A 56,617-nucleotide genomic window follows, 5' to 3' on the forward strand; every position below is an offset into this window, starting at 1 on the left:
GGTGTTTCAGAGGTGCTCCGGCGCGCCCGAATCGCACCGGAGGGCTGTCCTGAGGTGAGCCTGTTGGTACGTTAGCGGGGTGAGTTTCGAGCGTGTGCATCAGGACGACGCCGAGCCCGTCGAGGACACGGGCGTCGCCGTGGAGCACACGGGCACTGCGGGGGATACGGGGGAGACCATGACGGAGAGCACGAGCGAGGGGGCGCAGGCCAAGCCGCGCCCGGCTCCGCGGCGCACGCCGGCGAAGACCGCGCCGGCCGCCACCGGCACCAGCACGCGGGCGCCGCGCAAGCGCAGCACGTCCGCGAAGGCCCGCACGGCATCGCCCGCGACCGTCGCCGCAGAGGAGGCGGCGACGGAACAGACCCCGGCTCCCGCCCCGGATCCGCGCCCGACCGTGCTCGCCGTCCGCGACATCCACAAGCGCTTCGGCGACACGGTGGCGGTCGACCACGTGAGCCTCGACGTGCGCGAGGGTTCCTTCTACGGCATCGTCGGTCCGAACGGCGCGGGCAAGACCACGACGCTCTCGATGGTCACCGGCCTCCTTCGCCCGGACGCCGGGTCGGTGATCGTGCACGGCGTGGACGCGTGGGCCGACCCGATCCGAGCCAAGCGCGTCATCGGCGTGCTCCCCGATCGTCTCCGGCTGTTCGATCGCCTCACGGGCGCGCAGTTCCTGCAGTATGCAGGCACGCTCCGCGGGCTCAGCGCCAAGACGGTGCGAGCCCGCTCGGCCGACCTCGCGACGGCCTTCGGCATCGACGACGCTCTCGACCGCCTCGTAGCCGACTACTCGGCCGGGATGACGAAGAAGATCGCTCTGGCCGCCGCGATGATCCACTCGCCGCGCCTCCTGGTGCTCGACGAGCCCTTCGAGTCGGTCGACCCGGTCTCCGCGGCGAACGTCGTCGACATCCTGCAGCGCTACACCGCTGCCGGCGGCACGGTCGTGCTGTCGAGTCACGGCATGGACATGATCCAGCGCGTGTGCGACAGCGTCGCCATCATCGTGCGCGGCAAGGTCCTCGCGGCCGGCACCATCGACGAGGTGCGCGGCGAGCAGACGCTCGAGGAGCGGTTCGTCGACCTCGCGGGCGGACGCAAGGCAGCGGAGGGCATGGAGTGGTTGCACAGTTTCTCGGACTGAAGCTCCGGCTGATGGGCAACGCCTTCCGGCGCAGCCCGTGGCAGGTTTTCGGGCTGGTCCTGGGGGTCGTCTACGGCGGCGTCATCACCGTGCTGGCCGTCTCGGCGCTGGTCGCGGCGCGCCTGGTGACCGATGTCGACGCCGTGCACGATGTGCTCGTCGTGCTCGGCTCGATCGTCGTGGCCGGTTTCCTCCTGCTGCCGCTGCTGTTCGGCGTCGACGATACGCTCGACCCCCGAAAGTTCGCCCTGTTCGGCCTCCCGAACCGGGTCCTGTCGACCGGGCTGCTGCTGGCGGGCCTGGTCGGCATCCCGTCGTTCGTGCTCATCGTGTGCAGCGCCGCGACGGTCGTCACCTGGTCGCGGGATCCGATGACCACGATCGTCGCCCTCGTCTCGGCCGTGCTGGTGGTCGCCACCTGCGTGCTGGCCTCGCGCGTCTCGACCGCGCTCGCGTCGTTCCTGCTGGCGACCAGGCGGTCGCGGGAGGCGGGCGGCGTCGTCGCCACGCTGCTGCTCGTCCTCCTGGCGCCGGCCGTGCTGCTGCTGGTGACCGTCGACTGGGGCCGCGACGGGCTCGGGGCGCTCTCGGGGGCGGCGTCCTGGATGTCGTGGACGCCGTTGGGTGCGGCCTGGAGCGCTCCCGGGGCAGCCGCCTCGGGCGACCTCGGTCGCGCGCTCCTGCAGCTGCTCGTTGCCGTGGCGACCGTCGGGCTCCTCTGGCTCGTCTGGGACGTCCTGGTGAGCACCGTCCTCGTCACGTCCCCGCGCCGTGCGCGCACCAAGGCCTACCACGGCACGGGCTGGTTCGGCCGGCTCCACGGCGGACCGACCGCGGCGATCGCGGCGCGTTCGATGACGTACTGGGGTCGCGATCCGCGTTACTGGGTCTCGATCGTCATGATCCCGGTGATCCCGGTCTTCGTCATCGTCGCGCTCCTGCTCGCAGGGCTGCCGTCGCACTACGTCTCGCTGGTCCCGCTGCCGTTGGTGTGCCTGTTCCTCGGCTGGAGCGTCCACAACGACGTGGCGTTCGACGGCACGGCCGTGTGGCTGCACATCGTCTCCGGAACCCGCGGCATCGCCGACCGCGTCGGGCGTCTCTTCCCCCCGATCGTGATCGGCATCCCGGTGATCGCGATCGGCTCGATCGCGACCACGATCGCCTACGGCGACTGGGCGATCCTGCCGACCGTCGCCGCGCTGAGCGGGGCGATCCTGGTGATCGGGCTGGGCCTCTCGTCGATCTCCTCGGTGCTGTTCCCGTATCCCGCCACGAAACCGGGTGACAGCGCCTTCACCCAGCCGCAGACGTCCGGCGCTTCGGCGGCGTTGGTGCAGTCGCTCAGCTTCTTCGCCATCCTCCTCCTGGCCTCTCCGGTGGTCGTGTTCCTCGTGCTGGGCCTGGTGGTGAACCCGTTCTGGCTCGGGGTCGCCCCCGTCGTCGCGGTGATCATCGGCTTCGCCTGCCTGTTCGGCGGCCTCTGGGCCGGTGCCCGCCTGTTCGACCGGCGCGGGACCGACGTCATGGCGTTCGCCACGCGCAACGGCTGAGCGACGCGTCTACACTGGAGGGATGAACGAGGCGAGCATCTCCGAACCAGGCGGTCTGCCCTCGGGCGGCGGTGCGGCGACGCTGGACCGCGAGCTCGAGGAGCTCCTCCAGAACGTCGAGCCGGGCGATCACGAGCGCTTCTCGCACTACGTGAAGAAGGAGCAGATCCTCGAGTCCGCGATCACCGGCAAGCCCGTCAAGGCGCTGTGCGGCAAGAAGTGGACCCCCGGGCGTGACCCGGAGAAGTTCCCCGTCTGCCCGTCGTGCAAAGAGATCTACGAGAAGCTCAAGGACGAGTAGAGCCACCTAGGGCGTGTCTCCTAACCGTTGTTGTGGTCGTGGTGCAGGCTGGGCGTTGTGTCGCGGTCTCGGGTGTTGTCGGATTCTCAGTGGGAGCGGATCGCGTCGTTGATGCCGGCCCCGTCGCCGAAGGGCGGTCGCCCGTTCGGTGATCATCGTTTGGTGGTCGAGGCCATCATTTGGCGGTATCGGACCGGGATTCCGTGGCGGGATCTGCCGGCGGAGTTCGGTCCCTGGCAGACGGTCTGGAAGCGTCACAACCGATTCAGTCACGACGGCACCTGGGACCGGGTGCATGCTGCGCTGTTGACTGAGGCCGACGCGGCCGGGGTGCTGGATTGGACGGTGAGCGTGGATTCCACGATCAACCGAGCCCACCAGCATGCGACCACCTTCGCCCGTGTCGAGGAGCCCGCGGGCCGCCGCCCCACCAACACCCCAGGGGGCACGATCGAATCACAAGAATCTTCGTCAGGAACCCGCTGACCACGCGATCGGCCGCTCGCGTGGCGGCCTGTCGACGAAGATCCACCAACTCGTCGATGGCAACGGACTCCCGCTTGTCGTGCTCCTCACGCCGGGCCAGTCCGGTGATTCGCCGATGTTTGACGCCTTGATGGGACAGCTCCGAGTAGATCGAATGGGTCGAGCTCGCACCCGGCCCGACGCCGTCCGCGGCGACAAAGCGTATTCATCACGCGCAATCCGCTCCCACCTCCGCCGACGCGGTATCGCGGCAGTCATCCCCGAACCCGACGATCAGAAGCGACACCGCCTCAACCGCGGCAGCGCGGGCGGCAGACCACCCCGATTCGACGCGATCAACTACCGAGGACGGAACGTCATCGAACGCGGCTTCTGCGACACCAAGCAATGGCGAGGCCTCGCCACCCGCTACGACAACCTCGCCGTCACCTACCGGGGAGCAGTCGTCCTCCGCGCAATCACACTCTGGCTCAAACGGTTAGAAGACACGCCCTAGGCGAAGATCGTCGGCAGCACCGGGTCGCCGCGTCCGACGCGGAACGCCTGCTCCGGGAGCTCCCGCATCGCGCGTTCACGGTGCTCCCTCGCCCGGCGGGTACCGTCCGCGCCGAGGTGCTCGGGGTGGATCTCACCATCGGTGACGAGCGGGACGAGCAGGTCTCGCCCGGTGTCATCGGGAACATCGCCCTCGTCGACGATGTGGACGACCTCCGCCACCGCCAGACCGCGCTCGTCGAGCCGACGCACGGGGTGCTTGCGCCCGCCGACGCTCGCCTTGCCGTCCGACTTCTTGGCGACGGGAACCCACTCGCCGGTGCCGTCGACCGTGCGGTGAGCCACGAGCTTGTAGACCATGCCGGAGGCGGGGGACCCGGAGCCGGTGACGACCGAGGTCCCGACGCCGTACGAGTCGACCGGGGACGCGGCGAGGGCGGCGATGGTGAACTCGTCGAGGTCGTTCGTGACGGTGATCTTCGTCTCCGTCGCGCCGAGACCGTCGAGCTTCTCGCGCACCCGTCTCACCAGCTTCGGGAGGTCACCAGAGTCGAGGCGCACCGCGCCCAGCCCGGGCCCCGCGACCTTCACGGCGGTCTCGATCGCCCGCTCGACGTCGTAGGTGTCGACGAGCAGGGTGGTGCCGGGCCCGAGGGCGTCGACCTGGGCGCGGAAGGCGTCCTCCTCCGAGTCGTGCAGCAGGGTGAAGGCGTGCGCCGCCGTCCCCATGGTCGGGACGCCCCAGGTGCGGCCGGCTTCGAGGTTCGACGTCGCACCGAAACCGGCGATGTACGCGGCGCGGGCGGCGGCGACGGCGCTGCGCTCGTTGGCGCGGCGCGAGCCCATCTCTGCGAGGGGGCGGCCGGCGGCGGCGGAGACCATGCGCGCGGCGGCGGAGGCCACCGCGGAGTCGTAGTTGAAGACGCTCAGGATGAGGGTCTCGAGCACCACGCCCTCGGCGAACGGCGCGTCCACGATCAGGAAGGGCGATCCGGGGAAGAACACCTCGCCCTCGCGATAGCCGCGGATGGTGCCGGAGAACCGGTACCCGGCGAGCCAGTCCAGCGTCTCCGACCGGACGACGGCGTTCTCGCGCAGGTAGTCGAGCTCCTCATCGCGGAACCGGAACTCCCGGAGCAGCTCGAGCAGCCTCCCGGTGCCGGCGAGGACCCCGTAGCGTCGCCCCTCCGGCAGCCTGCGGGTGAACGCCTCGAAGACGCAGCCGCGGTCATGCGTGCCCTTCAGAAGGGCGGCGTCGATCATGGTGAGCTCGTAGCGGTCGGTCAGGAGCGCGGATGACTCGGTCACCCGTTCAGCCTAGCGGCGTGCCGCACCGGACGGCGGGGTAGGCTGGATCGCTGTGACGGATGCGCCGATTGGGATCTTCGACTCGGGAGTCGGCGGGCTCACGGTCGCGCGTGCGATCCGCGACCAGCTCCCGAACGAGTCGATCCTCTACGTGGGCGACACCGCGCATTCGCCGTACGGGCCGAAGCCGATCGCCGACGTGCGGCGGTACTCGCTCGAGGTGCTGGACTTCCTGGTCGAACAGGGCGTGAAGCTGCTGGTGATCGCGTGCAACACCGCGTCGTCGGCGATGCTGCGCGACGCCCGCGAGCGCTACTCCGTCCCGGTGATCGAGGTCATCCAGCCGGCCGTCCGGCGCGCTGTGCGCGCAACGCGCACCGGTCGGGTCGGAGTGATCGGCACGGTCGGCACCATCGCCTCCCGCGCCTACGAGGACGCCTTCGCCGCCGCGCCGACGCTCGAGCTCTTCACGCAGGCGTGCCCGCGGTTCGTCGAGTTCGTCGAAGCGGGCATCACCAGCGGCGACGAGGTGCTGCAGGTGACCGCCGACTACCTGGAGCCGCTGCGCGACGCCGATGTCGACACACTCGTGCTCGGCTGCACGCACTATCCCTTCCTCAAAGGCGCGATCTCCTACGTGATGGGCGAGGGCGTCTCCCTGGTCTCCAGCGACACGGAGACCGCGAAGGACGTCTACCGGACGCTCGTGGGCGGAGGCCTGGAGCGCCAGTCCGCCGAAGCGCCGACGATCCACTACGAGGCGACCGGCCTCGACGCCGACAACTTCCTGCGCCTCGCGCACCGCTTCATCGGCCCGGAGGTCTCCCGTGTCGACCTGGTGCAGACCGGCGTCATCGACCTTCCGTTCTGACCACCCCATCCACACGAGGAGAGCCACGTGACCGATATGATCCGCGCCGACGGGCGCACCGCCGACCAGCTCCGCCCGGTCACCATCGAGCGCGGCTGGAGCAAGCAGGCGGAGGGATCGGCGCTCATCTCGTTCGGCGACACCCGCGTGCTGTGCACGGCGTCGTTCACGAACGGCGTGCCCCGATGGATGGCGGGCAAAGGCCGTGGCTGGGTGACCGCGGAGTACGCCATGCTGCCCCGCTCGACCAACGACCGGATGGACCGGGAGGCGGTCAAGGGGAAGATCGGCGGCCGCACCCACGAGATCAGCCGGCTGATCGGCCGCAGCCTGCGCGCCGTCGTCGATATGAAGGCGCTCGGCGAGAACACGATCGTGATCGACTGCGACGTGCTGCAGGCAGACGGAGGGACCCGCACCGCCGCCATCACCGGCGCCTATGTCGCCCTCTCGGACGCACTCGAGTGGGGTCGTGAGCACCGCTTCATCGCACAGCGGGCGACGCCGCTGATCGACTCCGTCTCGGCCGTCTCGGTCGGCATCATCGACGGCACGCCGATGCTCGACCTCGCCTACGTGGAGGACGTGCGTGCCGAGACGGACATGAACGTCGTCGTCACCGGCCGCGGTCTGTTCGTGGAGGTGCAGGGCACCGCCGAGGGCGCCCCGTTCGACCGCTCCGAGCTCAATTCGCTGCTCGACCTCGCGCTGCTCGGCACGACCGAGCTGTCGAACGTGCAGAAGGCCGCCATCGGCGCGGGGGCTTGAGCCGTGGTGCGCGTCGTCCTCGCCACTCACAACGTGCACAAGGCGGTGGAGTTCCAGCAGATCCTGGGCGATGCCGTCCCCGGGATCGAGATCGTGCGGTATGACGGACCCGAGCCTGTCGAGGACGGGTCGACGTTCGCGGAGAACGCCCTCATCAAGGCGCGCGCGGCCTCCGAGCACACGGGCCTCCCGGCACTCGCGGACGATTCCGGCATCTGCGTCGACGTCATGGGCGGCTCGCCCGGCATCTTCTCGGCCCGCTGGGCGGGAGGTCACGGCGACGCGCAGGCCAACCTCCAGTTGCTGCTCGACCAGCTCTCGGACATGCCGGACGCGTCCCGTGCCGCGCACTTCACGGCCACTCTGGCACTCGTCGTGCCGGGGGAGGAACCGACGGTGGTCGACGGAATCTGGCCCGGCAGGATCTCCCGGCAGGCCAGGGGAGCGCACGGCCACGGCTACGATCCGATCTTCGTGCCGGAGGGGTACGACGAGACGGCCGCGGAGCTCGGCCCCGACACGAAGAACCGCGAGAGCCACCGCGCCCGGGCGTTCGCCGCGATCGTGCCCGCGTTGCGCGACCTCGCCGGCCGCTGACCCCAGCTGAGAACGGCACTCATTCCTATCTAGCGGGATCGCTGGCGGCGGGCCCGGGCTTCTGTCTACCGTAGAAGGGATGAGTCACGACCACGGTCATTCCGCCAACCGCAACCGCCTCCTGATCGCGATCGGCATCGTGTCGACGGTGCTGGTCGTGGAGGTCGTCGGCGCCTGGCTGAGCGGCTCGCTCGCCCTCCTCGCCGATGCCGGTCACATGCTGAGCGACCTGACCGGCCTGATCGTCGCGCTCGTCGCCACCATCATCGCCGCGCGGCCGGCGACGGACCGGCAGACGTTCGGCTTCCGCCGCGCCGAGGTCTTCGGCGCGCTCATCAACGGGCTGATCCTGGTCGTCGTCGCCGTGGGGGTCGCGATCGGCGCGATCGGCCGGCTCGTGGCGGGTGTGTCGGAGGTGCAGAGCGGGCCGATGCTCATCGTGGCCGTCATCGGTCTCGTGGCGAACTTCGTGGCTCTCATGCTCCTGCGGCCCGCGGCCGGGCACTCGATCAACATGCGCGGCGCCTACCTGGAGGTGTTCGGCGACCTCGTCGGGTCGGTCACGGTCATCGTCGCGGCCGTCGTGATCATGGCCACCGGCTGGGGGCCCGCCGACGCGATCGCGTCCCTCCTGATCGCCGCGTTCATCGTGCCGCGCGCCTATCTGCTGCTGCGCGACGTCGTCCACGTGCTGAGCGAGGCGGCGCCCGCCGACACCGACGTGGCGCAGATCCGCGACCACATCCTCCGGGCGAGGGGCGTCGTGGCGGTGCACGACGTGCACGTGTGGGCGATCACCTCGGGCGCGCCGGTGTTCACCGCTCACGTCGTGGTCGAGCAGGAGGTGTTCCGGTCGGGGTCGACGGGAGCGCTGCTGGACGAGCTGTCCGGTTGCCTCGCCGAGCACTTCGACGTGGAGCACTCGACTTTTCAGCTCGAGCCGGCGGAGCACGCCGAGCACGAGGACGAGTTCCACCGCTAGGCGGGACCGCCGCGGTCAGGCCTCCGGTGTGGGAGCGGGGTGCGCCGCTGCGGCGTCCGCGTCGGCGGCCGCGTCCGCGAGGCGCTTCTTCTTCGACTTGCGCACCGACTGGAAGTAGTGGAACAGCGTCGGGATGAGCGTGATGACGACGGCGCCGATGAGGATGACGTCGATGTAGCTCGACACGAAATGCGCGACCGGCGGGATATAGCCGATGAGGAAGCCGAACAGTGTCAGCCCGGCACCCCAGATCAGTGCGCCGATCGCGTTGTAGAGCGAGTACTTCTTGTAGTTCATGTGGCCGACGCCGGCGGCGACGGGCGCGAACGTGCGGACGATCGGAACGAAGCGGGCGAGGATGATCGCCAGGGCACCGAAACGGTCGAAGAACGCGTTGGTCCGGCGCACGTTCTCCATGCTGAAGAGCCCGCTCTCCTTGCGTTCGAAGATCCGTGGTCCGGCCTTGTGGCCGATCAGGTAGCCGACCTCGCCGCCGAGGAAGGCGGCGAACGCGATCGCGAGGCACACCCACCAGATGTCGACCCCGAACACGAGCGAGGTGTGGGTCAGCAGCCCCGAGATGACCAGGAGCGTGTCGCCCGGCAGGAGGAACCCGACGAGGAGCCCTGTCTCGGCGAACACGATGCCGCACACGACGACGAGCGCCCACGGCCCGGCGGCCGTGATGATGGTGTTCGGGTCGAGCCAAGGGATGAGGCCGGCGTGATGGATCAAGACGCTCCAGACGGGTTCGAGGTACGGGGCCGAGTTTAGTGGCCGGAACCTGCACGAACCGTGCGAATTGTCGCGATGCGGACGAAGATCATCCTGTGGTCCTACTGTGCGGCGTCTTTGTCGTGCAGAGGGCCTCCGGTGCGGGAGAAGGGACTCGAACCCTCACGCCGTGAAGCACAGGAACCTAAATCCTGCGTGTCTGCCAGTTTCACCACTCCCGCGGCGCGCGCTGGGCGCGGCTACGACAATAGCTCATGCACGCGCGGGGCGACCTCGGTGCCGTACAGCTCGATGGCGCGCATGAGGTGGTCGTGCCCGAGCGTGCCGTTGCTGATCTTGAGGTCGAAGCGCTCGATGCCGAGGCCGCGGGCGGTGTACGCGATCTTCTTCGCGACCGTCTCCGGCGAGCCGACGACCAGGGCGCCGTCCTCTCCCGCCTCGTGCTCGAAGCGGGCGCGCGAGGCCGGGGGCCAGCCGCGCTCGCGTCCGATCCGGTTGGTCATGGCCTCGTAATGCGGCCACAGGATCTCCTTGGCCTCCTCGTCGGTGGCGGCGACGAACCCGGGGGAGTGCACGCCGATCGGCAGTTCGGCGTCCTGCCCGAACTGGTCGAGGGCCTTGCGGTAGAGCTCGGCGAGCGGCTGGAAGCGCATCGGGCCGCCGCCGATGATGGCGAGCATCAGGGGAAGCCCGTAGTGCGCGGCCCGGATGACGGACTCCGGGCTCCCGCCCACGCCGATCCAGGTCTTCAGCGGGCCGTGCTCGAGGTGCGGGTAGACCGACTGCCCGGTGAGCGGGGCTCGGAGGCTGCCTTCCCACGTCACCGGCTCCTGCGTGCGCAGCGCGGCGAACAGTTCGAGCTTCTCCTCGAAGAGCTCCTCGTACTGGCCGAGGTCGAGCCCGAAGAGGGGGAACGACTCGATGAACGAGCCGCGCCCGAGGATGACCTCGGCGCGACCGCCCGAGACGCCGTCCAGGGTTGCGAAACGCTGGAACACCCGCACGGGGTCGTCCGAGCTGAGCACGGTCACCGCGGAGCCGAGGTGGATGCGTTCGGTGCGGCCTGCGACGGCGGCGAGCACGACCTCCGGGGCCGAGACGGCGAAGTCCGCGCGGTGGTGCTCGCCGATGCCGATGAAGTCGAGGCCGACCTGATCGGCCAGGACGCCCTCTTCCACGACGTTGCGCAGCACCTGCGCGTGGGGCAGGGGCGCGCCGTCGGCGTCGCGGGTGACGTCTCCGAAGGTGTCGATCCCGAGTTCGAGCCTGGTCGCCATGTCAGTCCTCACATTCATGCGTTTGCATGAAGCCGAACGGCCTCGACGCCGAGCCTATTCCCCGGCCCCGCCCGTCTGTCAGGCGGGCCGCGCCGTGCGGGGAACGTACCGGGGGATGTAGCGCCCGAGCATCATCGCCCCCAGCAGTCCCAGCACGCCCATCACTCCGCCGGCGAACGAAATCGAGACGACCGCCGTCAACAGGGAGACGACGAGCGGGGCGACGGCCTGACCGGCGTCGCTCGAGAAGCGCCAGGCTCCGAGGAACGGCGCGGGCGCCTCCCGCGGCGCGAGGTCGGCGCCGAGCGTCATCACGATGCCCGATCCGATGCCGTTGGCGACGGAGAGGAAGAGCGAGACGCCGATGTACCAGGCGACGCGCGCATCCAGGTCGTGCGTGAAGGACAGGGCCAAGAAGCCGGCACCGAGCCCGATCATCGACGGGATGGCGCTCCACATCCGGCCGAACCGGTCCATGATCTGCCCGCTCGCGTAGAACAGGGCGAAGTCGACGGCACCGGCGATGCCGATGATGAGCGCCGTGTTCGCCTCACTCAGGCCGATGGAGACGGCCCACAGGGGCATGAGCACGGTGCGCGCCGAGCGCACGGCGCTCACGAGCGCGACGCCCGAGCCCATCCGGATCAGCACGGCGCGGAACAGCCAGATCGTGCGGAACAGGCCGTGAGTGCGCTCCTCCGCCTCCTCCTCGCCCGCGGTGACCGGCTCGCCCTTCGGATCCGCGGCGCGCGGAGCCGGCCCGAACATCTTCTCCGGGTCCGGCAGTGCGATCAGCACCACGACGGCGCCGACGCAGCCGACCACGAAGATCCAGAACACCGACTGCGTCGAGCCGGTCAGAGCGATGACGGCGGAGGCGATGAGCGGGCCGACGAACCACCCGCCGCGGAAGATCCCGCCGAGCGTCGAGAGTGCGCGCGCACGGTACTGCTGCGGAACGTAGGTCGTCATGAAGGCGTGCCGGGCGAGTGCGAACACCGCCGTCGCCAGGCCGACCACGAAGATGCCGACCATGAGCACCCAGTAGTTCGGCGCGAGGAGGCAGACCGCGATTCCGATGATCGCCACCAGGGCGGCGGCGATCATCGATCGGCGCTCGCCGAAGCGCGACACGATCCAGCCGCTCGGGATGTCGCCGGTCAGCTCGCCGAGCATCACCATCGAGGCGATGAAACCGGCCATCGCGAGCGACGCGCCGAGGTTGCCGGCGGCGATCGGGATGATCGGGATGATCGCGCCCTCGCCGATCGAGAAGAGCAGCGTCGGCAGGAAGGCGGCGAGGGCGACGGAGCGGAAGCGGAAGGGGCGCTCGTCGATAGTCATCTCCTTAATACCGTACAACTTTCCGCGGCCGTCCCCGGTCGCACGCCCGGCCGGTAGGCTGGACGCCGACATGATTGAACTGGACCTCTCCCCGCAGATCGCCGAGCTGCGCTCGACCCTGGCCGACATCACCGCCGTCGTCGACCCCGACAAGCTCCGCGCCGAGATCGCCGAGCTGAGCGAGCAGGCGGGTGCCCCCGACCTCTGGGACGACACCGCCAACGCGCAGAAGGTCACCAGCGCGCTGAGCCACCGCCAGGCCGAGCTCGGCCGCATCACCACCATCGAGCGGCGCCTCGACGATCTCGAGGTGCTCGTCGAGCTCGCCAACGAGGGCGACGACGAGGAGTCCGCCGCCGAGGCGCGCACCGAGCTCGAGTCCCTGCAGAAGGCGCTCGGCGACCTGGAGGTGCAGACCCTGCTGAGCGGCGAGTACGACGAGCGCGCGGCCATCGTCACCATCCGCTCCGGCGCGGGCGGCGACGACGCCACCGACTTCGCCGAGATGCTCATGCGCATGTACCTGCGCTGGGCGGAGCAGCACAAGTACCCGGTCAAGGTGATGGACACCTCCTACGCCGAGGGCGCCGGCATCAAGTCGGCGACCTTCGAGGTCGATGTCCCGTACGCGTTCGGCACGCTCTCGGTCGAGGCCGGCACGCACCGATTGGCCCGCATCAGCCCGTTCGGGTCCGCCGACAAGCGCCAGACGTCGTTCGCCGCGGTCGAGGTCATCCCGCTCATGGAGGAGGCCACGCAGGTCGACATCCCGGAGGGCGACATCCGCGTCGACGTGTTCCGCTCCTCCGGCCCGGGTGGCCAGTCGGTCAACACGACCGACTCCGCCGTGCGCATCACCCACCTCCCCACGGGCATCGTCGTCTCCATGCAGAACGAGAAGTCGCAGATCCAGAACCGCGCCGCCGCCATGCGCGTGCTGCAGACGCGCCTGCTCCTGCTCCAGAAGGAGGAGGAGGCGGCCAAGAAGAAGGAGCTCGCCGGCACCATCACGGCCAGCTGGGGCGATCAGATGCGCTCGTACTTCCTCTACGGCCAGCAGCTCGTCAAGGATCTGCGTACGGGGTACGAGTCGGGGAACCCCGCCACCGTCTTCGACGGCGACCTCGACGGGTTCATCGCGGCGGGCATCCGCTGGCGTGCGGGGAACAAAGCCGAGTCCCAGGACTAGTCGATCCGGGACGCACCGCGCACCGACCGCACGCACGGCGCGCTGTCAGGCTCGCGCCACGCCCGCGTCACTACGGCGGATGCGACCGAAGATGCATAGTCTCTAGAGGTCATGATCCGGTTCGAACACGTATCCAAGCAGTACTCGGGCACGACCCGCCCGGCGCTGAACGGCATCAACCTCGAGGTGCTGCGCGGTGAGTTCGTCTTCCTGGTCGGCGCGTCCGGCTCGGGCAAGTCGAGTTGCCTGCGCCTCATCCTGAAAGAGGAGAAGCCCACCAAGGGCAGCATCCACGTGCTGGGGCAGGACCTCGGCTCGATCTCCTCGCGCAAGGTGCCGTACTTCCGCCGCAACCTCGGAGTCGTCTTCCAGGACTTCCGCCTGCTCCCCAACAAGAACGTCTTCCAGAACGTCGCCTTCACGCTGCAGGTCATCGGGAAGTCCCGTGGCTTCATCCAGGAAGCGGTTCCGGACGTGCTGAAGATGGTCGGGCTCGACGGCAAGGCCCAGCGGTTGCCGCACGAGCTCTCCGGTGGCGAGCAGCAGCGCGTGGCGATCGCGAGAGCCGTCGTCAACAAGCCCCAGATCCTCCTCGCGGACGAGCCGACGGGAAACCTGGACCCTGCGACCAGTGCCGGCATCATGGCCGTGCTCGAGCGGATCAACGCCGGCGGCACCACGGTGCTGATGGCGACGCACGAGGCCGCGATCGTCGACCAGATGAAGCGACGCGTGATCGAGCTCGTCGGCGGCCAGATCGTGCGCGACGAGCGCCACGGCGGTTACGGCGTGACGGCTGCCGTCCCGGTCCAGCGGGACCAGGTCACCGTTGCCGCGCCGGCCCCGGTCGGCGTTCCCGTCGGCGCTGCGGCGCCGGCGCCGTACGTCGCGCCCGCGAGCGAGCCGATGACGCGCCCGCACACCCCCGTGAGCAACCCCACCGGACCGGTCGCGGTGCCGCAGCAGACCGGGCCGCAGCCGTCCGCTCCGCAGCCGGTCGCGTACCCGCCGGCGGCGCAGCAGCCCGTCGCACCGCCACCGGCCGCTCCGCAGCCGGTGCAGCAGCCCGCCGCCGCCCCGGTGGCGCCGGGGGAGTCGCTGCCCGACCACCTCAACTTCACCGCGAACCTCGACCTCCGGGGCCTGCGCGAGAACTCCGACCGTGACGGCGAGCAGAATGTGGGGCCGACCAAATGAGATTCGGACTGATCTGGTCCGAGGTCGGCAACGGCCTGCGCCGCAACCTCTCGATGGTGATCTCCGTCATCCTGGTCACGTTCATCTCGCTGACCTTCGTCGGCACGGCAGCCCTGCTGCAGATGCAGATCGGCCAGATGAAGACCTACTGGTACGACCGCGCCCAGGTGGCGGTCTACATGTGCACGGAGGCCGACAACTGCCAAGCGGGCCCGGCGACCGAGCAGTCCGTCGAGGCCGTCAAGAAGCAGCTGGAGTCTCCCGAGCTCTCGCCGTACATCCAGAAGTTCTACTTCCAGAACCAGCAGCAGGCGTACGACGAGTTCAAGCAGCAGTTCAAGGGCAACCAGATCGCGGACTTCGTCACGCCGGACATGATCCCGCAGACCTTCTGGATCAACCTCAAGGATCCGAACCAGTCCGCGGTGCTCACGGAGACACTCGCCGGCACGGCCGGCGTGCAGAGCGTCGTGGATCAGCGCAGCTACCTGGACCAGATCTTCAACATCCTCGGCGCGGCCAGCGCCACCGCGCTCGTGGTGGCGGTGGTGATGCTCGTCGCCGCGGTCCTGCTGATCGCTACGACGATCCGCCTGTCGGCGTTCTCGCGACGGCGGGAGATCGGGATCATGCGCCTGGTCGGCGCCTCGAACAGGTTCATCCAGACGCCGTTCATCATCGAGGGCGTGCTGGCGGCGCTGATCGGCGCATTGCTGGCGGCCGGTGTCCTCGTCGTCATCGTGCAGCTGTTCGTGCGCGGCCCGCTGCAGAACAGCATCCAGTCGATCAACTTCGTGTCGATGGCGCAGGCCTGGCCGGTCATCCCGCTGATCGTGCTGGTGGGCGTGCTCCTGGCGGCGGCCTCCGCGAACTTCGCGATCAAGCGCTACCTGAAGGTCTGACGCACGATAGACTGGTCTGCTGCCCGGCGATGCGCCGGGCAGCACCACCATCGAACGTCAGGAGTCAGCCGTGCCCAGGGAACAGGGACAGAAGGTCGTCGCGACCAACCGTCGCGCCCGCCACGACTACATCCTCGAGGACACCTTCGAGGCCGGCCTCGTCCTGACCGGCACCGAAGTCAAATCGCTGCGGATGGGGCGCGCCTCGCTGGTCGACGGCTACGCCTTCGTCGACGGCGGCGAGGCGTGGCTCGATGCCGTGCACATCCCGGAGTACGCGGACGGCACGTGGAACAATCACGCGCCGCGCCGCAAGCGCAAGCTCCTGCTGCACAAGGCTCAGATCCTGAAGATCGAGAACAAGGTGAAGCAGGGCGGGTACACGATCGTGCCGCTCCAGATCTATTTCAACGACGGCCGCGCCAAGGTCGAGATCGCCGTGGCCAAGGGCAAGAAAGACTACGACAAGCGGCAGGCGCTGCGTGAGCGGCAGGACAACCGCGAGGCGCAGCGGGCGATGTCGAGCCGCCGCCACCTCGGCGAGTAGCCGCGCCTGCACAGGCTGTTCGCGGCGCGGTCGGTCGCACCTGGCAGACTGAGGCCATGACCAGCACCGCGCAGCGCATCCCCGTCCCCGGCACGTACAACTTCCGCGATGTGGGCGGGTACGCGGTCGACGGCGGGACCACTCGCAGCGGCAAGCTGTTCCGAGCCGATGCGCTCGGCCGCCTCGGCGACCCCGGCAAGCAGAGCCTCCGGGACCTCGGCGTGCGGGTCGTCATCGACCTGCGGGACCAGTTCGAGGTGGATGTGCTCCCCGACGACCTCGACGGCCTCGACGTCGACGTGCTGCGGCTCCCGGTGTTCGAGGGGTCCGGCGCTTCGCAGGCCACCATCGGGGCGACGCTCGTCGACCTCTACGAGAAGATCCTGCTCCAGCACCGGGACGTCGTCGTGCGCGCTCTGCGCGAGATCGCGGACACGGCCGATGCGCCGGTCGTCGTGCACTGCACCGCAGGCAAGGATCGCACGGGCATCGTCGTGGCCCTCGCCCTGCTGGCCGTCGGCGTCGATCGCGAGACCGTGCTCGACGACTACGCGGCGACGCAGGCGAACCTGGCGGGTGAGTGGCTCGACGGCATGCTGGAGCTGGTGCGCCGCCATGGAGTGGAGGTGACGCCCGACCTCCGCGTCATCATGGGAGGCAGCCCGCCGGAGGCGATGGCGGCGGCGCTCGACCTGCTCGACCGCGACTTCGGGGGCGCACGCGCCTACCTGCTGGACGCGGGCCTCGACGAGGTGGAGCTGGTGAAACTCCGCTCGGTGCTCGTGCGGCCGGCCTGATCGCTGCCGCTCTCAGACAGGGCGTCGATTCACAGGGGAGTCATCAGTCGTTCGCAGGTCGGTCGCGGGCAGCGCGTGCTTTCCTGGGAGCATGGACGAGAATCAGCCGACGGAGCCGCTTCCGCCACAGCATCCGGAGCCTCCGCGCCCGCAGGCGGAGGCTCCTGCCGTTGTGCCCGCTGAGCCGTTCTACAAGCGCCACGGCCTCGCGTTCGCCATCTCCACGCTTGTCCTCGGCGTCGTCGTCCTGCTCGGTGTCGTCGGTGCGGGCACCGTCGTCGCCGTCACGGTGGTGTCCCACTCGGTCTCGGCCCGTGACCACTCCTCGCAGGAGGGGCCGCGCGGGCCGGGTGACGGGCGTCAGGACGGGGGACCTGGACGGGAAGGCCCCGGCCAGGGCGGCCAGGGCGGCCAGGGCGCCGGCGGCACGCAGCGCGAGCTCGTCCGCGGCACGCTGGAGTCCGCCTCCGGATCGGAGTGGAGCGTCACGACGGCCGCGGGCACGACGATCACGGTGAAGATCACGTCGTCGACGGCTTACGGCCTGCCGAAGCAGTCGATGTCGGCCTCGGACTTCGCCTCGGGCGACGAGGTCATCGTGGTCGGCACCGACCGCAGCGGCGACACGGTCACAGCTGCTCGCATCCTCAAGCTCGCCGACATCCCGCGCCCGGGATCGACTCCGGGGCCGACTCCCGGTTCCGGCGGACTCTGACGCGCGTCAGCGTGTCCCAGGCCGCTCAGGAAGCCGCGAACCGAGCGTGCACCTGCACCGCGACGCGGATGTCCTCCGGCGCCAGTGCGAGTGCCCCGCCCGCCATGTCGGCGGACATCGTGCGCGCCCCCAGCGGGGTAGGCGACCCGGGCGGAGCGCCCGCGTCGCCGAGCAGTCCGGGGTCGCTGAGCGCGACGGGCCGCAGCTCGGTGAGACCGAGCGCCGACGCATACCGCCGGGCCGTCGCGACGGCGTCCTCGACAGCGAGGCGGGACACCTCGTCGACGAGGGCCTCCCTGGTCTCGTCGGAGAGCCTCCACTCGACGCCGTCGACGGAGACCCCCTCGCGCAGCGTCACCGTGCTCACCCAGTCCGAGACGGCGGCGGCCTCGGCGAACTCCGCTCGCAGCCCGAGTTCGGCGTGGTGCACGATCGGCAGCTGCTCGCCGCTCTGACTCCATGGCCGGTCGCCCCACACCCGCACCTGATCCGACGACCAGCGCAGCAGCGGACCGCCCGCCGCCTCCTCCAACTCGCGCAGGCCGGCCACCAGCTCCGCGTGACGCTGCGTCGCCAGTGCGAGCGTCTCGTGCCGCGAGGAGCCGTCGTACATCACCCGGACGCGTACGCTCCCGTGCTCCGCCGTCCGTTTCTGCTCGTGCTCGCCCAGGACCGTGATGATCGTCTCCGACATAGGGTGATCGTGGCATAGAACGGGTGGCTGCGCTGTTGTATGATGAGAAGCTCGCTGAGAGGCGAGAGCGGTATCTACACAACTCAACAGCGCGTGACAGCGACCCAGCCTGATGGCTGCGCACGGGGATGATCGGTTTCGACATTGTCTGCGTGACTGTGAGAAGCGGGTCGAGGATGCATGCTTATCTCGTAAACGACGCATGCAAAACCATAAGTGCCAATTCCAAGAGCACTGTCTCGGCCAAGGCCGACTTCGCCCTCGCGGCGTAAGTCCTCCTCCGCCATCTAAAGAGACCGTCAGACCGGGAACTGTTCTCTACCCGGATCCTGGCGTCAGCTAGAGAACTTGCTTCTGCGTTGCGTATCAGGGCGCAGAGGGACTTCAACTGATGCTGGGCCCGTCGGATCAGGTGCCAGTGGCAAGATCCGGGGCCGAGAAAACGCCTTCACTGGCTACACCCGTAGAAGGCACATGACCACAGCAGTGGACGGGGGTTCGATTCCCCCCATCTCCACCACCAGGTCGCTGTCACGCGTTGTTCGAGTCACGACACGACGAAGGGCCGCCCCGAGAGATGGCGGGTTCTAATGGTGGTCGCAACACTCCGGTTTTCGGGAGGTTGCGACCACCGTGTCGTTTTCGGAGGAGCAGGATCGGCGTCGGGCTGAGTTCCTAGCGTTGTTGGGGTCGTTGGGCAGTGTGACTCTTGCCGCGCGTGAGTTGGGGTTGAACACGAATACCGCGTTCGGTTGGGCGCGGAAGGCCGGGTTCCGGGCGAAGGCGTATCCGGCCAGGCCGCACCCGGGACGAGAGGAGTTCGCCCGATTGCGGGCGGAGGGCGTGTCACGCCGGGAGGCAGCGGCGCGAGTCGGGATCCACGAGCGCACCGGCCGCGACTGGGATTACGGCGTGAGGAAGTCGCGGAATTCGCGGTTTTACTCGGACGGGCGACGTGTTGATTACACGACCGGGCGCACCACGATGGAGTCCATGACGAGTCCACCGCCGAAGGTTCCGGAGCAGGTTGGCTCCCGTCTCCTGTCGCTTATGGAGCGGGAGACGATCGCCGATCTCAGACGGGCCGGGCTCACACTGCGGGCGATTGGACGGGCGCTAGACAGGCCCGCATCGACGATCAAACGCGAACTCGATGCGCGTTCGAAGGGCGGTCTCTATCTCCCGCACGGCGCGCATCGGGATGCCGCCACCAAGCGAGCTCGCCCGAAACCTGCGAAGCTCGCACAGCCCGGACGGTTGCGTGAGTATGTCGCCCAGCGACTGAGGGAACAATGGTCTCCGGAGCAGATCAGCGGCGTCTTGTCGCGTGATTACGCAGATGACGAGAGCATGCAGGTGAGCACGGAGACGATCTATCAAGCGATCTACATCCAGGCCCGCGGTGGGCTCAAACGCGAGATCGCCGACGCGTTGCGCACCGGCCGCGCCCGCCGCAAACCCCACCGGTCACCCGAGCAACGCACCAGCCGGTTCGTGGATCCGATGGTGATGATCTCAGAGCGTCCGCCGGAGGTCGAAGACCGCGCCGTCCCCGGCCACTGGGAAGGTGACCTGATCGTCGGCGCGAACAACCAGTCCGCGATCCTCACACTGGTAGAGCGCACCACCCGCTACGTGATGCTCGGCCACCTCCCCGGCGAGCACACCGCCGAAGCCGTCCGCGACGTCCTCGTCGAACTGATCGGCACGCTCCCACAACACCTGCGCGGGTCGTTGACCTGGGACCAGGGAGCAGAAATGGCCGCTCACAAGGCCTTCCGGGTCGCCACCGGCGTCCCGGTCTACTTCTGCGACCCCGCGTCCCCCTGGCAACGCGGCTCGAACGAGAACACTAACGGGCTGCTGCGCCAATACTTCCCCAAGGGCACCGACCTGACCGCTCACGGCCCGGAGGACCTCGAACACGTTGCCCAGAAACTCAACAGCCGGCCACGCAAAACGCTCGGCTGGGATACCCCAGCCGAGCGTCTGATACAACTCGTTTAGTTCACTTAGTGTTGCGACGACCCCTTGAATCCGCCGATCCGGGCGGCCCTTCGTCGTCGGTCGAGGGGGGACGCCTACTCGTCGTCCCGCGTGATCGCCTTGTTGAACCCGGTGACCGGCTGGGCCTCGTCGAAAGCGGCGACCTTGCGGCGGAAGCCGCGGGTGAGAGCGAGCAGGTAGACGAAGCCGATCACGGCCCAGACGAGGCCGCCGATGAGGGCGTCTGTGTGCAGGTTGACCCAGAGGATGCCGGTCAGGAGCATGCCGATGCCGGGGAGGACGATGAACGTGACGATGTCCTTCGCCTTTTTGCGGCGCCCCTTGCGGATGGCGAACCAGGCGATCACCGAGACGTTCACGAAGGTGAAGGCGATGAGGGCCCCGAAGTTGATGAACGCCGCGATCAGCTCGAGGGTGAAGGCCGCGGCAAGCAGGCTGATGACCCCGACGAGGACGATGTCGAACGTCGGGGTGTGGGTCTTGGGGCTGATGTACCCGAAGAGGCGCTGGGGGAGCACGTTGTTGCGGCCCATGACGAGCAGCATGCGCGAGACCGAGGCGTGCGAGGCGAGACCGGAGGCGAGCGTGGCGGCGAAACCGGCCGCCGTCAGGACCGCCTGGAGTACGGGTCCGCCGACCTGCAGACCGATCTGCGGGAGCGTGCTGTCCTCGATGGCGTCGGTGGGGAACGCCGACGACGATGGGAAGCGCAGCTGGGTGAAGTACGCCGCCACGAGGAAGATCCCGCCGCCGATGAGCACCGTGAACAGGATCGCCTTCGGCATGATCCGCGGGTGCTTCGCCTCCTCGGCGTACATCGTGACGGCGTCGAAGCCGATGAAGGAGAAGCAGACGATGGTCGCGCCCATGAGGACGGCCCCGAGGGTCACGCCGTCGTGGAAGAAAGGCTGCACCGACGCGACCGTGCCGGCGCCCTGCCCCTGGACGAGCTGGGCGATGACCATGATCACGAAGACCGCCATGACGACGATCGAGAAGACCAGGAGGAGCATGTTCATGTTCGACGTGCCGCGCATGGTCAGGTAGATGACCGACGTGACGACCGCGCAGTAGATCACGACCCAGATCCAGCCCGGCACGTCCGGGAAGATCGCCTCCAGATAGCTCCGGATGATCAGGCAGTTCACCATCGGCAGCAGCACGTAGTCGATGAGGGAGGTCCAGCCGACCATGAAGCCGACGTTCGGGTGGACCGACTCGCGCACGTAGGTGTAGGCCGACCCCGCGCTCGGGATCGCGCCCGCCATTCTGCCGTAGCTGATCGCCGTGAACATCATCACGACGAGCGCCACCAGGTAAGCGGAGGGGACGACGTTGTCCGTGTCGCGCGCCACCATCCCGAAGGTGTCGAAGACGACCGTCGGCGTCATGTAACCGAGACCCAGCCCGACGATCGCCCAGAGTCCGAGGTTCCGTCGGAGGGAGCCGGACTTCGATGTGGCGGGGGCTGATGTACTCGTCACGGTCTCTCCTTACGAACAGGGCGAGCGGACGAGGGGCCTCCCGCTCGTCCGCGAGCAGTGACAGCCATCATGGCAGAGCGGACGAGCGACCCGCACCACACACTCCGTCGGACGAGCCGACGATTCCGGATGATCTGACCTGTCGCTGACGCTGCGGCCGCCACTCCCATGCGGCCGCACGGAGCGCTCGCTTCGCGCGTCCTATCGGCTGAGCGCCCAATCGAGGGCGACGCCCAGCCCGGTGAGCACGGAGATGTGGCCCTCGCGCGGACGCAGCCAGAGCTCGCCGCGGTGCAGTCGCGCGAGCTGGAGAGCCGCATGGCCGGGTGGGACGACGCGGTCGGCGCCGCCCTGCACGAGCAGCGCCGGGCAGCGCACGGCGGCGAGGTCGACGCCCCACGGCGTGACGTAGGCGACGTCGTCGTCGACCTCGCCGTCCGGGCCGTCGGCCGACCCGGCGCCCGCGTCCGCGCCCAGGGGTCCCCAGTCGCCGTTCAGCGCCTCGTAGTCGCGCGCCGTGAAGGAGTCCGGGTCGAACTCGGCCGTCTGCGCGTGCGCGAGCCGCGCGTCGCGGCCGCTCAGCGCGGCGCCGAGGCCGGAGGGATCGGCCATCCCGGTGAACCAGTCGGGCGAGGCGGTGTAGGGGGCGATCCCCGCCAGCACCACCGCCGCGCGCACGCGGTCGGGGGCGACGGCGGCGAGCGCGAGCGCGTGCGGGCCGCCGCCGGACGCGCCGGCGGCGATGACCTCCCGCACGTCGAGTTCGTCGAGCACGGCGACGACGTCGGCGGCCGCGTCCGCAACGGTCCGCCCGGGCAGCGGGTCCGACCCGGGATAGCCGGGACGGGCGCACGAGACGACACGGAGCCCGCGTGCGGACGCCGCGGCCGCGACGGGTGCGATGACGGCGCCGGTCTGCGGCGTGCCGTGATGCCAGACGAGAACCGGAGCTCCGGCTGCGCCTCCGGTGTCGAACCAGCGGACGCGGCGCCCGTCCGCGGTCGTGAGGGCCCCCGTCGTGTCTGCTTTCATCCTCGCCATGCCTCCAACTCCTGCAACAGCTCCGCCTTGCGCCCGTCGCTCGCGAAGGACGCCTCGATCGAGTTGCGCGCGTACCGTGCGGCCCGCTCCGCGGTGAGGCCGAGGGCGTCTCGCACGGCGATGAAGTTGTCGCCGACGTAGCCGCCGAAGTACGCGGGGTCGTCGGAGTTGATCGTGACCGCGACCCCGGCGTCGTCGAGCTCGTGCAGCGGGTGGTCGGCCAGCACGGGAACGGCGCGCAGGCGCAGGTTCGACAGCGGGCACACCGTGAGGGCGATGCGTTCGGCGGCCAGCCGCTGCACGAGCGCGTCGTCCTCGACCGAGCGGATGCCGTGGTCGATCCGCTCAGCGCCGAGCAGGTCGAGCGCGTCGCGGACATAGCCGGCCGGACCCTCCTCGCCGGCGTGCGCGACCACGCGTAGACCGGCCTCGCGGGCGCGCCGGTACACGGCCTCGAACAGCGCGGGCGGGTAGCCGACCTCGGCGGAGTCGAGCCCGACGCCGATGATGCGGTCGGTTCGGGTGAGGCCGGCGCTCAGGATCTGCTCCGCCGACTCCACGCTCTCGTCGCGGAGGAAGCAGAGGATGATGCCGCTCGTGATTCCGAGGTCGCGCTCCGCCTCGTCCAGTGCGGCGCCGATGCCGTCGACGACGTCGTCGAGACGGACTCCGCGTGCCACGTGCGCCTGCGGGTCGAAGAACAGCTCGACGTGCCGGACGCCCTGCTCGGCCGCGCGGGCCAGGTAGCGCCGGGTCAGTTCGGCGAAGTCGTCTTTCGTGCGGAGGACGTCCATCGTGGCGTAGTAGAGGTCGAGGAACGACTGCAGGTCCGCGAAGTCGTACTGTGCGGCGAGCTCCTCCACCGACGCGTAGGGGAGGGGCACGCCGTTGCGGCCCGCCAGCTCGAACACGAGGTCCGGCTCCAGCGTGCCCTCGATGTGGAGGTGCAGCTCCGCCTTGGGCAGAGCCATCAGGGCGGAATCGGACGGAGCGGAGGGGGAGGGGGCGGGCACGGCATCGGTCATGCACCGATCCTCCCACCTGCGGCGGACGGGATCATCCGGGCGGCGGATGCCCGGGCGCGGCGCGGGCGTTAGCGTCGGGGGATGCGCCGCCTCGTCCTGCTCATCCTGGCCGTCCTCGTCATCGCGGCCGGCCTTGCCGTGCACACCGCGACCTCGGGGGAACCGGGCGGCTTCGTCGGAGACGCCCTCTATGCGGTGCTGGTGTTCCTGCTCGCGGCGCTGGTGGCCCCGCGCGCCTCCGTGCTGCTGACCGGTGGTGCCGCGCTCGCTCTCTGCTGGGGCGTCGAGCTGCTGCAGCTGACGGGCATCCCCGCCGTGCTGGCGCGATCCGTCCCGGGCGCGTCGCTGGCGCTGGGGACCACGTTCGAGGCCCTCGACCTCGTCGCCTACGCGGTGGGCGTCGGCACGGCGGTCTCGGTGGACGCGCTCATCCGGCGCGCAGCAGGATCTTGCCGAGGTGGGCCGACGACTCCATCCGCCGGTGCGCCTGGCTCGCGTCGGCCAGAGGGAACACCGAGTCGATGACGGGGCGCAGCCGCCCGTCCGCCAGCAGGGGCCACACCCGTCGTTCCACGTCCGCGACGATCTCGCGGCGCTCGGCGAGTGGACGCGCCCGGAGGGTCGTCCCGTGCACGAGGGCGCGCTTGCGCATGAGCAGTCCCATGTCGAGGGAGGCCGGGGCGCTCTCGCGCGTCGCGATGGACATGATGCGGCCGCCCGTCGCGAGCGCGTCGAGGTCGCGGGCGATGTACGAGCCGCCGACGATGTCGAGCACGACGTCGGCTCCACGCCCGTCGGTGACGGCGAGCACGGCCTCCACGAAGTCCTGGGAGCGATAGTCGACCGCCGCCTCCGCGCCGAGGTCGCGGCAGAACGCCGTCTTGACGTCGCTGCCCGCGGTGGCGATCACGCGGGCGCCGAACGCGCGCCCGAGCTGGATGGCGGTGCTGCCGATCCCGCTCGATCCCCCGTGGACGAGGAGGGTCTCACCGTCCGCGAGCCGGGCGATCCGGAACACGTTCGACCACACGGTCGCGACCGCCTCCGGCAGGCCGGCGGCCTCGACCAGGTCGATCCCGTCGGGCACGGGGAGCACGAGGCCCGCATCCACCGCCACCTGTTCGGCGTAGCCGCCGCCGGGGAGCAGGGCGCACACACGGTCGCCGACGCTCCAGCGCTCGACGCCGCCTCCGACGCGGACGACCGTGCCGGACACCTCCAGTCCGGGCCATTCGGGCGCCCCCGCGGGAGGCGGATAGAAGCCCCGGCGCTGGCTGAGGTCCGCGCCGTTGAGTCCGGCGGCGGCGACCCGGATGAGCACCTCGCCGGCGGCGGGCTGCGGGTCCGCGACCTCGCGGAGCCGGAGGACCTCCGGACCGCCCGGCTCGGCGATGGTCACGGCTCGCATCAGCGGGCGACCCGGTCCGCGTCGCGGCGGGCGCTCAGCACGTCGCGGATCTTGACGCGGCTCGAGTACTGGATCGAGCCGTAGCGGAACAGCCGGACGGCGAGGCGCAGCACGATCGCCGCGAGCACAAAGAGCTCCACGATGATCACGATCGCCTGCCACAGCGGCAGGGAGCCGAAGGCGTTCAGGATGAGCGCGGTAATGGGCGCGGTGTAGGGGAAGAACGCCAGGATCTGCACGATCGGCGACTCGGGCGCGCTGACCGCGAAGCTCGACGCGTAGAGGGGGATGACGACGGCGAAGATCACGACGGAGAACACGGGGGCTGCATCCTTCGCGGTCGGCATCACGGCGCCCACGGCCACGAGGGTTCCGGTGAACAGGGCGAAGCCGCCGATGAGGATCAGCGACCCGACGACCATCTTCTGCGGATCGAAGACGAGCCCGCTGAGATCCAGGTTCGGGATGTCGAGCTGATCGCGGAAGAACAAGTACCCGACGAGGACAGGCAGGGCGAACACCGCGATCTGGATGATGCCGACGGCGAAGAGGGAGATCACCTTGCCGATCAGCAGGTTGGTCGGGTTGATCGTCGTCAGGATCATCTCGGTGACGCGGTTCTCCTTCTCCTCCAGCGTGGAGTTCAGCATCTGGTTGCCGAGGAACACGATCACGATGAAGAACGCGGCCAGGAAGATGAGCGCAGGGATGATCGCCTCGAAACCGGGGGCGACCGCCCCGTCCTTGAAGGTCGTCGTCGAGGTGGAGACCTCGCCGCGGAGGATGGCCACGTCGATCGGGGAGTCGAGCCGTTGCTCCACGCTCGCCGACAGCAGCGCCTGCGCGACCGAGGAGTACTTGCCGTTCTGGAACACTCCGACGTCGGCGCCCCAGACCTTGATGGCGTCGGTCTTCGGGTCGGCCGGGTAGTCGAAGTACGCCGCCGTTCCGCCGATCTGCACCTCCTCGACGCCCTCCGCGTCGCTCTGGATCAGCTTTCCGCCGTACTCGCGCGCGATCGTCGGGTTCACGAGTCCGGAGGCGTCGCTGTAGAGGAAGTCGAAACGCGCGTTCTTCTGCGCGTCCGCCGAGTTCGACGTCGAGACGTTGGCCGAGATGATCAGCGCGCCGAGGCCGAAGACCAGTAGCGGGAGGATGAGGGTGACGACCCAGAAGGACCGCTTCGACACAGTGCGCTTGAACTCGAACGAGATGACGGTGGAGAGGTTGTGGCGGGCCATGTCAGTCCTCCTGGCGGCTTTCGGCGCCGTAGACCTCGACGAAGATGTCGTCGAGCGACTTGCGGGTGGGGGCGAAGCGGGTCACGGCGAGGCCGGCGTCGAGCAGGCCTCGCAGGATGGCGGCGTCGTCGGCGTCGTTCGCCACCTCCAGCTCGGCGTGGCCGGCCGCGTCGAAGGCGATCCGGTAGGCAGGGGAGGCGGGCACGACGCCGTCGTGGTCGACGTGGATGATCGTGCCGCCGAACTGCTCCTGCACCTCCGGCACGGTGCCGTACGCGCGGGAGACGCCGTCCTTCAGCAGGATGACCCGGTCGCAGAGCCGCTCGACCTCTTCCATCTGGTGGGTCACCATCATGACCGTGGAGCCCCCGCGCTTCTGATCGGCGATGATGTCCATCAGCAGCCGCCGATTGACCGGGTCGAAGCCCTTCGTCGGCTCGTCGAGGATGAGCAGCTCGGGGTCGTTCATGATCGTGACGCCCAGTTGCACCTTCTGCTGCTGGCCGCCGGAGAGCTTGTCGAGGCGCGTCTTCTCCTTGTCGCCGAGTCCGACTCGCTCCAGGTACTCCCGCGACCAGTGACGGGCCTGTTCGGCGCCGAGACCCTTGAGACGGCCGAAGTAGACCATCACGTCGATGACGGACTCCTTCTTGTAGAGCCCGCGCTCCTCCGGCAGGTACCCCAGGCGCTCACCGGTCTCCGGAGAGAACGGCTTGCCGTCGATGTGCAGCACGCCCGCGGTCGGCTGGTAGATGCCGAGCAATGCGCGGATGGTCGTCGTCTTGCCGGACCCGTTGCTGCCGAGGAAGCCGAACGTCTCCCCGCGGTTGATGTCGAAAGAGAGGTCGCGGATGACCGTCGTGCGGCCGAAGTCCATCCGGAATCCCTGGATGTGGACGAGGGGTTCGAGTGTCGATGCGCTCACGCCCCCAAGCCTAGGGGTGGCCCTCCTGCGCGTCACCGGGCCACGCCCGCGTCAGGCGAGCGCCTCAAGCAGGGCCGGGTGGAGGCGGCCGTTGCTCGCCAGGGACGACCCGTTGCCCGGTCCGGGCGTGCCGTCGACGGAGGTGAACCGGCCGCCCGCCTCCTCCACGATCGGGATCAGCGCCGCCAGGTCGTAGGTCTTCACGTCGAACTCGGCGACCGCGTCCAGCACGCCCTCGGCGAGGAGCATGTACGACCACATGTCGCCGTAGGCCCGATCGCGCCACACCGCGCGGGACAGCGCGATGAGCTTGTCGAGATACCCGGCGTCGTCCCACTGGGCGATGCTCTGGAAGCTGAGCGACGCGTGCTCCAGTTCGGCGACACCCGAGACGTGGAGGCGGCGCGGCTCGCCGCTCGCCTCGTCCGCGGTCCAGGCGCCGTCGCCCGCCGCCCCCCACCAGCGGCGGCCGAGAGCGGGGGAGCTCACCACGCCGACGACCGGCACGCCGTCGACCGCGAGGGCGATCAGGGTGCCCCACACGGGCACGCCGCGCAGGTAGTTCGCGGTGCCGTCGATCGGGTCGACGATCCACTGGCGCGCGGCGTCGCCCTCGGTGCCGTACTCCTCGCCCAGGATGCCGTCGTCCGGCCGTTCGGCGGCGATCGCCTCCCGCAGCGCCCTCTCCACCGCCAGGTCGGCCTCGGTCACGAACGACCGGTCCGGCTTGGTGTCGATGCGCAGATCCTGCGCCCGGAAATGCTCGGATGAGATGCGGTCGGCGATGTCGGCGAGGCGCAGAGCGAGAGCGAGGTCGTCGGTGTAGCGGGTCACGAGGACGAGCCTAGCGGGGGCCGCGTCACGCGGCATCCACCCGCCGCAGCGTCTAAGCTGATGCGGGTTCACGACCGGAGGATCATGAAGACGGCACCATCAGCGCGCTCGGCGGGCATCGACGCGGTCCGCGTCCTCGGCATCGGCGCGGTCATCTTCGGGCACACCTTCACCGGGCACCTCACGCACGAGTTCATCTACGCCTGGCACGTGCCCGTCTTCTTCTTCCTCACCGGATACCTGTGGAAGCGGGGGCGGACCGTCGGGGACGAGTTCGTCAAGCGCGGCCGGACGCTCGGACTGCCCTACATCGGATGGTTCGTGGTCGTCTCGCTCCTCGTCGCCGTCGACATGGCACGGTCCGGTGCGGTCGACCTGTCCTTCCTCGGGCCCTCGGGGTACGGCGGCCTGAGCGCCCGCGGCGCTTTCGGGACCTTCTGGTTCGTGTCCACCCTCTTCTTCGCGGCCCTCCTCTACCGGATGATCGAGCGTCTGCCACGCGCGGTCGTCTGGATCGTCGCCATCGCCGGCCTCGCCGCCGGATACCTGTTCGGCGGCTGGCTCGCGTCGACACCGCTGGCCATCGGGTCGGCGCTCCCGTGCCTGATCTTCCTGGCGGTCGGCACAGCCGCGAGGGAGGTCGAGCCGCGCATCCCGCGCAAGCCGCTCGTGGGCCTCGCCCTGATCGTCCTTCCGCTCGTCGTCATCGCCCTCGTGCAGCCGGAGCCGATCGACATCAAGCAGGGGCTCTACGGCGCCCCGGCCGTCGGCGTCCTGTTCGCCTGCGCCATCTCGTTCGGCCTCGTGCTCGTCGCGCAGGCGATTCCATACCCCCGGGTGCTCGGCGGCCTCGTCACGGAGCTCGCCGTCGTCGGCATCGCCGTCGTCCTCTTCCACCCCTACGTCCTCGCCTATTCACGCGCGCACGGCCTTCCGGCGGTCGGGATGTTCCTGGCGGCGGTCATCGTCCCGTGGGTCGTCGCCCTGCTGCTACACCGCACACCCCTCTCCGCACTCCTCATCGGGTTCCCGCGGCGGGCTTTCCGGCGGGTGCTGGACCGCGTCTGACCGCCCGGGCACGATACACGCCGGCGTCCCGTCGGCCCCGCGCGAACGGCAGGTCGGCGTGAGCGGGATCCGGTCGGCACTGCAGATCTCTGGCCAGTCTGGAGGTGGTGTCGCTCCGCAGCGCGGCACCCGACGACGACGAAGCCCCCGGCCGCGCTGCTTTCAGCGTGACCGGGGGCTTCTTCTGCTGGTGCGCCCCCAGGGACTTGAACCCTGAACCCATTGATTAAGAGTCAATTGCTCTGCCGATTGAGCTAGAGGCGCATTCGATTCGGTGACCCGAACCGAGGCTCAACATTAGCATCGGTTTCGGCCGCTCCGCCAATCGAGTGATCCTCGGGTGTGTCGGCGGTCAGCGGAGCTCCTTGCGGGGCATGACGACCTCTTTGATGATCAGGATGATGCCGGCGGAGATGGGGATGGCGACCAGGGCGCCGGGGAGGCCGAAGAGCGTGGAGCCGGCGAGGGCGGAGATGAGGACGACGGAGCCGGGGACCTGGACCGCCTTGCCCATGACCTTGGGGGTCAGGATGTACGCCTCCACCTGCATGTAGATCAGCATGAAGATGAGGACGACGACCGCGCTCACAGGGGAGTGGATAAGTGCGAGGACGGTCATCACCGCCGTGGTCAGGACCGTTCCGATGAGCGGGATGAGCGTGATGAAGAACGCGGCGAGACCGATGAGGAATGCTCCGGGGACGCCCGTGACGACGAGGAGGATCGTGCTGTAGACGGCGTTGAAGAATGCGAGGACGACCATCCCGCTCAGGTACTTGCCGAAGTTCTGCAGGATGCGCTCGGTGTACTTGGTGAAGCTGTCGCGGTGCGACTTCGAGACGAGCCGGTACAGGGAGGCCTTGGTCGCGTCGTAGGAGGCGATGAAGTAGAGCGTCAGGATGGCGATGAAGAAGCCGGTCGTGAGGCCGTTGACGACCGAGAGGCCGAACCCGACCAGCCCCGAGCCGACGCTCGCCCAGAGCTGTGGTTCCTGCACCTCCTTCGCGATCCAGTTGAGGGCGGCGGCGAGGGTGCCGTTGCTGGTCTCATTGGCGGGGTCGAACCACCCTTGCGCCTTCAGGGCGGCGATCTGCTTGGGGATCGAGACCGCGAGCGACTGGATCTGCTCGATCACCAGGGGGAGCACCACCCAGATGATCGCGACGATCACGCCGATGAGCAGGAGGCTGACGGTGACGATCGCCCAGCCGCGCTTCATGCCGCGGCGCTGGAACCAGCGGATCAACGGGTCCAGGCCGACGGTCGCGAACGCCGCGAGGAACACCGAGAAGATGATCGAGCGCAGCCCGTACAGCATGAGGCCGGTGACCACCGCACCCACCGCGCCCAGCGTGATCAGATAGCCGAACAGCAGCGGGCTGCGGTTCACGAGCGGCTCCGAGCGTCGCTCCTCGATCGCACGGGAGGCCGGGGTCGCCGGCGGACGGGTGAAGCGCATCGCGCCCTCCTTCAGGTTCCAGCTGAGCGTATTGGCCGCGCTGATGGGCGACAAGTGCAACACGCACCGCATGGACGCGCGGCGGCACAGCGCATTTGCGTCTTGTGGCACTGGAGGCGGCGGACGAGACTGAACGGAACGGTCGCGGAGGACCGCGGCCGCCGACGACCGAGGAGGACGCGTGGAGTACAAGGACATTCCCACCAAGGCCGACATCGAGCGGATCGCCGCACATCGCGAACCGGGCTGCGTGAGCATCTATCTGCCCACGGGCACCACCCCGCCGGAAGCGGACCGGGCACGCATCGAGCTCAAGAACCATCTCAGCCAGGCGGTCCGCGCGCTCGAGTCCCTCGGCGTGGCCAAGGCCCGGGTCGGGGCCGTGCAGGCCGAGGGGGAGCTGATCCTGGAGGACCGCGACTTCTGGCGCTACCAGTCCCGCTCACTCGCGGTCTTCCTCGACGGCGAGGTGGCCGAGACCTTCCGCCTCCCGAACCGACTGAACGGCGCGTGCGAAGTCGCCGACCGCTTCTACGTCAAACCGCTGCTGCGCGCAGTCACCTTCCCCCAGTCCGCCCTCATCCTCGCACTCGCGCAGAACTCGGTGCGGTTGATCCGGATCGCCGCGGAGGCGCCTCCCACCGTGGTGGAGGTCGAGGGGATGCCGCAGGACGTGGCATCGGCCGCGGGCCTGGCCTCGATCAGCGGGCGCTCGCCCGACGGACGCATCCAGGGCTCCGAAGGCCAGAAGGTGCGGATGCTGGAATACGTGCAGGCGATCGACCGGGCGCTGCACCCGCTGCTCGCGAACAGCACGGAGCCGCTCATCCTGGCCGCGGCGGAGCCGCTGAGCGGCATCTTCCGCGGCGCGAGCGCCTATCCCCATCTCGTCGAGGAGACCATCGGCGGCAATCCCGAGGACAAGACCGACGAGGAGCTCTCCGCCGCCGCCCGAGGCGTGCTCGACGCCGTCTACGCCCGCAGGACGGAGGAGATCAAGGACGATTTCGAGGCGCGGATCGCTGCGGGCACGGCGCTCGTCGACCTCAGCGACATCGCACGTGCGGCGACGTTCGGCGCGGTCGAGGCGCTCGTCTTCGACATCGACCGTCGCGTGCCGGGAACCGTCGACGACGAGAGCGGTGCGATCAGCTTCGCGCCCGACGACGCGCCCGGATACTACGGAGTCGTCGACGAGATCATCCGCCGGTCGCTGGCCTCCAAGGCGAGGGTCTACGCCGTCCGCTCCGAGGACGTGCCGGGTGGAGGCGCGGTCGCGGCCGCGGTGCGGTTCCCGGTCTGAGCCGGGACGCGCCCGCCGTGGCGCTCGGCCCTAGCCGCGGCCGAGCGAGAGAACGAGGGACTCCTGCACGACGGCGAGCCAGTCGAAGACCGTCCGGCGGATCTGCGACTCCTCGTCGTGCTGGTCGCCCTCGTCGCCGTCCTGCACGATGCCGAGGCGTGCCGCGAGCACGAGCCGGATGTCGGTGAGGCAGCGCAGCCAGGCCGTCGCCTGTGCCTCGTCCAGGGTGACATCCACCCGGGAGGCGTCGGAGCGGGCGAGGCATTCGACGACGATGCGCGCGTTGAGGGCCTTGCGCTCGGCGATCCCGTCCGCGGTGAACCGGCGGAACTCGGCGGAGGCCTTCGCGTCGCCCGGGTAGGCGTCGGGCATCAGGCGGATGAGGGCCGGGTCGGCGCGCAGGTCGTCGTCGACCGCGGCGGCCTCGGAGGCGAGCTCGGCGGCGTCCGCGGCGAGCCGCAGGAGGAGTTCGGCCTCCTCCGGCTCGAAGCGGGCGGTGACGCTCCCGTGGCCCGCCGGGCGGAACAGCCTCATGCGTCCGCCTTCGTCAGCGTGGCCCAGAGACCGTAGTCGTGCATCGCCTCCACGTGCCGCTCCATCTCCTCGCGCGTCCCGGTCGCGACGACGGCGCGGCCCTCGGTGTGTACCAGCATCATGAGCCGTTCGGCCTCCCGGCGGGGATACCCGAAATAAGTCTGGAACACGTGCGTCACGTAGGACATGAGGTTCACGGGGTCGTTCCAGACGAGGGTCACCCACGGCGACCCGAGCTCCAGGCGCTCCTCGACCCCGAGGGCGCCCTCGGTACGTTCCGCCGGTCGGGCGTCCGTCACCGGCCGGCCGCCGCGATCGCGTCCGCCGCGCGCACCAGAGTGAGGTGGGTGAGCGCCTGCGGGGTGTTGCCGGCCTGCGACCGCCCGTCGACGTCGTACTCCTCGGAGATCATGCCGACGTCGTTGGCGAGCGCCACCAGGCGGTCCATGAGTCGCGTCGCGTCGTCCAGGCGGTGCGAGCGTGCGTACTGCTCCACCAGCCAGAACGAGCAGGCGAGGAACGGGTGCTCCCCGGGAGGGAGACCGTCGACCCCCTTCTCCGTGCGATAGCGCAGCACCAGCCCGTGACGCAGCAGATCCTCCTCGATCGCCCGCACGGTGCCGAGCATCCGCGGGTCCTCCCAATCGCAATAGCCGACCTGCGCCAGTTGGAGCAGCGAGGCGTCGACCTCGGAGGAGCCGTAGTGCTGCACGTACGTGCCGCGCACGGCGTCGAACCCGTTGGCCTCGATGTCGGCGCGCACTTCGTCGCGCAGCGCACGCCAGCGCACGACGGGGCCGTCCAGACCGTCGCGCTCGACGGCCTGGATGGCGGAGTCGAACGCGGCCCACACCATTGCGCGGGAATGGGTGAAGGCCTGCGGCTCGCCCCGGATCTCCCAGATTCCGTGGTCGGCATCCCGCCAGTGCTGTTCCAGGTACCCCAGGAGCGCACGCTGCAGCGCCCAGGAGAACTTCGTCTCTTCGCTCCCGTCCTCGCGGCCGCGCCGGAGAGCGATCATGACCTCGCCGATCACGTCGCCCTGGAACTGCGTGGAGGCGCCATTGCCGACCCGAACGGGGTGCGCGCCCTGATAGCCGGGCAGCGACGACAGCTCCCGCTCCGCGAGGTCGCGCTCGCCGGAGAGGCCGTACATGATCTGCAGGTCGGCCGGGTCGCCGGCGATCGCCCGCAGCAGCCAGTCGCGCCAATGGTCGACATAGTCGTCGTACCCGTGCGCCAGCAGCACCGCGATGGTGAGGGAGGCGTCCCGCAGCCACACGTACCGGTAGTCCCAGTTCCGCTCGCCGCCGAACGCCTCGGGCAGGGAGGTGGTCGCCGCCGCCACGATCCCGCCGGTCTCGAGGTGGGTCAGCGCCCGCAGCAGCAGGAGCGATCGCACGACCTCGTCGCGGTACGGGCCGTCGTGGGAGCAGCCTGCTGCCCAGCCGGTCCACCAGCCGCGTGTCTCCCGGAGCGCGTGCTCGACGTCGAGGGCCTCGGGGGTCGGCCGGTGGGAGGGGAACCAGGTCAGGCTGAGGTCGACGGTCTCGCCGGCCTTCACGTCGAACTCGCCGTGGTGCGAGTGATCGGCTGCGTGCAGCATCGGCCCGCGGACGACGATCGCGTCGGGGCCGGCCACCGCCACCAGGGCGGACGGCCGTTCGGAGGTGTCCTTACGCACCCACGGCACGGCCGAGGCGTAGCCGAAGCGGATGCGGAGGTCCTGCTGCATCCGCACCGTCCCGCGCACGCCGCGCACCCGCCGCACCACATCGGCACGATGGTCGCCCATGGGCATCGCGTCGGTGACTTCCACTTCGCCGTCCGGCGTGCGCCAGCGCGTCACCAGGATCATCGTGTCGCCGTCGTAGCGGCGCGTGCTCTCGGCGGTGGCGTCCGTGGGGGCGACGAGCCAGCGGCCGTGATCCTCGGTGCCGAGCAGGGCCCCGAACATCGACGCGGAGTCGTAGCGGGGCAGGCACAGCCAGTCGATGCTGCCGTCCTTGCCGACGAGCGCTCCGGTGAAGCAGTCACTGATCAGGGCGTAATCCTCGATGGGGAGCGACATATCCCCAGTATGGCCGTACTGTGAAGTCCATGACGCAGTCGGTCGACACTCTCGCGATTCTCGGAGCGAGCGGCGATCTCTCCGCCCGCCTTCTCCTCCCCGCCATCGGCCAGTTGCTCTCGGATCACCCCGACCGGCGCTTCCGGCTGGTCGGCGCCGGCTTCGAGGACTGGACCGACGCGCATTGGCGCTCGGTGGTGCGGGCATCGTTCAAGACCATCCGGGCCTCGGGCCCGACGGTCGAGCGCGTGCTGAAGGAGACCGTCTACGTGCAGGCGGACGTCACCCGCGCGGACGACCTCCAGCGCATCTTCGACGCGTGCGAGGGAGCTCCCGCGCTCTACTTCGCGCTCCCGCCCGCGATCACTGCCAAGGCGTGCGCCGTTCTCGGGACGATGCACCTGCCGCGCGGTCTGACGCTCGCGCTCGAGAAGCCGTTCGGCACGGACAAGCGCAGCGCGATCGCGCTCAACAAGCAGCTCGCGACGCTCGTGCCGGAGGAGCGCATCCACCGCGTCGACCACTTCCTCGGCCGGTCCACGGTCTTCAATCTGATCGGCCTGCGGTTCGCGAACAGCATCCTCGAGCCGCTGTGGAACGCCGACCACATCGAGCGCGTCGACATCGTCTATGACGAGACGCTCGCGCTCGAGGGGCGCGCCCGCTACTACGACAACGCCGGCGCCCTGGTCGACATGATCCAGAGCCACCTGCTGCAGGTCCTCGCCATCGTGGCGATGGAGCCGCCGTCGACCCTCGACGCGACCGACCTGCGCGACGCGAAGGCGACCGTCCTGCGCGCGACCCGGGTGTGGAAGGACAGCCCGAAGGAGTCCAGCAGACGCGCCCGCTACACCGCCGGCACCGTCGAGGGCGAGTCGGTCCCCGCCTACGTCAAGGAGCCGGGTGTCGACCCCGCGCGGGGCACCGAGACGCTCGCCGAGGTGACCGTGCAGATCGACACCTGGCGCTGGGCCGGCGTGCCGTTCACGCTGCGGTCGGGCAAGGCGCTCGGGGAGCGGCGGCGGGAGGTCGTCGTCACGTTCAAGCCGGCCCGGCACGTCCCGAAGGGCCTCAGAGGCACCCGCGAGCCGACGGTGCTGCGCGTCATGCTCGCCCCCGACGAGATGTCCCTGGAGATCAACATCAACGGCCCGGGCGACCCGTTCGAGATCGAGCGGGCGGCGATGCGGTTGGAGTTCGGCCCGGGCCAGCTGCTGGCCTACGCGGAGGTGCTGGAGGGCATCCTCGACGGCGACCCGGCGCTGTCGGTGCGTGCCGACACGGCGGTCGACTGCTGGCGCATCGTGGCGCCGGTGCTGACGGAGTGGGCGAAGGACGAGGTCCCGCTGCAGAACTACCGAGCGGGGTCGGCGGGTCCGGCGTCGTGGAAGAGGGTGGGCTGATCCGGCCGCGCGAGCGGACGGCGGTCGTCAGGCGGCGTTGCGCTCGGCGATCGCCGGGATCTCGCCCGTGACGGGCTTGCGGAGGTCGGTCCAGACGGTGATCGGGGCAGGCTCCCAGCTGAACGCGGCGGGCTCGCCCTGGTCGGCCGTCCGGGTGCTGTCGGCCGCCGGGGTCTCCTCCGGCTCGGCCAGGTGCTGCGGCTCGGTGACGGCGCCCATGTCGCCGGCTTCCAGGCGCCGGCGGGCGTCGACCAGGGCGGCGGCGATCCCGACGGAGACCGACTGCGCGAGCACGGAGTGGAAGATCGTGTCGGTGTCGTCGGCGGACCGGCGCGAGACCGTCCACTCGCCGTCCTCGCCGATCAGCGCGGCGATCTTCCCGTGCACGATCTCGAGGATCTGCGCATCCGTCAACTGAGGCACCGGCGCCGCCGGAACCTCGGCTGCGGCGTGCCGCCTGCGTCCAAACATCGCGATACCCCTCTCCTGGCCCTCGTCGTATACCAGTGTCGGTGAGGAACGCGCCCTCTCCCTCCCGGACACGCCGGTTGACCAGCGGAAATCCGCGGGAGAGCGAGGTTCAGGAGCTCTTGCGGGCGCCGAGCGGCTTGGATTCGCGCTCGGCCGCCTCCTTGGACTCGTCGATGACGGTGCCGATCGCGATCGCCAGCGAGATGGCTGCGCCGATCCAGAGCAGCGGAACGCGCCAGTCGCGCACCCCGTTCTTCGTCGACTGGATGGTGGTCCACAGACCGAGGACGGCCGAGATCACCGCACCGTTGAAGACGTACTTGCGCATCCGCATCCTTCCGCTCTCCCCGTAGCGTACGCTGCCTACGGCGCCGGAGGGACCCGGCCAGGACGGAAGGGACCGGATGCGCACTGCGTTGGTGGGAGCGGTGCTCCTGATTCTCGGCGTGATCGCCGTCGCCGTCGGCATCCTCCCGCTGCCGGAGGTGGCCGAGCTGTGGGACCGCGTGTGGCCCATCCTGCTTTTCGTCGTCGCGGTGACCGTCGTCACGGAGCTCGCCGCGGAGGCTGGGCTGTTCACCTGGGTGGCGCAGCGCACGGCGCGGTGGGGGCGCGGCCGCGCGTGGGTGCTCTGGCTGTTCGTCGTTCTCGTCGCCGCCCTCTGCACCGTGTTCCTCTCGCTGGACACCACAGCGGTGCTGCTCACGCCGGTCGTGATCGTGCTCGCCCGCCACGCGGGACTCAACCCCCTGCCGTTCGCGCTGACGACGGTGTGGATGGCGAACGCCGGCTCGCTGCTGCTGCCGGTGTCGAACCTCACGAACCTGCTGGCGCAACACGCCATGGGCGATCCGTCGCCCGCAGCCTTCGCCGCGCTCATGTGGGCGCCCGCCGTGGTCGCGATGGTCGTGCCGATGGTCGCCGTGTTCCTCATCTCCCGGCGCTCCCTGGTCGTGCGCTACGAGGCGGGGGAGGAGGAGCCGGTCGGCGATCGGGTCCTGTTCACGGCCAGTGCGGTCGTCGTGGTGGCGCTGGTACCGCTGCTCGTCTCGGGGCTCCCGGTGTGGCTGCCCGCGTCGGCAGCCGCCGTCGCGCTCGCCGTCGTGTTCCTCGTCCGCCGCCGCTCGGTGCTCCGGTTCGGCCTCGTCCCGTGGCAGCTCGTCGTGCTCGCCTCCGGCCTCTTCCTGTTCATCGAGGCGCTGCACGCCCTCGGGCTCGGCCAGCTGCTCGCCGCCGTGTCCGGGACGGGGGACTCCCCGCTGGCGCTCCTGCGCCTCTCGCTGACCGGGATGGTCGGCGCCAACGCCATCGACAACCTCCCGGCCTATCTCGCCCTGGAGCCCGTCGCCGGGTCGCCCGTGCGCCTCGCCGCCCTCCTGATCGGCGTCAACGCGGGACCGCTGATCACCCCGTGGGCCTCGCTCGCGACTCTCCTCTGGCATCAGCGCCTGACGTCGTTCGATGTGGACCTGCGCTGGAGGCGCTACGTGCTGCTCGGGCTCGTGGTCGCGCCGCTCACCGTGGTGCTGGCGACGCTGGCGCTGGCAGTGACCGCCTGAGGCCGGCGCCGCGTCGCGCCACTACTCCGCGGGCAGCAACTGCGCCGCCCGCACCACGCGCCTGCGTGCGATGGCGAAGAGGGCGAGGCCGAACCCCAACGCGGCCCAGAGCAGCAGGCCGCCGAGTCCGCGCCAGACGTCCGAGCTGCCGGCCACGACACCCTGCAGCGCTGTGATCGCCGGCGAGGTCGGCAGCCACGGTATCGCGGCGTCGAAGAACGCGGGCGCCGTCGACACGATCCCCGAGGCCAGCGTGACCACGACGACCAGCATGGAGAGGAACCGTCCGACACCGCCGAGGAGCGCGACGAGCCCGTGGTTGACCGCGGCGAACGCGACCCCCACGCCGATCGCGACCGCCGCGAAGCCGAACCACCGTCCCGCGTCGAGCGAGAGCGCCGGCTGCATGATGGCCGCGACGAGCACGCCCTGCACCGCGCCGAGGACAGCGGCGGGGACGAACCCGTCCAATACGATCAGCCCTGCGGCGCGCGAGGTCAGCAGCGCGCGCCGCGAGACGGCCTGCAGCACGAGGAACGACGCGAGCGCGCCCAGCCAGAGCGCGACGGAGGCGAACAGCGGGATGCTCGTCGAACCGAACGCGGAGGTGCCGCTGGTCTTCTGCGTCACCGGATCGGAGACGACGGACGCCAGATTGGTGCGCTCGCCGGAGTCGTAGCTCGGCAGCTGTGCCACGGCCGACTTCAGGCCGGAGGCGAGGGAGGCCGCACCCGAGGCCGACTGGTCGGCGCCGGAGGCGAGCGGTGCGACACCCGAGGCGAGCTGCGAGACGCCGTCGGAGAGCTGCGCGGCACCGCTCGCGGACTGGGACGCGCCCGACGCGACCTGGGCGGCGCCGGAGGCGGACTGCTGGGTGCCGGAGGCGAGCTGCTGGGCGGCCGTGGCGGATTGGGCGATTCCGTCCGTGAGGGTGGGGAGGCTCTTCGAGTACTTCGACGCGCCGGCGGCCGTCTGGGCGGCCGCGTCGACGAGGCTGGGCTGGCCATCTGCCGCCGTTGTCATCCCCTTCGCGATCGCGGCTACCTGAACGCACACCGGGTCGGCCGCGGGACAGCTCGCGGCGAGGGCGTCGAGCGCGGCAGATGTCTTGGACACGCCGCTGGACACTCCCGATGTTCCCGTCGCGATCTGATCGGCGCCCGCTTGGACGTCGCCCATCGAGTTCTGGATCGTCGAAAGCCCGCCCGCGAGTCCCGACGCTCCGTCGGACAACTTCGCGAGCCCGCTCGACAGCCCGCTCGCCCCCGAGCTCAGCTGCGCGGTCCCGCTCGCCAGCGACGACGCTCCCGTGGAGAGCTGCCCGGCGGCGTCGTTCAACTGGTGGGTGCCGCTCGTCAGCTGGGTGAGGCCGTCGGAGAGCGAGGCGGCACCGGTGGCGGCCTGGCCGATCTGGTCGTGCAGGGTGTTGAAGCCGACGTAGACGTTCTCGAGGTAGGTCGACGTGAGCTGCTTGTTGAGCACCGTCGTGGCCGTGCTCGTGACGACCTGGCTGATCGCGGGGTCGACGAGTTTCGACTTGTCGCTGGTGCGCACGTCGATCGTCGCCTGCGTGGCGTCGGCGGCGTCGCCCGAAGGGGAGGTCGCCGCCTTCGAGAACGATTTCGGGATGGTGACCACCGCGACGTAGGTGCCGTCGGCGATGCCCGCGTCGGCGTCCTTCTGATCGGTGAGCACCCAGGAGAAGTTGTCGTTCTCGCTGTCGAGCAGCCCGGCCGAGAGCTGGCGGCCCAGCGGCACGGTCTTGCCGTCGACCTTCACGGGCTGGTCCAGGTTGACGACCGCGGCCTTGACATCGCCGAGACGCTCGGTCGGGTTCCACAGCGCCCAGACGAGCAGGCCGCCGATGGTGAGCGGCACGAGCACGATGCCGACGATGGTGAGCCAGGTGATGCGCTTGTCGGAGCGCACGCGCTCCAACGAGAACAGCGAGCGGGGCCGGCGGAGGGGGGAGGGGGTGGTCATCAGGCGTTCGCCTTCTCGAGGTGGGCCGGCTGGTGGGCCGTGCGGTCGGGGGAAGCGGTGGGGTCGTCCGGCAGGAGCACGGTGCCGGTCTCGACCCCGTCGGGGAGCAGATCGTCGAGGCCGGACGGGTCGACGCAGCTGACGACGAGCGCGAACGGGCGCTGCTCGACGCGGGCGCGGCTGAGCGCGGCCGTCAGCTCCGAGTGGATGCGGCGCCGCTCCACGGGATCGGTTACGGCGTCGACGGCGTCGAGCGCGAGCAGCTGCGGTCGGCTGGCGAGGGCGCGCCGCACGTCGTCGACCGGGGTGTCGGAGGCGTCGAGGCGGACGACGGAGGTGCGGGAGCGCACGCCCGAGCCACGTGTCGGGAGTACCAGGCCGGCGACCTTCATCGTGCCGGCGTCCGGCTTGGTGCGGCCGGACACGGCCATCAGCAGGGTCAGCGCGGCGGTGCGGTCGTCGCCGTGGACGACGAGCACCTCGCCGTCGCCGAGCCGGAACGAGACGTCGCGGAGCACCGGACGGCCACGCACGCTCACCGCGAGACCGTCCGCCGCGGCGACGAAGCGCGCGCCGGGCTCCGGCCACTCCGCCAGTTCCAGCTCCTTCTGCAGGCCGTCGCCCTCCACGTCGAACGAGGGGAGGACGCGGTCGAGCCAGCGCGGCATCCACCATGCTTTGTCGCCGAGGAGCTGCAGTACCGCGGGAACCAGCGTCATGCGCACGATGAAGGCATCGACGAAGACGCCCACCGCGAGGCCGAGGGCGATCGGCTTGATGGAGGTGTCACCCTCCGGGACGAACGCGGCGAAGACGGAGATCATGATGATCGCGGCCGCGGTGACGACCTTGGCGGAGCCGACGAAACCGCTCTGCACCGCGCGCCGCGCATCTTTGCCGTGCACATAGTCCTCGCGGATCCGGCTGACGAGGAACACCTCGTAGTCCATCGCGAGGCCGAACAGCACGCCCATGAGGATGATCGGCATGAAACTGATCACGGGACCGGTCTTGTCCACGTGCAGCGCGTCGGCGAGCCACCCCCATTCGAAGACCGCGGTCACCGCGCCGAAGGCGACGCCGACGGAGAGCAGATAGCCGAGCGCGGCTTTGATGGGCACGGCGATCGAGCGGAACACCATCGTGAGCAGCACGAGCGAGAGACCGACGACGAGGATGCCGAACGGCAGCAGAGCCCCCGCGAGGCGGTTGGAGACGTCGATCTGGGCGGCGGTCGTCCCCGTCACCTTGAGATCGACCCCGTACTCGTCGAGGAAGTGCTGGTGCTTGGCCCGCAGCTCGGCGACCAGGTCGGAGGTGCGCTGGTCGTCGGGGCCCGTCGTCGGGATGACCTGGACGATGCCGGTGTCCGCGGTCGCGTTCGGCGTCGCCAGTGGCACCGCGGCGACACCGGGCAGGTCCGCGATCTCCGCGCCGATCTTGTCCATCAGCCCGACCGGGTCGGTGCTGGAGATGATCGAGCCGGTGACGATCAGCGGGCCGTTGTAGCCGGGGCCGAAGTGCTCCGAGATCAGGTCGTAGGTGATGCGGGCGGGGTCGTCGGAGGCGTGCGAGCCCGCGTCCGGAAGGGCGAGCCGCAGCTGCATCGCGGGCAGGGCGGCGATCCCGAGCGCGACGACGACCGCGACCACCGTGACGATCGGGAAGCGGGTGACGGCGCGGACCCAGCCGCGGAAGAAGCCGCGTGGGATCTCGGCCGTCGCGGCGTGCGCGAGGCTGGGCGTCGCGGAGGGGGTGGATGCGGATTCCGCGGGCGCGTCGGCAGAGTCGGGCGCCGTGGCCGCGGTCCCCGCGGAGGTCGACGCCCGCGCAGCGCGCTTCGCGGCGCGGCGGCCGGCGCGTCGTCCCGGAGTGATCCGCGCACCGGCGAAGCCGAGGAGCGCGGGCGTCAGAGTCAGTGCGACGAGAACGGCGACGGCGACGGCCGCCGAGGCGGCGAAGCCCATGGTCGTGAGGAAGGGGATGTTCGCCACGGCGAGCCCGGCCAGCGCGATGATCACCGTGATGCCCGCGAAGAGCACCGCGGACCCGGCTGTGGCGACCGAGCGGGCCGTCGACTCCTCGGGATCGACGCCGGCCTTCAACTGGCTCTGATGTCGCGAGATGATGAACAGCGAGTAGTCGATGCCGACCGCCAGGCCGAGCATGAGCGCGAGGAGCGGGGTGGTGGAGGAGATGGGGCCGAAGACGGTGGCGATGAAGATCAGCGCCATCGAGAGCGCGACGCCGAGCAGCGCCGTCGCCAGAGGCATCCCCGCGGCGATGATCGAGCCGAACGTCACGATGAGCACGACGAGCGCGATCCCCACGCCGACGAGCTCGGTGAGGGAGAGCGTCGGCAGGCTCTGGGAGAACAACTGCCCGCCCACCGCGACCCGCGAGCCGTCGGGGAGCTCCTTCTGCAGCTCGGCCCCCGCGTCTTTCAGAGCGGTCTTCGTCTCCGCGGTGACGGTGGTCTGCTGGCCGGTCAGCTGCACGGTGATGATCGCCGCCGTGCGGTCGTCCGAGATGAGGTTCTTGACGGTCGTGCTGTACGGGGAGGTCGCCCCCGACACCCCGTCGACCTTCGCGAGGTCGGCGACGGTGGACTCCACGGGGTGCGTGATCGCGGGCTGGTCGACGGTCTCGCCCTCGGGCGCGACGACCACGATCTGTGCGCTCGTCCCGCTGACCTGCGGGAAGGTGCGGCTCAGCGTGTCGAGCGCCTCCTGCGACTCGGTGCCCGGGATGCTGAAGGTGTTGTCGGTGCCGTGGTTGAACGCGACCGCGCCGCCGGCGAGCAGCACGAGCAGCAACAGCCACAGCGAGACGACCAGCTTGCGGGCGCGGAAGGCCCAGCGGCCGATCGAATACAGGAGTGAGGACACACGTTCTCCAGCGGTGAGGTGACCAGCGGCGTCACGGAATGATGAGTTTCGATACACCGTTGTATCCGATGCTCGACTGTATCGGATACACTCGTGTATCTGGAACTCGACTCAGGAAGGTTTCAGCTTGGACAGCACAGCTCTCACAGAAGGACACGAGGATGCGCCCGTCGAGGATGCACCCGTGGAGTCGGCGCGCCGCCGTCGCACCCGGGCTCGGCTGCTGGACGCCGCATTCGACGTGTTCGCCGAGCAGGGCGTCCGCGCGGCGAGCGTCGAGACGATCGCCGAGGCGGCCGGTTTCACCCGCGGCGCCTTCTATTCGAACTTCTCCACCAAGGAGGAGCTGTTCTTCGCGCTGATGGAGCGCGAGAAGACCATGCGGCTCGAGCAGCTCGACCTCGGCCTGGCCCAGCACCTCGCCCCGCTCGTCGACGCCGGGGTGGTGGAGCTCGACGACGCACAGGTGCTGGACATCGTCACGAAGATCCTGGAGCTGCAGTCCGACGACCGCCGCTGGTGGCTCGTGCAGTCGGAGTTCCAGCTGCTCGCCCTGCGCGACCCCGCGATCGCGGGCGGCTACCTCGCCTTCCAGGACGGTTTCTACAGCGACCTGACCGAGGTCGTCGTCGCGGCACTGGCGAGCGCCCGCCGGCGCTTCACGATCGAGCCGGCGGAGGCGGTCCGTGTGATCGCAGACCTGTGCGCCAGCGAGGAGGCGCGCGCACTGCTCTCGGGCGACGAGCGCAAGTTCTCGGAGCGGCTGTCGGAGAGCGTGCCCGCGGTGCTCCTGGCGCTGACGGAGCGCCTCTGACCGTCCGGCGGACGCACGGCGACATCGGAGCCGACGTCGAGCCGGGTTCGGTACGCTCGATCAGATGCGACGCAGAGCCCTCCCGAACGCACTCGCCGGCGTCCTCGCCGCCGCCGTGCTGACCCTGGTCGCCGCCTGCTCCGGCGCAGCCGACACCGCCCCGGCGGCCACGCCGCAGGCCGAGACGACTGCGACGCCGACCGCAACGCCGGACCCCTTCCCGCGCCGCCCGCTGACGGCGAGCACCCGCTACGTCGCGCTCGGGGACTCGTTCGCCGCGGGAATGGGCGGCGGCAACGAGACGGGCAAGTGCCGTTCGAGTTCGGCGAGCTATCCCGACGTCTTCACCAAGGAGGCCGGGATCGACCTGATCGTGAACGCGGCCTGCTCCGGGGCCACCACCTCCGACCTCCTGCGCAAGCAGCTCGTCTCGCTCGACGACCGGACGGACCTGGTCACCGTCAGCATCGGCGGCAACGATCTGGGTGTCGCCGCGATCGCCGCCGACTGTGCGGCGGGCAAGGCCGCGTCGTGCCGCAGCCAGCTGACCTCGGCGCTCTCGCTGCTCAACGTGCTCCCGGAGCGGCTGGCGACGGTCTACGACGCGATCCTCCAGGCGGCGCCCAACGCGCGCATCGTCGTGACCGGGTACGCCCTCATGTACGACGCCTCGAACCCGGACGCCAAGGACTTCGGCATGGCGGCCGCGATCAATGCGGCCACGATCGGCCTCAACCAGGTGATCGACGACGCGGTGGACGCCGAGCGCGCCAAGGGCGCGCCGATGACGTATGTCGGGGTCGACTTCGCCGGACACGCCATCGGGAACGCGAAGCCGTGGGTCCACACGAGCGGCGTGGACGCGTTCCACCCGACGGCGGACGGCTACGCCGAGTACGCGAAGCAGCTCGTGCGGCGTCTCGGCACCGCCGGCTGACGTCGCGGAGCTCGTCGGAACCCTTCAGCCCGCGGCGGCGCTGCTGTGATCCCGCGCGAACGCGAGGGTCTCGCGCAGCAGGTCCCGCCGCTCCGCACCCGAGCGCGCTTTTCGCGTGTTGACCTCGGCGACCACCGAGCCCGACCATCCCGAGCCGGCGAGCAGCCGGAGCACCTCGGCGACGGGCTGGGTCCCGCGCCCCGGCACCAGGTGCTCGTCGAAGACGCGCGCGTCGTCGAGCGCGCCCGAGCCGTCGCACAGGTGCACGTGGCGAAGCCGGTCGCCCAGCTCCTCCGCCATCCGCAGGCCGTCGACGCCGCTGAGCGCCGCGTGGGAGAAGTCGAGCGTGACCGCGTCGCAGTCCATCGGCAGCGGGTTCCAACCGGGGGAGTAGGCCGCCATGCCCCGGCCGGCCACCTTCCACGGGAACATGTTCTCGACCGCGACCGTCACGCCCGTCGCCGCGGCCGTCCGCCGCACGATCCGGAGGAAGTCCTCGGCGTACTCGGACTGCCAGCGGAACGGCGGGTGCACCACGACCGTGTCGGCGCCGAGCTCCGCGGCGAGCGCCGCCGACCGCTCCAGCTTGATGCGCGGGTCGCGCCCCCAGACGAAATGGGTGAGCAGGAGGACCGGGGCGTGGACACTGAGCACGGGGATGCCGTATCGCTCGGCCAGGGCGGCGAGCGGCGGTGCGGACTGCGTCGCCTCGTCGCGCGTGACCATCACCTCGACACCGTCGAAGCCCAGCTCGGCCGCGGTGCGGAAGGCCTCCTCGAGGCCGAGCGGGTAGACGCAGGTCGTGCCCATGCCGATGCGCATCACAGGCGCACTCTAGCCCCGGGCGCTGAACGCGATGTGTCCTCACGCCGAACGACGGCCCCGCGTCAAGGCCCCCGCCGACGCGCAGGGACGCTGGTACTGTGGCGAGCAAGCCACCCCCGCCGACCCGACCATCGACCCGAGGGAGAGGATCCACCATCTCAGCCCAGCCCGCCACCGCGTCCACGACCGACACCTACGAGTTGGTCATCGTCTCGAACCGCCTCCCGGTCGACCGGGTGATCGACGGCGACGGCGAGGCGAGCTGGCGGCCCTCCCCGGGGGGACTCGTCGCGGCGCTGGAGCCGGTGATGCGCGCGCAGGACGGCGTCTGGATCGGCTGGGCCGGTGTCTCGGGCGAGGAGATCGACCCGTTCGAGGCCGGCGGTATCAACATCCTCCCCGTTCCCCTCAGCGAGCAGGAGCTGCAGGAGTACTACGAGGGCTTCTCGAACGACACCCTGTGGCCGCTGTACCACGACGTGATCGCCCAGCCGAGCTATCACCGCGAATGGTGGGAGAGCTACGTGAAGGTCAATCGCCGGTTCGCGGATGCGGCTGCCGGTGCGGCCTCCTACGGCGCGGTGGTGTGGGTGCACGACTACCAGCTGCAGCTCGTCCCCGCCATGCTGAGGGAGACGCGGCCCGACCTGGTCATCGGCTTCTTCAACCACATCCCGTTCCCGCCGTACGGCATCTATTCGCAGTTGCCGTGGCGGCGCCAGATCATCGACGGGCTGCTGGGGGCGGACGTCATCGGGTTCCAGCGCGTCGCCGACGCGGGCAACTTCTCGCGCGCGGTCCGCCGCCTCAAGGGATACGAGACGCGCGGGCCGATCATCGAGGTTCCGATCGACAGCGACGACCCCGAGGCCGGGTCGCACCGCCATGTGACGACGAACCGGCACGGCGGTCTCGTGCGCACCGTCCTCGCCAGGGCCTTCCCGATCTCGATCGACGCGGAGCAGTATCAGGATCTCGCCCGCCGTCCGGACATCCAGGCTCGGGCGAAGGAGATCCGCGAGGAGCTCGGCAACCCGGAGACGATCATGCTCGGCGTCGACCGGCTCGACTACACGAAGGGCATCGGCCACCGGCTGAAGGCGTTCGGCGAGCTGCTGCGTGACGGCGACCTCTCGGTCGAGGACGTCACCCTCGTCCAGGTCGCGAGTCCCAGCCGCGAGCGGGTCGAGACCTACCGCCAGCTGCGCGACGAGATCGAGCTCACCGTCGGCCGCATCAACGGCGACTACGCCACCCTGGGCCACAACGCGGTCGCCTACCTCCACCACGGCTATCCGCGGGAGGAGATGGTGGCCCTCTACCTCGCCGCCGACATCATGCTCGTGACCGCCCTCCGCGACGGCATGAACCTCGTCGCCAAGGAATACGTCGCGACCCGGGTGGACGACGACGGGGTGCTGGTCCTGAGCGAGTTCGCCGGCGCGTCCGACGAGCTCCGCCAGGCTCTCCTCATCAATCCGCACGACATCGAGGGGCTCAAGGAGACGATCCTCCAGGCCGTCGCGATGCCCAAGCGCGACCGTGTCCGCCGCATGCGCGCCCTGCGCAAGAAGGTGCTCACCAACGACGTGGCCCGCTGGTCCGCGTCGTTCCTCGACGCGCTCACCCGCGCCGCGCACGGCGACCACCCGCTGCAGAACCCGCCGGTGAACCGCCGCTGAGCCGCTCCCGGTTCGCCCTCTCCTCCGTCCCGACCCGGAAAGCCGCATGACCGACACCGCCCCGCACACCCCTCCCGCCTCCGCCGTCGCCCTCGCGGCGGCCGTGCGCCGCCTCGCCGACGCCGACCGGCTGCTGATCGCGCTCGACTTCGACGGCACCTTGGCGCCGTTCGTGGACGTGCCGCGCGGAGCCCGCGCGCTTCCCGAGGCCAAGGCGGCGCTCGACCGGCTCGAGAAGCTGCCGGACACCTGGGTGGCCTACGTCTCCGGCCGACCGCTGGAGAGCCTCGAGGCCGTGACGGAGGCCGACGCGGACGCCTTGCTGATCGGATCGCACGGCGTCGAGATCCGCTTCGGGCGCGACGGCGTCTCGCTCGACCTGAGCGACGAGGAGCGCGCGACGCTCGAGCGGCTGGGGGAGGCGCTCGGACGGCTGGTGGACAGCGTCCCGGGGACGAAGCTCGAGGTCAAACCGGTCGGCTTCGGCGTGCATTACCGCACGGTGGAGGGGGACCGCGGGCCGGAGGTCGTCCGTCGCGCGTACGAGGCGGCCGGCGCTGTCAGCGACGCGCTCACCGTGCGCGACGGCAAGGACATCATCGAGTTCTCCGTGCGCGGCGCGAACAAGGGGGACGGCATCGAGCGGCTGCGCGAGTACACGCGGGCGACCGCCGTGCTGTTCGCCGGAGACGACGTCACCGACGAGGACGGCCTGCGCGTCCTGCGGCCGCAGGACGGCGACGTGGGGATCAAGGTCGGCACGGGGGAGACCGTGGCGCAATACCGGGTGGCGGACGAACGGGCGATCGCCACGCTGCTCACCCTGCTCGCCGACGCGCGCACCTCCTCCACAGCCTGAGGCGCCGCGCGGTCTCTCCACCGATCCGACGACGCATGGTCGGAGCGGCATCCGAGAAGTCCTAGAGTTGTCACATGCCAGAGATCGATTGGAAACCGCGCTCCCGCGTCGTCACCGACGGAATCGAAGCCACGACGAGCCGGGGCATGCTCCGCGCCGTCGGAATGGGCGACGAGGACTGGGAGAAGCCGCAGATCGGCATCGCCAGCTCCTGGAACGAGATCACCCCCTGCAACCTCTCCCTCGACCGCCTCGCACAGGGCGCCAAAGAAGGCGTCCACTCCGGCGGCGGCTACCCGCTCCAGTTCGGCACCATCTCCGTGTCCGACGGCATCTCGATGGGTCACGAGGGCATGCACTTCTCGCTCGTCTCCCGCGAGGTCATCGCCGACTCGGTCGAGACGGTCATGATGGCCGAGCGCCTCGACGGCACCGTGCTGCTCGCCGGCTGTGACAAGTCGCTCCCCGGCATGCTGATGGCCGCCGCGCGCCTCGATCTGTCCGCCGTGTTCCTCTACGCCGGATCCATCGCCCCCGGCTGGGTCAAGCTCTCCGACGGCACGGAGAAGGATGTCACGATCATCGACTCCTTCGAGGCCGTCGGCGCCTGCAAGGCCGGCAAGATGAGCGAGGAGGACCTCAAGCGCATCGAGTGCGCCATCGCTCCGGGCGAGGGCGCCTGCGGCGGCATGTACACGGCCAACACCATGGCGTCCGTCGCCGAGGCTCTGGGCATGAGCCTGCCCGGCTCGGCCGCGCCGCCGTCGGCGGACCGCCGGCGCGACTACTTCGCCCACCGCTCGGGCGAGGCCGTCGTCAACCTGCTCAAGCAGGGGATCACGGCCCGCGACATCCTCACCAAGAAGGCGTTCGAGAACGCGATCGCGGTCGCGATGGCGTTCGGCGGCTCGACCAACGTCGTCCTGCACCTGCTCGCCATCGCGAACGAGGCCGAGGTCGAGCTCACGATCGACGACTTCAACCGCATCGGCGACAAGGTGCCGCACATCGGCGACCTCAAGCCGTTCGGCAAGTACGTGATGAACGACGTCGACCGCCACGGCGGCGTCCCCGTCGTCATGAAGGCCCTGCTCGACGCCGGGCTCCTCCACGGCGACTGCCTCACCGTCACCGGCAAGACCGTCGCGGAGAACCTCGCAGAGATCAACCCGCCTGCTCCCGACGGCGAGGTCATGCGAACCCTCGACAACCCGATCCACGCCACCGGCGGTCTCACGATCCTCAAGGGATCGCTCGCCCCGGAGGGCGCGGTCGTCAAGACGGCGGGCTTCGACGCCCAGGTGTTCGAGGGTCCTGCCCGCGTGTTCGAGCGCGAGCGCGCGGCCATGGACGCCCTCACCGAGGGGCGCATCAACGCCGGCGACGTGGTCGTCATCCGCTACGAGGGTCCCAAGGGCGGCCCGGGCATGCGCGAGATGCTCGCCATCACGGCGGCCATCAAGGGCGCGGGGCTCGGCAAGGATGTACTACTATTGACGGACGGACGATTCTCAGGCGGCACAACCGGCCTGTGCATCGGCCACATAGCACCCGAAGCGGTGGACGCAGGTCCCATCGCCTTCGTGCGCGATGGTGATCTGATACGGGTCGATATCGCGGCTCGCTCCCTCGACCTACTGGTCGACGAGTCAGAGCTGACCGCCCGCCGTGACGGCTGGGCTCCTCTTCCTCCGCGCTATACCCGTGGCGTTCTCGCGAAGTACTCCAAGCTCGTGCACTCTGCAGCAGAAGGCGCGGTCACGGGGTAGCCCTTCGCTCCTCCAGCAGTCAACCGTTTCGTACGTAAGGGACCGATACAGGCATGTCCTCGGATGCAACCCCCCACACCGTGTTGCCCTCCGCGACGCCCGGCAAGGCGTCGCCCGAATCACTGACCGGCTCGCAGGCCGTCGTCCGCACCCTCGAGCTGCTCGGCGTCACCGACGTCTTCGGGCTCCCGGGCGGCGCGATCCTGCCGATCTACGACGCCATCGTGGACTCGGCCAAGATCCGCCACATCCTCGTCCGCCACGAGCAGGGCGGCGGCCACGCCGCCGAGGGCTACGCGTCGGCCTCCAACAAGGTCGGCGTCGCCATGGCGACTTCCGGACCCGGCGCGACCAACCTCGTGACCTCGATCATGGACGCGCACATGGACTCCGTTCCGGTGGTCTTCATCACCGGCCAGGTCTTCTCCACCCTCATGGGCACGGACGCGTTCCAGGAGGCCGACATCGTCGGCATCACGATGCCGATCACCAAGCACTCCTTCCTGGTGAAGCGCGTCGAGGACATCCCGGCCACCATCGCCGCGGCCTACCACATCGCGGGCACCGGCCGACCGGGACCCGTGCTCGTCGACATCACCAAGGATGCGCAGCAGAACACGGCGCCGTTCGTGTGGCCGCCCAAGGTCGATCTGCCGGGCTACCGGCCGATCACCAAGGCGCACGGCAAGCAGATCCTGGCGGCCGCGCAGCTGCTCGTCGAGAGCAAGAAGCCGGTGCTCTACGTCGGCGGCGGCGTCATCCGCTCGCGGGCGTCGCAGGAGCTCCTCGAGCTGGCCGAGGCCGTCGGCGCTCCGGTGGTGACCACTCTGATGGCGCGCGGCGCGTTCCCGGACACCCACGAGCAGCACCTCGGCATGCCGGGCATGCACGGCACGGTCCCGGCCGTTCTCGCGCTCCAGGAATCGGACCTCATCGTGTCGCTCGGCGCGCGGTTCGACGACCGTGTCACGGGTAACACCTCCCTTTTCGCGCCCCACGCGAAGATCGTGCACGTCGACGTCGACCCTGCCGAGATCTCCAAGATCCGCATCGCCGACGTCCCGATCGTCGGCGATGCCAAGGACGTCATCGTCGATCTGACCGCCGCGTTCCAGGACGCGTCTGCGACCGTCAAGCCCGACCTCGTCGAGTGGTGGACCTACCTCAACGGGCTCCGCGAGGAGTTCCCGCTCGGGTTCACCCCGACGAGCGACGGGCTCCTGGCACCGCAGCACGTGATCCAGCGGATCGGCGAGCTGACCGGGCCGGAGGCGATCTACACCGCCGGCGTCGGCCAGCACCAGATGTGGGCGGCGCAGTTCATCAAGTACGAGCGGCCCAACTCATGGCTCAACTCCGGCGGCGCCGGCACGATGGGCTACTCGGTCCCCGCGGCGATGGGCGCCAAGGTGGCCCAGCCGGACCGCGTGGTGTGGGCGATCGACGGCGACGGCTGCTTCCAGATGACCAATCAGGAGCTCGCCACCGCCACGCTGAACGACATCCCGATCAAAGTCGCGATCATCAACAACTCGTCGCTGGGCATGGTGCGGCAGTGGCAGACGCTGTTCTACGACGGCCGCTACTCCAACACCGACCTCAACACCGGGCACGACACCGCGCGCGTCCCCGACTTCGTGAAGCTGGCCGAGGCGTACGGCGCCCTCGGCATCCGCGTCACCAAGGAGGAAGAGGTCGACGCCGCCATCAAGCTGGCCCTCGAGACCAACGACCGCCCGGTCGTGATCGACTTCGTCGTGAGCGCCGACGCCATGGTGTGGCCGATGGTCCCCCAGGGAGTCAGCAACAGCTACGTCCAGTACGCACGCGACCACAGCCCCGCCTTCGGAGAGGAGTGACCATGAGCAGCCACGTTCTGAGCCTCCTCGTGGAGGACAAGCCGGGTCTGCTGACCCGGGTCGCCGGCCTGTTCGCCCGGCGCGGATTCAACATCCACTCGCTCGCGGTGGGCACCAGCGAGGTCGAGGGGCTTTCCCGCATCACCGTCGTGGTCGACGTGGAGGAGCTGCCGCTCGAGCAGGTCACCAAGCAGCTCAACAAGCTGATCAACGTCATCAAGATCGTGGAGCTGGACCCGGCGCAGTCGGTCCAGCGCGAGCACCTGCTCATCAAGGTGCGCGTCGACAACTCCACCCGCTCCCAGGTTCTGGAGGCGGTCAACCTCTTCCGCGCCCGCGTCGTCGACGTGGCCACGGACGCGCTCGTGATCGAGGTCACGGGCGACTCCGGCAAGACCCAGGCGCTGCTCAAGGTGCTCGAGCCCTACGGGATCAAGGAGATGGCCCAGTCGGGCCTGCTCGCGATCGGCCGCGGCTCCAAGTCGATCACCGAGCGCGTCTTCAAGAACTGAACCGTCAGAACCACACATGAAGGAGAATCCACCAGTGGCTGAGATCTATTACGACAACGACGCCGATCTCTCGATCATCCAGAGCAAGAAGGTCGCCGTCATCGGCTACGGCTCGCAGGGGCACGCGCACGCGCAGAACCTCCGCGACTCGGGCGTCGAGGTCGTCATCGGCCTGAAGGACGGCTCGAAGTCGAAGCCGAAGGCCGAGGAGGCGGGCTTCCGCGTCCTCAGCGCCGCCGACGCCGCCAAGTGGGCAGACGTCGTCGTCATCCTCGCGCCGGACCAGGTCCAGCGCCACCTCTACGCCGAGGACATCCAGCCGAACATCGAAGAGGGCAATGCGCTCGTCTTCGGCCACGGCTTCAACATCCGCTTCGGCTACATCGAGGCGCCGGAGGGCGTGGACGTCATCATGGTCGCCCCCAAGGGCCCGGGCCACACCGTGCGCCGCGAGTACGAGGCCGGGCGCGGCGTCCCCGTCATCGTCGCCGTCGAGAAGGACGCCACCGGCAACGCGTGGCCGCTCGTCCTGAGCTACGCCAAGGGCATCGGCGGCCTCCGCGCCGGCGGCATCAAGACCACCTTCACCGAGGAGACCGAGACCGACCTGTTCGGCGAGCAGGCCGTGCTCTGCGGCGGCGTCTCGCAGCTCGTCCAGTACGGCTTCGAGACCCTGACCGAGGCCGGCTACCAGCCGCAGGTCGCCTACTTCGAGGTGCTGCACGAGCTCAAGCTCATCGTGGACCTGATGTGGGAGGGCGGCATCGCCAAGCAGCGCTGGAGCGTCTCCGACACGGCCGAGTACGGCGACTACGTCTCGGGCCCGCGCGTCATCGACCCGCACGTCAAGGAGAACATGCAGGCCGTCCTCACGGACATCCAGACCGGCGCCTTCGCCGAGCGCTTCATCGCGGACCAGGACGCCGGCGCGCCGGAGTTCCTCGCGCTGCGCAAGAAGGGCGAGCAGCACCCGATCGAGGCCACCGGCCGCGAGCTGCGCAAGCTCTTCGCATGGAACGCGTCGAACGACGACGACTACGTGGACGGCGAGGTCGCGCGCTGATCCAGCGCCGCGCTGCTGCCGTCTGACGGCACGCTAGCCTGAGGGGTGCCGTGCTCCACCCGTCTCCTGACGGGATCGGAGCACGGGACCCCTTCGTCGTCGAGAGGACCACCGCCATGCCCCGACCCGCCGTCGAGATCGCCGTGCAGGATGTGCCCGGCGTGCGCATCGCCCTCGCGGAGGGCGCGGACCGCGTCGAGCTGTGCTCGGCGCTGGGCCTCGGCGGCCTCACGCCGTCGGCCGGTGTGCTCCGCGCCGCCGTCGAGGCGGCGGAGGAGGCGTCGCGCGCCGGGTTCGTCCACGTGCTCGTGAGGCCGCGCGGCGGCGGCTTCGTGTACGACGAGGACGAACTGGCCACCACCGTCGCAGACATCCGATTCGCACGCGAGGCCGGCGCATCGGGCGTCGTGGTCGGCGCGCTGGACGAGGCCGGGCGGGTCGATCGCCCTGCCGTCGAGCGGTTCGTCGCCGCGGCGGACGGCCTCGAGGTGACCTTCCACCGCGCGCTCGACATCGTCGCAGACCCGACGTCGGCGCTCGAGGCGCTCAGCGGCCTCGGGGTCACACGGGTGCTCTCCTCGGGCGGCGCTCCCCGCAGCATCGAGGGCGTCGAGGTGCTCACCGCGCTGGTCGAGCGCGGCGCCGGGCGCGTCCAGGTGATGGCCGGGGGAGGTGTGCGCGTGGAGGACATCCCCGCGCTCGCCGCCGCGGGTGTCGCCGCCGTGCACCTGTCGGCGCGCGACACCGTCCAGGGCGCGCCGAGCGGACCGGGGGGCGGCGATGCAGCCTACGACATCACCGACCCGACGACGGTCCGAGCCGCCGTCGCGGCGGCGGAGTCGCAGCGCGCCTAGCCCGTCACAGCGCGCAGAACACACACAGCGCGATCAGCAGCAGCTGCAGCACTGCCCGGGGGAGGAGGGGCGTGCCGAAGGCGCCAAAGCGGTCCGGATGGCGCGCAGCGTAGGCGTTCGCCGGAAACACCGCGATCAGGAACACCGCGAGGCAGATCGCCGCAGCCACACGGGTGGGCGGCAGCAGCAGTCCGATGCCGCCCGCGACCTCGCAGGCGCCCGTGACGGCGACCAGGACCGGTGGCGCCGGCACCCCCGGGCGGCGCAGGGCCGGCGGGATCATCGCCGCCATGCCGCGGGCCGGCCCCGGCACGAAATGCAGGGCGCCCATGACGAGGAAGACCGCCGCGAGAGCCAGCCGGGTCACGAGCTGCGCGATGTCGAAGGCGGTCATCCCACCATCCTCTCTCGGGCGGGGCCGTTCCGCGCGTAACGCGGCGAAAGCAGCACGTGCGCTCCCGCTAGAGTTAACGCGACCTGCGCCCCACCGACCGTGGCGCTCTTCTCTCCCAAGCCAGCCCTGCACCTCGAAGGAAACTGCCACGTGACAAAGCCGGTCGTCCTGATCGCCGAAGAACTCTCGCCCGCCACCGTCGACGCCCTGGGGCCCGACTTCGAGATCCGCAGCGTCGACGGGACCGACCGCCCCGCGCTGCTCACCGCCGTCGCCGACGCCGACGCGATCCTCGTCCGCTCCGCCACGAAGGTCGACGCCGAGGTCATCGGCGCGGCGCCGAAGCTCAAGGTGGTCGCCCGCGCCGGCGTCGGTCTCGACAACGTCGACATCAAGACCGCCACCACCGCGGGCGTCATGGTCGTCAACGCGCCGACCTCGAACATCATCTCCGCCGCCGAGCTCACCGTCGGACACATCCTGAGCCTCGCCCGCCACATCCCGGCCGCGCACAGCGCGCTCGCCCAGGGGCAGTGGAAGCGGTCGAAGTACACCGGCGTCGAGCTCTACGAGAAGACGATCGGCATCATCGGCCTGGGGCGCATCGGCGCGCTCATCACGGCCCGCCTGCAGGCGTTCGGCACGAAGGTCGTCGCGTACGACCCCTACGTCACCTCCGCCCGCGCACAGCAGCTGGGCGTGCAGCTGGTGACGCTCGACGAGCTCCTCGCCGAGTCGGACTTCGTCACCATCCACATGCCCAAGACCCCCGAGACCACGGGCATGATCAGCGACGACCAGCTCGCCCTGATGAAGGAGACCGCGTTCATCGTGAACGTCGCGCGCGGCGGCCTCATCGACGAGGACGCCCTCTACCGTGCCCTCACCTCCGGCTCGATCGCCGGGGCCGGCCTCGACGTCTTCGTGAGCGAGCCGCCGACGGACTCGCCCCTGCTGGCACTCGAGAACGTCATCGTGACCCCGCACCTCGGCGCCTCCACCGACGAGGCCCAGGAGAAGGCGGGCGTCTCGGTCGCGCGCTCGGTGCGCCTCGCGCTCTCGGGCGAGCTCGTCCCCGATGCCGTCAACGTCGCCGGCGGCGTCATCGACCCGTACGTGCGCCCGGGCATCCCGCTGGTCGAGAAGCTCGGCCAGGTGTTCTCCGGGCTCGCACACAGCCCGCTCACCAGCATCGACGTCGAGGTGCGCGGCGAGCTCGTCGACTACGACGTGAGCGTGCTGAAGCTCGCGGCGCTGAAGGGCATCTTCACCAACATCGTCAGTGAGACGGTGTCGTACGTGAACGCGCCGCTCCTCGCCGAGCAGCGCGGCATCGAGGTTCGCCTCATCACCGACTCGGTGAGCGAGGAGTACCGCAACCTGATCACGCTGCGCGGCGCGCTCAGCGACGGTTCGCAGGTGTCGGTCTCCGGCACCCTGACCGGCACCAAGCAGATCGAGAAGGTCGTCGAGATCAACGGCTACGACGTCGAGGTGCCGATCGCGGAGCACCTCATCGTCATGGTCTACGACGACCGCCCCGGCATCGTCGCCGTCTACGGCCGCGAGTTCGGTGAGTCGTCGATCAACATCGCCGGGATGCAGATCGCCCGCACGTCGGCCGGCGGCAAGGCGCTCAGCGTCCTGACCGTCGACTCGCGCGTGCCGGAGGGACTGCTCGAGAAGGTCCGCGTCGCGATCGACGCCGACCTCCTGCAGGAGATCGACATCACCGAGTCCTGAGCGCCTCCCCGGACACCCCTCGACAGCCTGCTGGAGAAGTTTTTCCGGCGGGCTGTCGATTTCCGCGGTTGACTGACGTCGTACCGGTGTTCGCATCAGTGAACGCGCGTGAGCGCGCGAGACGTGAGGAGACATCATGACCGACGAGTACGTCCTGCTCATCAAAGAGCCGAACTGGGATCCGGCCGCAATGAGCGCGGAGGACTGGGCAGCCGGGATGGCCGGGCACCGGGCGTTCCAGGAGGCGGTGGCAGCGGCGGGCGAGAGGATCCTCGCCAGCAACGCCCTGCAGCCGGAGAGCGCCGCGACGAAGATCACCCCGCGCGCCGGGCAGGCGCCGCTGATCACCGACGGCCCGTTCGGCGAGACCCGGGAGGTGGTGACCGGCTTCTACAGCTTCACCGCCGCGACTCCGGAGCGGGCTCGCGAGCTCGCGTCGCTGGTTCCGAGCGAGGGCTGGGTCGAGCTGTACCCGGTGCTCGTGTTCGACCGCGCGAACTGATTGCGGCGGTGGTCGCGGCTTGTTTGAATGAGCTGTGACCACCGCCATCGAGCGCGCGTACCGCACGGAGGCGCCGCACATCCTGGGCGCCGTCGCCCGCTCGGTCGGCGACCTGCAGCTCGCGGAGGACGCGGTGCAGGAGGCGTTCGCCCGCGCGGTCGCCGAGACGGCACGGGGGCGCGCGCCCGC

General features: G+C 69.9%; 53 protein-coding genes, 2 tRNA genes, 1 other RNA gene and 1 pseudogene (1 of these 57 cut by a window edge). 33 read left to right on the forward strand and 24 right to left on the reverse strand.

The window, feature by feature from the left end; translation table 11 throughout:
- Positions 1-178 precede the first annotated feature (178 nt).
- The 4 genes and pseudogenes from IT072_RS08350 to IT072_RS08365 all read left to right on the forward strand — a co-directional run bounded on the left by IT072_RS08350 (position 179) and on the right by IT072_RS08365 (position 3,986).
- A complete protein-coding gene (locus IT072_RS08350; RefSeq protein WP_327058951.1) occupies positions 179-1,150 on the forward strand; it encodes an ABC transporter ATP-binding protein in 972 nt (323 codons plus the stop codon).
- Positions 1,126-2,703: a hypothetical protein gene (locus IT072_RS08355; RefSeq protein WP_223360479.1), complete on the forward strand. Its 1,578-nt coding sequence runs from the start codon at positions 1,126-1,128 to the stop codon at positions 2,701-2,703. Before IT072_RS08350 ends, IT072_RS08355 begins: the two co-directional genes overlap by 25 nt.
- A 22-nt stretch (positions 2,704-2,725) precedes the next feature.
- The gene (locus IT072_RS08360) at positions 2,726-3,004 is read left to right on the forward strand and encodes a DUF3039 domain-containing protein (protein WP_223360480.1); all 279 of its coding nucleotides are present in this window, start codon (positions 2,726-2,728) and stop codon (positions 3,002-3,004) included.
- A gap of 57 nt (positions 3,005-3,061) precedes the next feature.
- A pseudogene (locus IT072_RS08365) lies at positions 3,062-3,986 on the forward strand (IS5 family transposase).
- Here IT072_RS08365 and IT072_RS08370 read toward each other — a convergent pair.
- Positions 3,983-5,293 carry a nicotinate phosphoribosyltransferase gene (locus IT072_RS08370; RefSeq protein WP_223360481.1) on the reverse strand — a complete coding sequence of 437 codons (1,311 nt, stop codon included), beginning with the start codon at positions 5,291-5,293 and terminating at the stop codon, positions 3,983-3,985. The pseudogene IT072_RS08365 and the gene IT072_RS08370 sit on opposite strands and share 4 nt — an antisense overlap.
- 52 nt (positions 5,294-5,345) lie before the next feature.
- Here IT072_RS08370 and murI point away from each other — a divergent pair, with 52 nt between their 5' ends.
- The 4 genes from murI to IT072_RS08390 all read left to right on the forward strand — a co-directional run bounded on the left by murI (position 5,346) and on the right by IT072_RS08390 (position 8,511).
- Positions 5,346-6,164, forward strand: coding sequence for a glutamate racemase (murI, locus tag IT072_RS08375; protein WP_223360482.1), 819 nt, complete (start codon positions 5,346-5,348; stop codon positions 6,162-6,164).
- A gap of 27 nt (positions 6,165-6,191) precedes the next feature.
- The gene (gene rph / locus IT072_RS08380) at positions 6,192-6,932 is read left to right on the forward strand and encodes a ribonuclease PH (protein WP_327058944.1); all 741 of its coding nucleotides are present in this window, start codon (positions 6,192-6,194) and stop codon (positions 6,930-6,932) included.
- A gap of 3 nt (positions 6,933-6,935) precedes the next feature.
- Positions 6,936-7,529: an RdgB/HAM1 family non-canonical purine NTP pyrophosphatase gene (gene rdgB, locus IT072_RS08385; protein ID WP_223360483.1), complete on the forward strand. Its 594-nt coding sequence runs from the start codon at positions 6,936-6,938 to the stop codon at positions 7,527-7,529.
- Between the two features lie 79 nt (positions 7,530-7,608).
- Positions 7,609-8,511, forward strand: a complete 903-nt coding sequence (locus IT072_RS08390; protein ID WP_223360484.1) for a cation diffusion facilitator family transporter — start codon at positions 7,609-7,611, stop codon at positions 8,509-8,511.
- Positions 8,512-8,526: 15 nt separating this feature from the next.
- Here IT072_RS08390 and IT072_RS08395 read toward each other — a convergent pair whose 3' ends face one another.
- The 4 genes from IT072_RS08395 to IT072_RS08410 all read right to left on the reverse strand — a co-directional run bounded on the left by IT072_RS08395 (position 8,527) and on the right by IT072_RS08410 (position 11,867).
- Positions 8,527-9,246, reverse strand: a complete 720-nt coding sequence (locus IT072_RS08395; RefSeq protein ID WP_223360485.1) for a DedA family protein — start codon at positions 9,244-9,246, stop codon at positions 8,527-8,529.
- A 139-nt stretch (positions 9,247-9,385) separates the two neighbouring features.
- Positions 9,386-9,467: transfer RNA gene (locus tag IT072_RS08400), tRNA-Leu, on the reverse strand.
- Positions 9,468-9,485: 18 nt separating this feature from the next.
- Complete coding sequence (locus IT072_RS08405) at positions 9,486-10,523, reverse strand: LLM class flavin-dependent oxidoreductase (RefSeq protein ID WP_223360486.1); 1,038 nt, start codon at positions 10,521-10,523, stop codon at positions 9,486-9,488.
- 78 nt (positions 10,524-10,601) lie between these two features.
- The gene (locus tag IT072_RS08410; RefSeq protein ID WP_223360487.1) at positions 10,602-11,867 is read right to left on the reverse strand and encodes an MFS transporter; all 1,266 of its coding nucleotides are present in this window, start codon (positions 11,865-11,867) and stop codon (positions 10,602-10,604) included.
- A gap of 70 nt (positions 11,868-11,937) precedes the next feature.
- Between IT072_RS08410 and prfB the strand changes: the two genes are divergently transcribed.
- From prfB to IT072_RS08440, 6 genes are all read left to right on the forward strand, one after another.
- Positions 11,938-13,056 (forward strand): peptide chain release factor 2, encoded by a 1,119-nt coding sequence (prfB, locus tag IT072_RS08415; RefSeq protein WP_223360488.1) that lies wholly within the window; start codon positions 11,938-11,940, stop codon positions 13,054-13,056.
- A 111-nt stretch (positions 13,057-13,167) separates the two neighbouring features.
- Entirely contained in the window at positions 13,168-14,253 is a 1,086-nt protein-coding gene (gene ftsE / locus IT072_RS08420) for a cell division ATP-binding protein FtsE (RefSeq protein ID WP_223360489.1), read from the forward strand.
- Entirely contained in the window at positions 14,250-15,155 is a 906-nt protein-coding gene (gene ftsX / locus IT072_RS08425; RefSeq protein WP_223360490.1) for a permease-like cell division protein FtsX, read from the forward strand. The genes ftsE and ftsX overlap by 4 nt, the downstream gene beginning before the upstream one ends.
- Positions 15,156-15,225: 70 nt before the next feature.
- Positions 15,226-15,702, forward strand: coding sequence for an SsrA-binding protein SmpB (gene smpB / locus IT072_RS08430; protein ID WP_223360491.1), 477 nt, complete (start codon positions 15,226-15,228; stop codon positions 15,700-15,702).
- A 56-nt stretch (positions 15,703-15,758) separates the two neighbouring features.
- Positions 15,759-16,499: a tyrosine-protein phosphatase gene (locus IT072_RS08435; RefSeq protein WP_223360492.1), complete on the forward strand. Its 741-nt coding sequence runs from the start codon at positions 15,759-15,761 to the stop codon at positions 16,497-16,499.
- A gap of 91 nt (positions 16,500-16,590) precedes the next feature.
- On the forward strand, positions 16,591-17,214 hold the full coding sequence (locus IT072_RS08440; RefSeq protein WP_223360493.1) for a hypothetical protein: 624 nt from the start codon (positions 16,591-16,593) through the stop codon (positions 17,212-17,214).
- 25 nt (positions 17,215-17,239) lie between these two features.
- On the opposite strand, the gene IT072_RS08445 is transcribed toward IT072_RS08440, so the two are convergent.
- Positions 17,240-17,908: an SIMPL domain-containing protein gene (locus IT072_RS08445; RefSeq protein WP_223360494.1), complete on the reverse strand. Its 669-nt coding sequence runs from the start codon at positions 17,906-17,908 to the stop codon at positions 17,240-17,242.
- 124 nt (positions 17,909-18,032) lie between these two features.
- On the opposite strand from IT072_RS08445, the gene ssrA reads away from it, so the two are divergent.
- Together ssrA and IT072_RS08455 are read left to right on the forward strand one after the other, a co-directional pair.
- Positions 18,033-18,428: a transfer-messenger RNA gene (gene ssrA, locus IT072_RS08450) on the forward strand.
- A gap of 323 nt (positions 18,429-18,751) precedes the next feature.
- Positions 18,752-19,915 carry an IS30 family transposase gene (locus tag IT072_RS08455; protein WP_223360928.1) on the forward strand — a complete coding sequence of 388 codons (1,164 nt, stop codon included), beginning with the start codon at positions 18,752-18,754 and terminating at the stop codon, positions 19,913-19,915.
- A 74-nt stretch (positions 19,916-19,989) separates the two neighbouring features.
- On the opposite strand, the gene IT072_RS08460 is transcribed toward IT072_RS08455, so the two are convergent.
- The 3 genes from IT072_RS08460 to IT072_RS08470 form a co-directional block, all read right to left on the reverse strand.
- A complete protein-coding gene (locus IT072_RS08460; RefSeq protein ID WP_223360495.1) occupies positions 19,990-21,399 on the reverse strand; it encodes an APC family permease in 1,410 nt (469 codons plus the stop codon).
- Between the two features lie 201 nt (positions 21,400-21,600).
- The gene (locus IT072_RS08465) at positions 21,601-22,431 is read right to left on the reverse strand and encodes an alpha/beta fold hydrolase (RefSeq protein ID WP_223360497.1); all 831 of its coding nucleotides are present in this window, start codon (positions 22,429-22,431) and stop codon (positions 21,601-21,603) included.
- Positions 22,428-23,465: an adenosine deaminase gene (locus tag IT072_RS08470; protein WP_223360498.1), complete on the reverse strand. Its 1,038-nt coding sequence runs from the start codon at positions 23,463-23,465 to the stop codon at positions 22,428-22,430. The genes IT072_RS08465 and IT072_RS08470 overlap by 4 nt, the downstream gene beginning before the upstream one ends.
- 81 nt (positions 23,466-23,546) lie before the next feature.
- Between IT072_RS08470 and IT072_RS08475 the strand changes: the two genes are divergently transcribed.
- On the forward strand, positions 23,547-23,990 hold the full coding sequence (locus tag IT072_RS08475; RefSeq protein WP_223360500.1) for a ribosomal maturation YjgA family protein: 444 nt from the start codon (positions 23,547-23,549) through the stop codon (positions 23,988-23,990).
- Here IT072_RS08475 and IT072_RS08480 read toward each other — a convergent pair.
- The 4 genes from IT072_RS08480 to hisN form a co-directional block, all read right to left on the reverse strand.
- Positions 23,893-24,873 (reverse strand): NAD(P)H-quinone oxidoreductase, encoded by a 981-nt coding sequence (locus IT072_RS08480; RefSeq protein ID WP_223360502.1) that lies wholly within the window; start codon positions 24,871-24,873, stop codon positions 23,893-23,895. The two genes, IT072_RS08475 and IT072_RS08480, sit on opposite strands and share 98 nt — an antisense overlap.
- Positions 24,873-26,114, reverse strand: a complete 1,242-nt coding sequence (locus IT072_RS08485) for an ABC transporter permease (protein ID WP_223360503.1) — start codon at positions 26,112-26,114, stop codon at positions 24,873-24,875. The genes IT072_RS08480 and IT072_RS08485 overlap by 1 nt, the downstream gene beginning before the upstream one ends.
- Before the next feature lies 1 nt (position 26,115).
- Positions 26,116-26,991, reverse strand: a complete 876-nt coding sequence (locus IT072_RS08490; RefSeq protein WP_223360929.1) for an ABC transporter ATP-binding protein — start codon at positions 26,989-26,991, stop codon at positions 26,116-26,118.
- Between the two features lie 99 nt (positions 26,992-27,090).
- Entirely contained in the window at positions 27,091-27,873 is a 783-nt protein-coding gene (hisN, locus tag IT072_RS08495; RefSeq protein WP_223360505.1) for a histidinol-phosphatase, read from the reverse strand.
- An 84-nt stretch (positions 27,874-27,957) separates the two neighbouring features.
- Between hisN and IT072_RS08500 the strand changes: the two genes are divergently transcribed.
- Positions 27,958-28,941: an acyltransferase family protein gene (locus IT072_RS08500; RefSeq protein WP_223360507.1), complete on the forward strand. Its 984-nt coding sequence runs from the start codon at positions 27,958-27,960 to the stop codon at positions 28,939-28,941.
- A gap of 188 nt (positions 28,942-29,129) precedes the next feature.
- Here IT072_RS08500 and IT072_RS08505 read toward each other — a convergent pair.
- Positions 29,130-29,205, reverse strand: a tRNA-Lys gene (locus IT072_RS08505).
- An 88-nt stretch (positions 29,206-29,293) separates the two neighbouring features.
- Positions 29,294-30,400 (reverse strand): AI-2E family transporter, encoded by a 1,107-nt coding sequence (locus IT072_RS08510; protein ID WP_223360508.1) that lies wholly within the window; start codon positions 30,398-30,400, stop codon positions 29,294-29,296.
- A gap of 181 nt (positions 30,401-30,581) precedes the next feature.
- Between IT072_RS08510 and IT072_RS08515 the strand changes: the two genes are divergently transcribed.
- A complete protein-coding gene (locus IT072_RS08515; protein ID WP_223360509.1) occupies positions 30,582-31,703 on the forward strand; it encodes a baeRF8 domain-containing protein in 1,122 nt (373 codons plus the stop codon).
- A gap of 30 nt (positions 31,704-31,733) precedes the next feature.
- On the opposite strand, the gene IT072_RS08520 is transcribed toward IT072_RS08515, so the two are convergent.
- Genes IT072_RS08520 through IT072_RS08530 form a run of 3 tightly spaced genes read right to left on the reverse strand, consistent with a single transcriptional unit; the run spans position 31,734 to position 34,308 of the window.
- Entirely contained in the window at positions 31,734-32,237 is a 504-nt protein-coding gene (locus IT072_RS08520; protein ID WP_223360510.1) for a DUF2017 family protein, read from the reverse strand.
- Complete coding sequence (clpS, locus tag IT072_RS08525; protein WP_442786793.1) at positions 32,234-32,536, reverse strand: ATP-dependent Clp protease adapter ClpS; 303 nt, start codon at positions 32,534-32,536, stop codon at positions 32,234-32,236. Before clpS ends, IT072_RS08520 begins: the two co-directional genes overlap by 4 nt.
- Positions 32,533-34,308 carry a glycoside hydrolase family 15 protein gene (locus IT072_RS08530; protein WP_223360511.1) on the reverse strand — a complete coding sequence of 592 codons (1,776 nt, stop codon included), beginning with the start codon at positions 34,306-34,308 and terminating at the stop codon, positions 32,533-32,535. The genes clpS and IT072_RS08530 overlap by 4 nt, the downstream gene beginning before the upstream one ends.
- 29 nt (positions 34,309-34,337) lie before the next feature.
- Here IT072_RS08530 and IT072_RS08535 point away from each other — a divergent pair, with 29 nt between their 5' ends.
- Complete coding sequence (locus IT072_RS08535) at positions 34,338-35,714, forward strand: glucose-6-phosphate dehydrogenase (RefSeq protein WP_223360512.1); 1,377 nt, start codon at positions 34,338-34,340, stop codon at positions 35,712-35,714.
- A gap of 27 nt (positions 35,715-35,741) precedes the next feature.
- Here IT072_RS08535 and IT072_RS08540 read toward each other — a convergent pair whose 3' ends face one another.
- Entirely contained in the window at positions 35,742-36,185 is a 444-nt protein-coding gene (locus IT072_RS08540; RefSeq protein ID WP_223360513.1) for a hypothetical protein, read from the reverse strand.
- A 109-nt stretch (positions 36,186-36,294) separates the two neighbouring features.
- On the reverse strand, positions 36,295-36,513 hold the full coding sequence (locus IT072_RS08545) for a hypothetical protein (RefSeq protein ID WP_223360514.1): 219 nt from the start codon (positions 36,511-36,513) through the stop codon (positions 36,295-36,297).
- Positions 36,514-36,589: 76 nt separating this feature from the next.
- Between IT072_RS08545 and IT072_RS08550 the strand changes: the two genes are divergently transcribed.
- Entirely contained in the window at positions 36,590-37,744 is a 1,155-nt protein-coding gene (locus IT072_RS08550) for an SLC13 family permease (protein WP_223360516.1), read from the forward strand.
- Between the two features lie 21 nt (positions 37,745-37,765).
- Here IT072_RS08550 and IT072_RS08555 read toward each other — a convergent pair whose 3' ends face one another.
- Positions 37,766-39,727, reverse strand: coding sequence for a YhgE/Pip domain-containing protein (locus IT072_RS08555; protein ID WP_223360517.1), 1,962 nt, complete (start codon positions 39,725-39,727; stop codon positions 37,766-37,768).
- Positions 39,727-42,615, reverse strand: coding sequence for an MMPL family transporter (locus tag IT072_RS08560; RefSeq protein WP_223360519.1), 2,889 nt, complete (start codon positions 42,613-42,615; stop codon positions 39,727-39,729). The genes IT072_RS08555 and IT072_RS08560 overlap by 1 nt, the downstream gene beginning before the upstream one ends.
- A gap of 127 nt (positions 42,616-42,742) precedes the next feature.
- Here IT072_RS08560 and IT072_RS08565 point away from each other — a divergent pair, with 127 nt between their 5' ends.
- The gene (locus IT072_RS08565; RefSeq protein WP_223360520.1) at positions 42,743-43,429 is read left to right on the forward strand and encodes a TetR/AcrR family transcriptional regulator; all 687 of its coding nucleotides are present in this window, start codon (positions 42,743-42,745) and stop codon (positions 43,427-43,429) included.
- 64 nt (positions 43,430-43,493) lie between these two features.
- Positions 43,494-44,366 (forward strand): SGNH/GDSL hydrolase family protein, encoded by an 873-nt coding sequence (locus IT072_RS08570; RefSeq protein WP_223360522.1) that lies wholly within the window; start codon positions 43,494-43,496, stop codon positions 44,364-44,366.
- Between the two features lie 24 nt (positions 44,367-44,390).
- Here the strand turns inward: IT072_RS08570 and IT072_RS08575 are convergent, their stop codons facing one another.
- Positions 44,391-45,191: a sugar phosphate isomerase/epimerase family protein gene (locus IT072_RS08575; RefSeq protein WP_223360523.1), complete on the reverse strand. Its 801-nt coding sequence runs from the start codon at positions 45,189-45,191 to the stop codon at positions 44,391-44,393.
- 155 nt (positions 45,192-45,346) lie between these two features.
- Here IT072_RS08575 and otsA point away from each other — a divergent pair, with 155 nt between their 5' ends.
- From otsA to IT072_RS08610, 7 genes are all read left to right on the forward strand, one after another.
- Positions 45,347-46,873: an alpha,alpha-trehalose-phosphate synthase (UDP-forming) gene (otsA, locus tag IT072_RS08580; RefSeq protein ID WP_223360931.1), complete on the forward strand. Its 1,527-nt coding sequence runs from the start codon at positions 45,347-45,349 to the stop codon at positions 46,871-46,873.
- 46 nt (positions 46,874-46,919) lie between these two features.
- A complete protein-coding gene (otsB, locus tag IT072_RS08585) occupies positions 46,920-47,732 on the forward strand; it encodes a trehalose-phosphatase (protein WP_223360524.1) in 813 nt (270 codons plus the stop codon).
- 74 nt (positions 47,733-47,806) lie between these two features.
- Positions 47,807-49,501 carry a dihydroxy-acid dehydratase gene (ilvD, locus tag IT072_RS08590; protein ID WP_223360525.1) on the forward strand — a complete coding sequence of 565 codons (1,695 nt, stop codon included), beginning with the start codon at positions 47,807-47,809 and terminating at the stop codon, positions 49,499-49,501.
- 53 nt (positions 49,502-49,554) lie between these two features.
- The gene (locus IT072_RS08595) at positions 49,555-51,360 is read left to right on the forward strand and encodes an acetolactate synthase large subunit (RefSeq protein ID WP_223360526.1); all 1,806 of its coding nucleotides are present in this window, start codon (positions 49,555-49,557) and stop codon (positions 51,358-51,360) included.
- A gap of 2 nt (positions 51,361-51,362) precedes the next feature.
- A complete protein-coding gene (gene ilvN / locus IT072_RS08600; protein ID WP_223360527.1) occupies positions 51,363-51,872 on the forward strand; it encodes an acetolactate synthase small subunit in 510 nt (169 codons plus the stop codon).
- A 34-nt stretch (positions 51,873-51,906) separates the two neighbouring features.
- Positions 51,907-52,935 (forward strand): ketol-acid reductoisomerase, encoded by a 1,029-nt coding sequence (ilvC, locus tag IT072_RS08605; protein ID WP_223360528.1) that lies wholly within the window; start codon positions 51,907-51,909, stop codon positions 52,933-52,935.
- A 116-nt stretch (positions 52,936-53,051) separates the two neighbouring features.
- Entirely contained in the window at positions 53,052-53,789 is a 738-nt protein-coding gene (locus tag IT072_RS08610; RefSeq protein ID WP_223360530.1) for a copper homeostasis protein CutC, read from the forward strand.
- A gap of 4 nt (positions 53,790-53,793) precedes the next feature.
- Here the strand turns inward: IT072_RS08610 and IT072_RS08615 are convergent, their stop codons facing one another.
- A complete protein-coding gene (locus tag IT072_RS08615; protein WP_223360531.1) occupies positions 53,794-54,183 on the reverse strand; it encodes a DoxX family protein in 390 nt (129 codons plus the stop codon).
- Positions 54,184-54,333: 150 nt separating this feature from the next.
- Here IT072_RS08615 and serA point away from each other — a divergent pair, with 150 nt between their 5' ends.
- The 3 genes from serA to IT072_RS08630 form a co-directional block, all read left to right on the forward strand.
- Entirely contained in the window at positions 54,334-55,926 is a 1,593-nt protein-coding gene (gene serA, locus IT072_RS08620; RefSeq protein ID WP_223360532.1) for a phosphoglycerate dehydrogenase, read from the forward strand.
- 136 nt (positions 55,927-56,062) lie between these two features.
- On the forward strand, positions 56,063-56,428 hold the full coding sequence (locus IT072_RS08625; RefSeq protein ID WP_223360533.1) for a YciI family protein: 366 nt from the start codon (positions 56,063-56,065) through the stop codon (positions 56,426-56,428).
- 34 nt (positions 56,429-56,462) lie between these two features.
- Positions 56,463-56,617 carry the 5' portion of an RNA polymerase sigma factor gene (locus IT072_RS08630; RefSeq protein WP_223360534.1) on the forward strand. It continues 1,096 nt past the right edge of the window, so the window shows 155 of its 1,251 coding nt (coding positions 1-155); its start codon is at positions 56,463-56,465; its stop codon lies off the right edge, out of view.

Source organism: Leifsonia sp. ZF2019, assembly GCF_019924635.1.
GTDB lineage: Bacteria > Actinomycetota > Actinomycetes > Actinomycetales > Microbacteriaceae > Leifsonia.

Bases quoted from the DNA above. Each gene is read 5' to 3' on its own strand.
- IT072_RS08350 (WP_327058951.1), top strand. From the start codon at position 179: ATGACGGAGAGCACGAGCGAGGGGGCGCAGGCCAAGCCGCGCCCGGCT.
- IT072_RS08360 (WP_223360480.1), top strand. From the start codon at position 2,726: ATGAACGAGGCGAGCATCTCCGAACCAGGCGGTCTGCCCTCGGGCGGC.
- IT072_RS08390 (WP_223360484.1), top strand. From the start codon at position 7,609: ATGAGTCACGACCACGGTCATTCCGCCAACCGCAACCGCCTCCTGATC.
- IT072_RS08405 (WP_223360486.1), bottom strand. From the start codon at position 10,523: ATGGCGACCAGGCTCGAACTCGGGATCGACACCTTCGGAGACGTCACC.
- IT072_RS08410 (WP_223360487.1), bottom strand. From the start codon at position 11,867: ATGACTATCGACGAGCGCCCCTTCCGCTTCCGCTCCGTCGCCCTCGCC.
- prfB (WP_223360488.1), top strand. From the start codon at position 11,938: ATGATTGAACTGGACCTCTCCCCGCAGATCGCCGAGCTGCGCTCGACC.
- ftsE (WP_223360489.1), top strand. From the start codon at position 13,168: ATGATCCGGTTCGAACACGTATCCAAGCAGTACTCGGGCACGACCCGC.
- ftsX (WP_223360490.1), top strand. From the start codon at position 14,250: ATGAGATTCGGACTGATCTGGTCCGAGGTCGGCAACGGCCTGCGCCGC.
- IT072_RS08435 (WP_223360492.1), top strand. From the start codon at position 15,759: ATGACCAGCACCGCGCAGCGCATCCCCGTCCCCGGCACGTACAACTTC.
- IT072_RS08440 (WP_223360493.1), top strand. From the start codon at position 16,591: ATGGACGAGAATCAGCCGACGGAGCCGCTTCCGCCACAGCATCCGGAG.
- IT072_RS08445 (WP_223360494.1), bottom strand. From the start codon at position 17,908: ATGTCGGAGACGATCATCACGGTCCTGGGCGAGCACGAGCAGAAACGG.
- IT072_RS08465 (WP_223360497.1), bottom strand. From the start codon at position 22,431: ATGAAAGCAGACACGACGGGGGCCCTCACGACCGCGGACGGGCGCCGC.
- IT072_RS08470 (WP_223360498.1), bottom strand. From the start codon at position 23,465: ATGACCGATGCCGTGCCCGCCCCCTCCCCCTCCGCTCCGTCCGATTCC.
- IT072_RS08475 (WP_223360500.1), top strand. From the start codon at position 23,547: ATGCGCCGCCTCGTCCTGCTCATCCTGGCCGTCCTCGTCATCGCGGCC.
- IT072_RS08480 (WP_223360502.1), bottom strand. From the start codon at position 24,873: ATGCGAGCCGTGACCATCGCCGAGCCGGGCGGTCCGGAGGTCCTCCGG.
- IT072_RS08485 (WP_223360503.1), bottom strand. From the start codon at position 26,114: ATGGCCCGCCACAACCTCTCCACCGTCATCTCGTTCGAGTTCAAGCGC.
- IT072_RS08490 (WP_223360929.1), bottom strand. From the start codon at position 26,991: ATGGACTTCGGCCGCACGACGGTCATCCGCGACCTCTCTTTCGACATC.
- IT072_RS08500 (WP_223360507.1), top strand. From the start codon at position 27,958: ATGAAGACGGCACCATCAGCGCGCTCGGCGGGCATCGACGCGGTCCGC.
- IT072_RS08510 (WP_223360508.1), bottom strand. From the start codon at position 30,400: ATGCGCTTCACCCGTCCGCCGGCGACCCCGGCCTCCCGTGCGATCGAG.
- IT072_RS08520 (WP_223360510.1), bottom strand. From the start codon at position 32,237: ATGAGGCTGTTCCGCCCGGCGGGCCACGGGAGCGTCACCGCCCGCTTC.
- IT072_RS08530 (WP_223360511.1), bottom strand. From the start codon at position 34,308: ATGTCGCTCCCCATCGAGGATTACGCCCTGATCAGTGACTGCTTCACC.
- IT072_RS08535 (WP_223360512.1), top strand. From the start codon at position 34,338: ATGACGCAGTCGGTCGACACTCTCGCGATTCTCGGAGCGAGCGGCGAT.
- IT072_RS08540 (WP_223360513.1), bottom strand. From the start codon at position 36,185: ATGTTTGGACGCAGGCGGCACGCCGCAGCCGAGGTTCCGGCGGCGCCG.
- IT072_RS08545 (WP_223360514.1), bottom strand. From the start codon at position 36,513: ATGCGCAAGTACGTCTTCAACGGTGCGGTGATCTCGGCCGTCCTCGGT.
- IT072_RS08550 (WP_223360516.1), top strand. From the start codon at position 36,590: ATGCGCACTGCGTTGGTGGGAGCGGTGCTCCTGATTCTCGGCGTGATC.
- IT072_RS08555 (WP_223360517.1), bottom strand. From the start codon at position 39,727: ATGACCACCCCCTCCCCCCTCCGCCGGCCCCGCTCGCTGTTCTCGTTG.
- IT072_RS08570 (WP_223360522.1), top strand. From the start codon at position 43,494: ATGCGACGCAGAGCCCTCCCGAACGCACTCGCCGGCGTCCTCGCCGCC.
- otsB (WP_223360524.1), top strand. From the start codon at position 46,920: ATGACCGACACCGCCCCGCACACCCCTCCCGCCTCCGCCGTCGCCCTC.
- ilvD (WP_223360525.1), top strand. From the start codon at position 47,807: ATGCCAGAGATCGATTGGAAACCGCGCTCCCGCGTCGTCACCGACGGA.
- IT072_RS08595 (WP_223360526.1), top strand. From the start codon at position 49,555: ATGTCCTCGGATGCAACCCCCCACACCGTGTTGCCCTCCGCGACGCCC.
- ilvN (WP_223360527.1), top strand. From the start codon at position 51,363: ATGAGCAGCCACGTTCTGAGCCTCCTCGTGGAGGACAAGCCGGGTCTG.
- IT072_RS08610 (WP_223360530.1), top strand. From the start codon at position 53,052: ATGCCCCGACCCGCCGTCGAGATCGCCGTGCAGGATGTGCCCGGCGTG.
- IT072_RS08615 (WP_223360531.1), bottom strand. From the start codon at position 54,183: ATGACCGCCTTCGACATCGCGCAGCTCGTGACCCGGCTGGCTCTCGCG.
- IT072_RS08625 (WP_223360533.1), top strand. From the start codon at position 56,063: ATGACCGACGAGTACGTCCTGCTCATCAAAGAGCCGAACTGGGATCCG.